The sequence below is a fragment of the Streptomyces sp. NPDC037242 genome (genome assembly GCF_055604165.1).
On record NZ_JBVJUY010000012.1, the window covers coordinates 1 to 55,844 of the forward strand.

50 protein-coding genes (1 of these 50 running past the window's edge) are annotated in these 55,844 nt (G+C 73.5%); 24 read left to right on the top strand and 26 right to left on the bottom strand.

The annotated features are described in order from the left end of the window. Positions 1–473 precede the first annotated feature (473 nt). On the top strand, positions 474–923 hold the full coding sequence (locus ACZ7GJ_RS16155) for a PTS sugar transporter subunit IIA (protein ID WP_470752173.1): 450 nt from the start codon (positions 474–476) through the stop codon (positions 921–923). Between the two features lie 74 nt (positions 924–997). Continuing rightward, positions 998–2,668, top strand: coding sequence for a phosphoenolpyruvate--protein phosphotransferase (gene ptsP, locus ACZ7GJ_RS16160; RefSeq protein WP_470752174.1), 1,671 nt, complete (start codon positions 998–1,000; stop codon positions 2,666–2,668). 90 nt (positions 2,669–2,758) lie between these two features. Here the strand turns inward: ptsP and ACZ7GJ_RS16165 are convergent, their stop codons facing one another. Together ACZ7GJ_RS16165 and ACZ7GJ_RS16170 are read right to left on the bottom strand one after the other, a co-directional pair. Beyond that, entirely contained in the window at positions 2,759–3,655 is an 897-nt protein-coding gene (locus ACZ7GJ_RS16165; RefSeq protein WP_470752176.1) for a hypothetical protein, read from the bottom strand. Positions 3,656–3,718: 63 nt separating this feature from the next. After that, entirely contained in the window at positions 3,719–5,701 is a 1,983-nt protein-coding gene (locus ACZ7GJ_RS16170; RefSeq protein ID WP_470752177.1) for an acetoacetate--CoA ligase, read from the bottom strand. A 190-nt stretch (positions 5,702–5,891) separates the two neighbouring features. On the opposite strand from ACZ7GJ_RS16170, the gene ACZ7GJ_RS16175 reads away from it, so the two are divergent. Together ACZ7GJ_RS16175 and ACZ7GJ_RS16180 are read left to right on the top strand one after the other, a co-directional pair. Further along, positions 5,892–8,300, top strand: a complete 2,409-nt coding sequence (locus ACZ7GJ_RS16175) for a glycoside hydrolase family 31 protein (RefSeq protein ID WP_470752179.1) — start codon at positions 5,892–5,894, stop codon at positions 8,298–8,300. 341 nt (positions 8,301–8,641) lie between these two features. Continuing rightward, positions 8,642–9,148, top strand: a complete 507-nt coding sequence (locus ACZ7GJ_RS16180) for a hypothetical protein (RefSeq protein WP_470752181.1) — start codon at positions 8,642–8,644, stop codon at positions 9,146–9,148. Between the two features lie 68 nt (positions 9,149–9,216). On the opposite strand, the gene ACZ7GJ_RS16185 is transcribed toward ACZ7GJ_RS16180, so the two are convergent. Continuing rightward, positions 9,217–9,726, bottom strand: a complete 510-nt coding sequence (locus tag ACZ7GJ_RS16185; RefSeq protein WP_470752182.1) for an NUDIX domain-containing protein — start codon at positions 9,724–9,726, stop codon at positions 9,217–9,219. A 29-nt stretch (positions 9,727–9,755) separates the two neighbouring features. On the opposite strand from ACZ7GJ_RS16185, the gene ACZ7GJ_RS16190 reads away from it, so the two are divergent. The 4 genes from ACZ7GJ_RS16190 (at position 9,756) to ACZ7GJ_RS16205 (ending at position 12,522) form a co-directional block, all read left to right on the top strand. Next, positions 9,756–10,439, top strand: a complete 684-nt coding sequence (locus ACZ7GJ_RS16190; protein ID WP_470752184.1) for a M15 family metallopeptidase — start codon at positions 9,756–9,758, stop codon at positions 10,437–10,439. Between the two features lie 13 nt (positions 10,440–10,452). Beyond that, positions 10,453–10,791, top strand: coding sequence for an Mpo1-like protein (locus ACZ7GJ_RS16195; protein ID WP_470752185.1), 339 nt, complete (start codon positions 10,453–10,455; stop codon positions 10,789–10,791). A 64-nt stretch (positions 10,792–10,855) separates the two neighbouring features. Continuing rightward, a complete protein-coding gene (locus tag ACZ7GJ_RS16200) occupies positions 10,856–11,317 on the top strand; it encodes a Zn-ribbon domain-containing OB-fold protein (RefSeq protein ID WP_470752186.1) in 462 nt (153 codons plus the stop codon). Beyond that, entirely contained in the window at positions 11,314–12,522 is a 1,209-nt protein-coding gene (locus ACZ7GJ_RS16205) for a lipid-transfer protein (RefSeq protein WP_470752187.1), read from the top strand. The genes ACZ7GJ_RS16200 and ACZ7GJ_RS16205 overlap by 4 nt, the downstream gene beginning before the upstream one ends. Before the next feature lie 169 nt (positions 12,523–12,691). Here the strand turns inward: ACZ7GJ_RS16205 and ACZ7GJ_RS16210 are convergent, their stop codons facing one another. From ACZ7GJ_RS16210 to ACZ7GJ_RS16225, 4 genes are read right to left on the bottom strand one after another with little or no spacing between them, the layout of a single operon-like run. After that, positions 12,692–13,318 (bottom strand): GTP-binding protein, encoded by a 627-nt coding sequence (locus ACZ7GJ_RS16210; protein WP_365927569.1) that lies wholly within the window; start codon positions 13,316–13,318, stop codon positions 12,692–12,694. After that, positions 13,299–13,721 carry a DUF742 domain-containing protein gene (locus ACZ7GJ_RS16215; RefSeq protein ID WP_470752188.1) on the bottom strand — a complete coding sequence of 141 codons (423 nt, stop codon included), beginning with the start codon at positions 13,719–13,721 and terminating at the stop codon, positions 13,299–13,301. The genes ACZ7GJ_RS16210 and ACZ7GJ_RS16215 overlap by 20 nt, the downstream gene beginning before the upstream one ends. 10 nt (positions 13,722–13,731) lie before the next feature. Further along, positions 13,732–14,169: a roadblock/LC7 domain-containing protein gene (locus ACZ7GJ_RS16220; protein ID WP_365927572.1), complete on the bottom strand. Its 438-nt coding sequence runs from the start codon at positions 14,167–14,169 to the stop codon at positions 13,732–13,734. Next, a complete protein-coding gene (locus ACZ7GJ_RS16225; RefSeq protein ID WP_470752189.1) occupies positions 14,166–17,015 on the bottom strand; it encodes a sensor histidine kinase in 2,850 nt (949 codons plus the stop codon). Before ACZ7GJ_RS16225 ends, ACZ7GJ_RS16220 begins: the two co-directional genes overlap by 4 nt. Before the next feature lie 387 nt (positions 17,016–17,402). On the opposite strand from ACZ7GJ_RS16225, the gene ACZ7GJ_RS16230 reads away from it, so the two are divergent. Next, a complete protein-coding gene (locus ACZ7GJ_RS16230; RefSeq protein WP_470752190.1) occupies positions 17,403–17,840 on the top strand; it encodes a hypothetical protein in 438 nt (145 codons plus the stop codon). Positions 17,841–17,889: 49 nt separating this feature from the next. Here the strand turns inward: ACZ7GJ_RS16230 and ACZ7GJ_RS16235 are convergent, their stop codons facing one another. The 4 genes from ACZ7GJ_RS16235 to ACZ7GJ_RS16250 all read right to left on the bottom strand — a co-directional run bounded on the left by ACZ7GJ_RS16235 (position 17,890) and on the right by ACZ7GJ_RS16250 (position 25,213). After that, a complete protein-coding gene (locus ACZ7GJ_RS16235; protein ID WP_470752191.1) occupies positions 17,890–22,545 on the bottom strand; it encodes a hypothetical protein in 4,656 nt (1,551 codons plus the stop codon). Between the two features lie 72 nt (positions 22,546–22,617). Beyond that, positions 22,618–23,532 (bottom strand): hypothetical protein, encoded by a 915-nt coding sequence (locus ACZ7GJ_RS16240; RefSeq protein WP_470752192.1) that lies wholly within the window; start codon positions 23,530–23,532, stop codon positions 22,618–22,620. Continuing rightward, positions 23,529–23,711 carry a hypothetical protein gene (locus ACZ7GJ_RS16245; protein ID WP_470752193.1) on the bottom strand — a complete coding sequence of 61 codons (183 nt, stop codon included), beginning with the start codon at positions 23,709–23,711 and terminating at the stop codon, positions 23,529–23,531. The genes ACZ7GJ_RS16240 and ACZ7GJ_RS16245 overlap by 4 nt, the downstream gene beginning before the upstream one ends. Beyond that, positions 23,708–25,213 carry a hypothetical protein gene (locus ACZ7GJ_RS16250; RefSeq protein WP_470752194.1) on the bottom strand — a complete coding sequence of 502 codons (1,506 nt, stop codon included), beginning with the start codon at positions 25,211–25,213 and terminating at the stop codon, positions 23,708–23,710. The genes ACZ7GJ_RS16245 and ACZ7GJ_RS16250 overlap by 4 nt, the downstream gene beginning before the upstream one ends. A 151-nt stretch (positions 25,214–25,364) precedes the next feature. Here ACZ7GJ_RS16250 and ACZ7GJ_RS16255 point away from each other — a divergent pair, with 151 nt between their 5' ends. The 4 genes from ACZ7GJ_RS16255 (at position 25,365) to ACZ7GJ_RS16270 (ending at position 28,810) form a co-directional block, all read left to right on the top strand. Then, positions 25,365–26,123, top strand: coding sequence for a LamB/YcsF family protein (locus ACZ7GJ_RS16255; RefSeq protein WP_470752474.1), 759 nt, complete (start codon positions 25,365–25,367; stop codon positions 26,121–26,123). After that, a complete protein-coding gene (locus ACZ7GJ_RS16260; RefSeq protein WP_470752195.1) occupies positions 26,120–26,821 on the top strand; it encodes a 5-oxoprolinase subunit B family protein in 702 nt (233 codons plus the stop codon). The genes ACZ7GJ_RS16255 and ACZ7GJ_RS16260 overlap by 4 nt, the downstream gene beginning before the upstream one ends. Beyond that, positions 26,818–27,723: a 5-oxoprolinase subunit C family protein gene (locus tag ACZ7GJ_RS16265; protein ID WP_470752196.1), complete on the top strand. Its 906-nt coding sequence runs from the start codon at positions 26,818–26,820 to the stop codon at positions 27,721–27,723. The genes ACZ7GJ_RS16260 and ACZ7GJ_RS16265 overlap by 4 nt, the downstream gene beginning before the upstream one ends. Positions 27,724–28,282: 559 nt before the next feature. Further along, positions 28,283–28,810 (top strand): DUF2867 domain-containing protein, encoded by a 528-nt coding sequence (locus ACZ7GJ_RS16270; RefSeq protein ID WP_470752197.1) that lies wholly within the window; start codon positions 28,283–28,285, stop codon positions 28,808–28,810. Positions 28,811–29,260: 450 nt separating this feature from the next. Here the strand turns inward: ACZ7GJ_RS16270 and ACZ7GJ_RS16275 are convergent, their stop codons facing one another. Both ACZ7GJ_RS16275 and ACZ7GJ_RS16280 read right to left on the bottom strand, forming a co-directional pair. Continuing rightward, positions 29,261–30,658 carry a HEAT repeat domain-containing protein gene (locus ACZ7GJ_RS16275; protein ID WP_470752198.1) on the bottom strand — a complete coding sequence of 466 codons (1,398 nt, stop codon included), beginning with the start codon at positions 30,656–30,658 and terminating at the stop codon, positions 29,261–29,263. 341 nt (positions 30,659–30,999) lie between these two features. Then, a complete protein-coding gene (locus tag ACZ7GJ_RS16280) occupies positions 31,000–31,434 on the bottom strand; it encodes an ankyrin repeat domain-containing protein (RefSeq protein WP_470752199.1) in 435 nt (144 codons plus the stop codon). A 303-nt stretch (positions 31,435–31,737) separates the two neighbouring features. Here ACZ7GJ_RS16280 and ACZ7GJ_RS16285 point away from each other — a divergent pair, with 303 nt between their 5' ends. Continuing rightward, complete coding sequence (locus ACZ7GJ_RS16285; protein WP_007262923.1) at positions 31,738–31,932, top strand: hypothetical protein; 195 nt, start codon at positions 31,738–31,740, stop codon at positions 31,930–31,932. 50 nt (positions 31,933–31,982) lie between these two features. Continuing rightward, positions 31,983–33,629, top strand: coding sequence for a hypothetical protein (locus tag ACZ7GJ_RS16290; RefSeq protein ID WP_470752201.1), 1,647 nt, complete (start codon positions 31,983–31,985; stop codon positions 33,627–33,629). 180 nt (positions 33,630–33,809) lie between these two features. Here the strand turns inward: ACZ7GJ_RS16290 and ACZ7GJ_RS16295 are convergent, their stop codons facing one another. Further along, complete coding sequence (locus ACZ7GJ_RS16295) at positions 33,810–35,312, bottom strand: SCO1417 family PLP biosynthesis transcription factor (RefSeq protein ID WP_470752202.1); 1,503 nt, start codon at positions 35,310–35,312, stop codon at positions 33,810–33,812. A 180-nt stretch (positions 35,313–35,492) separates the two neighbouring features. Here ACZ7GJ_RS16295 and ACZ7GJ_RS16300 point away from each other — a divergent pair, with 180 nt between their 5' ends. From ACZ7GJ_RS16300 to ACZ7GJ_RS16310, 3 genes are all read left to right on the top strand, one after another. After that, complete coding sequence (locus tag ACZ7GJ_RS16300; protein WP_470752204.1) at positions 35,493–36,263, top strand: glycerophosphodiester phosphodiesterase family protein; 771 nt, start codon at positions 35,493–35,495, stop codon at positions 36,261–36,263. Between the two features lie 67 nt (positions 36,264–36,330). Then, positions 36,331–37,707, top strand: coding sequence for an MFS transporter (locus ACZ7GJ_RS16305; protein ID WP_470752205.1), 1,377 nt, complete (start codon positions 36,331–36,333; stop codon positions 37,705–37,707). A 323-nt stretch (positions 37,708–38,030) separates the two neighbouring features. Then, the gene (locus ACZ7GJ_RS16310; RefSeq protein ID WP_007262928.1) at positions 38,031–38,405 is read left to right on the top strand and encodes an RNA polymerase-binding protein RbpA; all 375 of its coding nucleotides are present in this window, start codon (positions 38,031–38,033) and stop codon (positions 38,403–38,405) included. Between the two features lie 94 nt (positions 38,406–38,499). Here ACZ7GJ_RS16310 and fxsA read toward each other — a convergent pair whose 3' ends face one another. The 4 genes from fxsA to ACZ7GJ_RS16330 form a co-directional block, all read right to left on the bottom strand. Continuing rightward, positions 38,500–39,093, bottom strand: coding sequence for an FxsA family membrane protein (gene fxsA, locus ACZ7GJ_RS16315; RefSeq protein WP_470752207.1), 594 nt, complete (start codon positions 39,091–39,093; stop codon positions 38,500–38,502). Positions 39,094–39,178: 85 nt separating this feature from the next. Next, complete coding sequence (locus tag ACZ7GJ_RS16320; protein WP_470752208.1) at positions 39,179–39,949, bottom strand: polyprenol monophosphomannose synthase; 771 nt, start codon at positions 39,947–39,949, stop codon at positions 39,179–39,181. 337 nt (positions 39,950–40,286) lie between these two features. After that, on the bottom strand, positions 40,287–41,918 hold the full coding sequence (locus ACZ7GJ_RS16325) for an amidohydrolase (protein WP_470752209.1): 1,632 nt from the start codon (positions 41,916–41,918) through the stop codon (positions 40,287–40,289). 114 nt (positions 41,919–42,032) lie between these two features. Continuing rightward, positions 42,033–42,473, bottom strand: a complete 441-nt coding sequence (locus ACZ7GJ_RS16330; RefSeq protein ID WP_365918508.1) for an Lrp/AsnC family transcriptional regulator — start codon at positions 42,471–42,473, stop codon at positions 42,033–42,035. 217 nt (positions 42,474–42,690) lie between these two features. On the opposite strand from ACZ7GJ_RS16330, the gene ACZ7GJ_RS16335 reads away from it, so the two are divergent. Beyond that, a complete protein-coding gene (locus tag ACZ7GJ_RS16335) occupies positions 42,691–43,152 on the top strand; it encodes a hypothetical protein (protein WP_470752211.1) in 462 nt (153 codons plus the stop codon). A 14-nt stretch (positions 43,153–43,166) separates the two neighbouring features. On the opposite strand, the gene ACZ7GJ_RS16340 is transcribed toward ACZ7GJ_RS16335, so the two are convergent. The 5 genes from ACZ7GJ_RS16340 to ACZ7GJ_RS16360 form a co-directional block, all read right to left on the bottom strand. Then, complete coding sequence (locus ACZ7GJ_RS16340; protein ID WP_470752212.1) at positions 43,167–44,264, bottom strand: phosphotransferase family protein; 1,098 nt, start codon at positions 44,262–44,264, stop codon at positions 43,167–43,169. A gap of 15 nt (positions 44,265–44,279) precedes the next feature. Then, complete coding sequence (locus ACZ7GJ_RS16345; protein WP_470752214.1) at positions 44,280–45,413, bottom strand: Rv3169 family protein; 1,134 nt, start codon at positions 45,411–45,413, stop codon at positions 44,280–44,282. 379 nt (positions 45,414–45,792) lie between these two features. Next, the gene (locus ACZ7GJ_RS16350) at positions 45,793–46,608 is read right to left on the bottom strand and encodes a DUF6185 family protein (protein WP_470752479.1); all 816 of its coding nucleotides are present in this window, start codon (positions 46,606–46,608) and stop codon (positions 45,793–45,795) included. A gap of 42 nt (positions 46,609–46,650) precedes the next feature. Further along, positions 46,651–47,823 carry an acyl-CoA dehydrogenase family protein gene (locus tag ACZ7GJ_RS16355; RefSeq protein WP_470752215.1) on the bottom strand — a complete coding sequence of 391 codons (1,173 nt, stop codon included), beginning with the start codon at positions 47,821–47,823 and terminating at the stop codon, positions 46,651–46,653. Between the two features lie 144 nt (positions 47,824–47,967). Beyond that, a complete protein-coding gene (locus ACZ7GJ_RS16360; RefSeq protein WP_470752216.1) occupies positions 47,968–48,645 on the bottom strand; it encodes a TetR/AcrR family transcriptional regulator in 678 nt (225 codons plus the stop codon). A gap of 95 nt (positions 48,646–48,740) precedes the next feature. On the opposite strand from ACZ7GJ_RS16360, the gene ACZ7GJ_RS16365 reads away from it, so the two are divergent. From ACZ7GJ_RS16365 to ACZ7GJ_RS16375, 3 genes are read left to right on the top strand one after another with little or no spacing between them, the layout of a single operon-like run. Continuing rightward, a complete protein-coding gene (locus ACZ7GJ_RS16365) occupies positions 48,741–49,355 on the top strand; it encodes a DUF6230 family protein (protein WP_470752217.1) in 615 nt (204 codons plus the stop codon). Next, the gene (locus ACZ7GJ_RS16370; protein WP_470752218.1) at positions 49,346–50,305 is read left to right on the top strand and encodes a DUF6114 domain-containing protein; all 960 of its coding nucleotides are present in this window, start codon (positions 49,346–49,348) and stop codon (positions 50,303–50,305) included. Before ACZ7GJ_RS16365 ends, ACZ7GJ_RS16370 begins: the two co-directional genes overlap by 10 nt. Further along, complete coding sequence (locus ACZ7GJ_RS16375; protein ID WP_470752220.1) at positions 50,302–51,198, top strand: hypothetical protein; 897 nt, start codon at positions 50,302–50,304, stop codon at positions 51,196–51,198. The genes ACZ7GJ_RS16370 and ACZ7GJ_RS16375 overlap by 4 nt, the downstream gene beginning before the upstream one ends. Here ACZ7GJ_RS16375 and ACZ7GJ_RS16380 read toward each other — a convergent pair. The 3 genes from ACZ7GJ_RS16380 to ACZ7GJ_RS16390 all read right to left on the bottom strand — a co-directional run bounded on the left by ACZ7GJ_RS16380 (position 51,176) and on the right by ACZ7GJ_RS16390 (position 53,392). After that, positions 51,176–51,328, bottom strand: a complete 153-nt coding sequence (locus ACZ7GJ_RS16380) for an SCO1431 family membrane protein (protein WP_470752221.1) — start codon at positions 51,326–51,328, stop codon at positions 51,176–51,178. The two genes, ACZ7GJ_RS16375 and ACZ7GJ_RS16380, sit on opposite strands and share 23 nt — an antisense overlap. 134 nt (positions 51,329–51,462) lie before the next feature. Further along, positions 51,463–51,894 (bottom strand): SPW repeat protein, encoded by a 432-nt coding sequence (locus ACZ7GJ_RS16385; protein WP_470752223.1) that lies wholly within the window; start codon positions 51,892–51,894, stop codon positions 51,463–51,465. A gap of 103 nt (positions 51,895–51,997) precedes the next feature. After that, complete coding sequence (locus ACZ7GJ_RS16390) at positions 51,998–53,392, bottom strand: peptidase C39 family protein (protein WP_470752224.1); 1,395 nt, start codon at positions 53,390–53,392, stop codon at positions 51,998–52,000. 159 nt (positions 53,393–53,551) lie between these two features. Here ACZ7GJ_RS16390 and ACZ7GJ_RS16395 point away from each other — a divergent pair, with 159 nt between their 5' ends. Both ACZ7GJ_RS16395 and ACZ7GJ_RS16400 read left to right on the top strand, forming a co-directional pair. Continuing rightward, positions 53,552–54,187, top strand: coding sequence for a uridine kinase family protein (locus ACZ7GJ_RS16395; protein ID WP_470752481.1), 636 nt, complete (start codon positions 53,552–53,554; stop codon positions 54,185–54,187). A 376-nt stretch (positions 54,188–54,563) separates the two neighbouring features. Continuing rightward, positions 54,564–55,844 carry the 5' portion of an AAA family ATPase gene (locus ACZ7GJ_RS16400; protein WP_470752226.1) on the top strand. 675 nt of this gene lie beyond the right edge of the window, so 1,281 of the gene's 1,956 nt are visible here — the first part of the coding sequence; its start codon is at positions 54,564–54,566; its stop codon lies off the right edge, out of view.

Genomic DNA, 55,844 nt, shown 5'->3' on the forward strand with positions numbered 1-55,844 from the left:
TCGTTTCCGACTCTATCAGACTCTTTCGTGTCCGATTCCCGGTCGAAGCGGGTTTCGCTTTCCAGGTTTCCGCTTTCGCGTTTCCCTTTCCGGCGGGTCCGACTCTATCAGTGCTTTTCCGTCTCCCTGACCACTCGCAGTTTTGCCGATAAAGGCGCGCAACGAGACGCAAGGGTTCAAGATCAGTAATGAAGAGGAGGTGTCCCGTCCATCAGCCGTTCGCGAGATGTTCACACGAGGCGTCCTGGCGGGAGTCACGACAGTACAGGCCTGCTGGTGCCCAAGCAAATCGATTCAGGCGTATGGTCTAGTCCACCGGTCTAGTCCACTAGTCTCCGTGCCGAAGGACCGGCTCGGATCGGGACCAACATCGGGCGAATCCGAACATCTCGTGACTTATCCTTCTGAAGAGTACGCCGTTCGCGACAGGTAGTGACGGCGACACGAAGAAGCCCCACCCCTGGGAGGCCCCCATGACCAGCGTGACGTCCCCACTCGCCGGGACCGCCATCGGACTCGCGGCAGTGCCCGATCCGGTGTTCTCCGGCGCGATGGTGGGTCCGGGCACCGCTATCAAGCCGCTGCTGGAGCCCTCGGAGGCGGTGGCCCCCGTTGACGGTGTGGTCGTCTCCCTGCACCCGCACGCTTATGTAGTAGTCGACACTGACGGCCACGGTGTTCTGACGCACCTCGGGATCGACACCGTGCAGCTCAACGGCGAAGGCTTCGAGCTGCTCGTCAACAAGGGCGACACCGTGACGCGCGGCCAGGCCGTCATTCGCTGGAACCCTGCCGCGGTCGAGGCCGCGGGCAAGTCCTCCGTCTGCCCGATCGTGGCGCTAGAGGCCTCCGCCGAGTCCCTCTCCGACGTCGTCGAGTCCGGGGACGTCAAGGCGGAAGACGTTCTCTTCAGCTGGAAGTGATCTGTCCGCCCTGCACGGGCGAGTCGGACATCCATCGCGGCGGCGGGGCCGTCGCTCAATCGGAGACGGGTGAAATGGAGACAACGCTGCGAGGCGTCGGCGTGAGCCACGGTGTGGCGATCGGCGAGGTTCGGCACATGGGTACGGCGGTTCTCGAGCCGCCGGCCAAGCAGATCAACGCGGACGAGGCGGAGCGCGAACAGGGGCGCGCCCGTCAGGCCGTGAAGGCTGTATCGGCCGACCTGATCGCGCGCGGCCAGCTGGCCGGTGGCGAGGCCCAGCACGTGCTCGAGGCCCAGGCGATGATCGCCACGGACCCCGAGCTGATGGCGGACGTCGACCGGCGGATCGCCGTCGGCAGCACCGCCGAGCGCGGTGTGTACGACGCGTTCGCCGCCTACCGCGAGCTCCTCGCGGGGGCCGGCGAGTACATGGCGGGCCGGGTCGCCGACCTGGACGACGTGCGCAACCGCATCGTCGCGCGCCTGCTCGGCGTGCCGATGCCGGGTGTGCCGGACAGTGACGAGCCGTACGTTCTGATCGCGCGGGACCTTGCCCCCGCCGACACGGCGCTGCTCGACCCGGCGCTGGTACTCGGTTTCGTGACCGAGGAAGGTGGCCCGACCAGCCACAGCGCGATTCTCGCGCGGGCGCTGGGCGTGCCGGCCATCGTGGCGCTGCCGGGTGCCGGCGAGATCGCCGAGGGTACCCTCATCGCCGTCGACGGCAGCACGGGTGACCTGTTCGTGGACCCGTCGCCGGAGAAGCGGGCCGAGCTGGAGGCCGCAGCCGCCGAGCGCAAGGCCGCTCTTGCCGCGTCGTCCGGTCCGGGCGCGACCTCCGACGGCCACAAGGTGCCGCTGCTGGCCAACGTCGGTGGTCCGGCGGACGTGCCGGCGGCCGTCGAGGCCGGGGCCGAGGGTGTGGGCCTGTTCCGCACCGAGTTCCTGTTCCTGGACGACAGCAAGAAGGCGCCGTCCGAGGAGAAGCAGATCGAGTCGTACCGCAAGGTGCTCGAGGCCTTCCCCGAGGGCCGTGTGGTCGTGCGCGTGCTGGACGCCGGCGCCGACAAGCCGCTGGACTTCCTGACCCCGGCCGACGAGCCGAACCCGGCGCTCGGTGTGCGCGGTCTGCGCTCGCTGCTGGACCACCCGGACGTGCTGCGTACGCAGCTCACCGCGCTGGCCAAGGCCGCCGAGGGGCTGCCCGTCTACCTTGAGGTCATGGCCCCGATGGTGGCGGACCGGACCGACGCCAAGGCTTTCGCCGACGCCTGCCGCGAGGCCGGTCTGCAGGCGAAGTTCGGTGCGATGGTGGAGATCCCGTCGGCCGCGCTGCGGGCGCGCTCGATCCTGCAGGAGGTCGAGTTCCTGTCGCTGGGCACCAATGACCTCGCGCAGTACGCCTTCGCCGCCGACCGTCAGGTCGGTGCGGTATCGCGTCTGCAGGACCCCTGGCAGCCGGCGCTGCTCGACCTGATCGCCATGTCGGCCGACGCCGCCAGGGCCGAGGGCAAGAGCTGTGGCGTCTGTGGCGAGGCCGCTTCGGACCCGCTCCTGGCCTGTGTGCTGACGGGTCTGGGTGTCACCTCCCTTTCGATGGGTGCCGCTTCCATTCCTTACGTCCGGGCGACGCTGGCCAAGTACACGCTCGCGCAGTGCGAGCGTGCCGCGGCCGCGGCGCGTGCCGCGGACAGCGCCGAGGAGGCGCGCGTGGCCGCGCAGGCGGTGCTGTCCGGCGAGTAGCCGGATGGCGGTCGTGTTGTTGTCGTACGAGGGGCCTTCGCCGGTGGCGAGGGCCCCTCGGCCGTTTCCGGTGGGTGTCCCCCATTCGGCTCAGCGGTGCGGGCCCGGGTCGTCGACCTCGTACCCGGGGCAGTACTCGACGCCGGGCTCGGGGGCGACGGGCTCCCCGGTGTCGGCGTCCGTGCAGTAGGCGTTGAAGACGGCCGCCGCGGAGAGCGGGACCAGTCGGCCGCGGTCCAGGCGCCAGCCGTGCACCCGGTCCCGGTGGCCGTCGGTGCTGCGCAGCACCAGTCCCCCGGGGCCGCCGAGGGCGAGTCCCGCCGCGAGCACCGTCACGAAGTCGAGGCCCTCCCGGCCCTCGATCCGTGGCGGTCCCCCGGATTCCGGCGCCGCCTCGGCGTGCAGGACGGCGACGAGCTGTTCGGCTTCGGCGGGGACGCTGCACACCACGTGGTGCCGGCCCGGGCCGGCTCCCGCCACGAGGCGTTCGACCGCGTCGGCGGCCCGTTCGAAGGAGGCGTGGCCGATGTCCTCGCCGCAGTCCGCGCAGTTGCCGACGCCGGCGAGGAGTGTGGTGGCGTACTCCCAGGTGGCCTGCCGGACGGCCTCGTCGACGAGGAGCGGGACCAGTTCCTCGATGGGCTGGCCGGTGTAGGGCAGGCCCGTGCCCGATCCGGCCAGTTCGGCGGTGAAGTGGGTGCGGGCCTCGGCGGTGTCCGCGTCGAGGCCGTGTTCCGCGCAGTACTCGACGTACTCCTCGGGGTCGAAGAGGGCGACGGTGGTGTGGATGCCCTGGGCGGCCAGGGACCTCAGCAGGCCGTCCACGTGGTGGAGGTAGTCGGCGTAGTCGGCGTGGCTGTCGAAGGTGAAGCTGCGGTAGCCGCGCATGGCCGCGAAGTCCCCGGCGTCGGCCAGGAGGCCGACGGTGCTGGGGACTTCACGGCGCAGCCTGCGGCGCCTGCTGGTGTTGTCGTTCGAACGTGGCATGGCTCCCCCTGAGTGGCGCAATCACTTGCTCACTCACGGTAATCATGACCACTGACAGTGACCTCAGGCCTGGGTGCGGGTGCGGGCCAGCTCCTCGTAGAAGTGGAGCAGGTCGAGGTTGTCGACCGAGCCGGGGTTGACCGCCTTGGCCATGGGGGCGCCCTGGAGGAGGCGCTTGACCGGGACCTCGATGCGCTTGCCGGTGAGGGTGTGCGGGATGCCCGGGACCTCGATGATCTCGTCGGGGACGTGCCGCGGGGAGAGCTCCTCGCGGATGGTCGCCTTGATGCGGGTGCGCAGGTCCTCGTCCAGGGTCGCGCCGGGTGCGAGGTGGACGAAGAGCGGCATCCAGTAGCCGCCGTTCGGTTCCTCCAGGCCGATGACCAGGGATTCTTTGATCTCGGGGAGCCGCTCGACGGCCTCGTAGATGTCGGCGGAGCCCATCCGGACGCCCTGGCGGTTCAGGGTGGAGTCGGAGCGGCCGTGGATGACGACCGAGCCGTGGTCGGTGATCGTGATCCAGTCCCCGTGGCGCCAGACGCCGGGGAACATCTCGAAGTAGCTGTCGCGGTAGCGGCTGCCGTCCGGGTCGTTCCAGAAGCGGATCGGCATGGACGGCATGGGGTTGGTGACGATCAGCTCGCCGACCTCACCGACGACGGGCTTGCCCGACGGGTCCCAGGCCTGGAGGTCCGTGCCCAGGCAGGCGGCCTGGAGCTCGCCGATGTGGACCGGGAGGGTGGGGACGGCGCCGGCGAAGCAGCTGCATACGTCGGTGCCCCCGCTGACGGACGCGATCCAGAGGTCCTCGGCCACCTCGTCGTGCAGCCAGCGGAAGCCGTCGGGCGGGAGCGGGGAGCCGGTGGTGGCCACGCACTTCACCGTGGAGAGGTCGAAGTCCCGGGCGGGGTGGACCTCTGCCTTGCGGCAGGCCATGACGTACGCGGCGGAGGTGCCGTAGAGGGTGGCCCTGGTGCGTTCGGCGATGCGCCACTGGGCGCCGGTGTCGGGGTAGCCGGGGCTGCCGTCGTACAGGACCACGGTCGTTCCGGTGAGCAGGCCGGAGACGAGGAAGTTCCACATCATCCAGCCGGTGGAGGTGTACCAGAAGAACCGGTCCTCGGGGCCGAGGTCGCAGTGCAGGCCGAGCTGCTTGAGGTGTTCGAGGAGGATGCCGCCCTGGGACTGGACGATCGCCTTGGGCAGGCCGGTGGTGCCGGAGGAGTACAGCACCCAGAGCGGGTGGTCGAAGGGCACGGCCTCGAAGACGGGCTCGACATCGCCCGAGGTCAGGTCCGACCAGTTCAGGGTGGACTCGGGGGCCGGGGTGCCGAGCAGCGGGATGTGGACGACGGCGCGCAGCGAGGGGAGCTCCGCGCGGAGCTCGGCGACGGTGTCGCGGCGGTCGTGCTCCTTGCCGCCGTAGCGGTAGCCGTCGACGGTGAAGAGGACGACCGGCTCGACCTGCTGGAAGCGGTCGAGGACGCTGCGGGCCCCGAAGTCGGGGGCGCAGGAGGTCCAGACCGCGCCGACGGCGGCGGTGGCGAGGAGGGCGGTGACGGCCTCGGGGATGTTGGGCAGGTAGCCGCTGACCCGGTCGCCGGGGCGTACGCCGAGGGCGCGCAGCTCGGCTGCGAGCGCGCCGACCTGGCGGCGGAGCTCGGCCCAGGTGACGGGGGTGGGCTCGTGGGTCTCGTCCACGCACAGCAGGGCGGCGTCCGCGGCGCGGGCCGGGTCCTCGGCGGCGCGCAGGGCGTGCTCGGCGTAGTTGAGGGTGGCGCCGGGGAACCAGTGGGCGCCCGGCATGCCGCGGTCCGCGAGGACGGACTCGTACGGGGCGGTGAAGCGGACGTCGAACCACTCGGCGACGGCCTGCCAGAAGGTGTCGAGCGCGTCCACGGACCAGGCGTGCAGGGCCGGGTAGCCGCCGTCGGCCGGGGCTCCGTGGTGCTCTGCGGCCCAGGCCTGGAAGGCGGTGACGCGGGCCGCGGCGATCCGGTCGGGGCCCGGCGACCAGAGGGGTTCCGGCTGGGTGGCTGCGGTCATGGGTCGGCTCCCGGTCAGGTCTGCGGCTCGCGCGTGGTGTGCGGTGGGCGCCGTCGCACGATGGGTGTTCGCTCGGCGGCTCACAGGGACCATGCCACGTGATCCACCTCCGCACCAGAGGCCTCATGGACGGGTGAACGGAAGTTGAACGCAACCCGCTCGTCTGGCGGCAGATGGCAGGGTGAGCAGCATGAACGGTCGTGAGCTGGTGCGTGCGGTCAGGGACATCGGTACCGAGCGCGGGCGGCGCGCCTGGCGGTCGGCCTGGCGCAACCGGCGTACGGACGCGGCGGGGCTCCCGCGGCGGGGTGCGGAGCGGGCGCGCGTGCCGGGTCTGCTGAGCGGTACGGAGCCGCGGCCGGGCGGGGGCGTGCTGCGGTTCGCGCGCTCGGAGCTGCTGGTACGGGTCACGGTGGGCGGTGCGGTGTTCTGGGGCTGGGACGGGGCCGGGCCGACGCCCTCGTATGCGGTGGTGGACGGCGGGCCGGAGCCGGACCCGCGGGCCGTGCTGGAGCCGGACACCGGGGGCGGCTGGCGGGTGGTGTCGGAGCGGGTGACGGTCGCGGTGTCGCGGCACGGGGCGGTGGAGGTCCGGACGCCGGGCGGGACCGTACTGCGGCGGGAGCTGCCCCCGCGCTGGTGGGAACCGGCGCCGGCGGAGGCTCGGGACGGGGGCGGGGCCGAAGCGCGGGACGGCGACGGGAACCGGGGCGGGGGCGGCCGGGCGGACGGGGCCCGGTGGATGCAGCGGAGCGAGGTGCCGGCGGACGCCCGCTTCTTCGGGCTGGGCGGGCGGTCGGCCGGCCCGCGGCTGCGCGACGGGGAGTACCGCCTGTGGAACACGGACCCCAAGGGCGGCTTCGGCCCGGGGGACGATCCGCTGTACATCACCATGCCGGTGCAGCTGGTGGTCGCGGACGCGGGCACGCACCTGCTGTTCCACGACAACACCTGGGACGGCCGGGTGGCGTTGCGCGAGGGCGAGGAGGGCGCGGGCTCGGGTCCGGACCGGCCGGGGTCGTGCGAACTGCGCATGGAGGGCGGCCCGGTGCGGTGCTGGGTGCTGGTCGGGCCGCCGGCGCGGGTGTTGCAGGGCTGGTCGGCGCTGACGGGCGCGGCCGCCGTGCCGCCGGAGTGGGCGCTGGGGTACCAGCACGCGCGGTGGGGGTTCGGGAGCGCGGCGGAGGTGCGCCGGGTGGTGTCCGGGTACGCGTCGCGCGGGCTGGCCCTGTCGGCCCTGCACCTGGACATCGACCACTACCACGCGCACCGGGTGTTCACGGTGGACCGGGAGAGGTTCCCCGATCTTCCGGGGATGGCCGGGGAACTGGCGGCGCAGGGGGTGCGGCTCGTCTCCATCGTCGACCCGGCGGTGAAGACCGGGGACGCGGTGCACACCGCGGGCCTCTCGGTCGGCGCTCGCGGGGCCTTCGTACGGGACGCACGGGGGCGGGAGGTGCGGGGCGAGGTGTGGCCGGGCGAGTGCGCGTACCCGGACTTCACGGATCCGGCGGCGCGGGAGTGGTGGGGCGGGCTGTACGAGGAGCGCCTCGCGCAGGGGTTCTCCGGAGTCTGGCACGACATGAACGAGCCCGTCTCCTTCGCCGCCTTCGGGGATCCGACGCTCCCCCGCTCGGCGCGGCACGTGCTGGACGGGGCGGGCGGTGACCACCGGGCCGCGCACAACGTGTACGCGCTGGGCATGGCGCGGGCCGGCTGGGAGGGACTGGTGCGGCTGCGGCCGGGCGAGCGCCCGTTCCTGTTCTCGCGGTCGGGGTGGGCGGGGATGCAGCGGTACGGGGGCACCTGGTCCGGCGACGTGGAGTCCAGCTGGGAGGGGCTGCGGGCCTCGCTGGCGCTGGTCCTGGGGCTGGGGCTGTGCGGGGTGCCGTACTCGGGCCCGGACGTCGGCGGCTTCGGCGGCTCGCCGTCCCCGGAGCTGTACCTGCGCTGGTTGCAGCTCGGGGCGCACCTCCCGCTGTTCCGGACCCACTCGGCCATCTGGGCCGGGCGGCGGGAGCCGTGGGAGTTCGGGGCGGAGGCGGAGGAGCACGCCCGGGCCGTACTGGCGCAACGGGAGCGGCTGCGGCCGTACTTCGTGACGCTGGCCCACTTGGCCCGGCGGACCGGCGCCCCGTACGTGCGGCCGCTGTGGTGGGGGGCACCGGAGGACCGGGCGCTGCGGGACTGCGAGGACGCGTTCCTGCTGGGTGACGCGCTGCTGGTGGCCCCGGTGCTGGAGTGCGGGGCGGACCGGCGGGCGGTACGGCTGCCCCGGGGCCGGTGGTACGACACGGCGACGGGCACGGCGTACGAGGGCCCCGGGCAGGTGCTGCTGGACGCCCCGGTGGGCCGGATCCCGGTGCTGGCGCGGGCGGGGGCGGTGATCCCGGTGCGGTCGCCCGACGGCTCGGTGGCCCTGGAGGCGTGGGCGCCGGCGCGGGGGAGCACGGGCGGCGGGCTGGTGGTCCGGGACCCGGGGCCGGGCTTCGAGCCGGGCGAGGTCGAGCGGTACGCGGTGCGGTGGGCGGGGGACGCGGTGGTGGTGGAGACCGAGGCCGGCGAGGCGGCCGGCGACGTGGTGGTCCGGGGGCTGTAGGGAGTGTCGTCAAAGTGGCGTCGGCCGCCCGAAGGGCGGGGCCGGCGGGGCCTGGTGCGTGCGCTCGCAAGGCGGAGGAGGGAATCGACGCGGAGCGTCGGTGACCGACGACAACGCGGCGAGCGTGCGTGCCAGGCCCCGCCGGCCAGACGGGACTTTGACGACACGACCTAGGGCGGGCTCCAGCACGGCTCGGCCGTGGGTGTAGGTCCCCTATAGCGCGTGCGGGGAGGCTGGCGCCGGGGCGCGAACAGAGCCCCGCCCCCCCCTCAACCAGTGCGATCAGGGAGTCTGTGATGGTCTTAGCGAGCCCGGCGAGGCCGTATTCGGCGAGCCGGCGGATGTCACGACGATGGGACATGGCCCCCGGCTCGGAAGCCGTCGGCGCCTACCAGATGCTGACCGCGTGGGCCGTGCTGGTCGTCACGCAGCAATCGTCGGAGAGATCGCTCGCGGTGATCGGCATCGGTGCGGCGGCTGCCGTGGCGGTGGGTTTCCTGCACGGCACGCTGTTGGTGAAACCCCTGGCGCTGCTGGGGCGTTGGACGGCCCGTGTCACGGCGTGGCCGCGGGCGGTCGCGGTGGCGGCGATGCTGGCCCCGCTGTCGGCGGGGGTGGCGGCGGCCGTCGCGTGGTGGCTGCGGTCCCAGTCCGCGGCGACCTCGGTCGGCTTCCTGGAGGTCTGGGCGCTGACGGCGGCCGCCGCGGTGCTCCCCTTGGTCGCGGGGGCGGTCCTGCGCGGCCGTCCGGTGCCGGCGCGGGCCGTGTGGCGGCAGGGGGCGGTGATCGCCGGCGGTGTGGTGGGCGTGGTCACGATGATGACCTTCGTCATGGAGCTGCCCGTCTGAGGCGGCCGATCGCGGCGGTCGCTGCGGTCACGCCGTCCCGGCGGTCACGCCGTCGGGGCCGTCCTCCGTCACGCGTACTTGCCGTCGAACCATGCGGCCGCGGCCAGGGTGTGGAGCGGGAAGGCCAGTTCCTCCGGGCCCCGCAGGACGTGCCAGCCCGTCGTCTCGTCCGTGGGGACGGGCGGCGGGAGGGTGTCGGCCGGGCGCGGCGGCAGGAGCCCGAAGACGAGCAGGTGGCCCGCCGGGGAGCTGGCGGCGTCGGCCAGGGCGACCTCGGAGGCCGGGGCGTGGATGCCGGTCTCCTCGCGCAGTTCGCGGACGACCGCCTCGCGCCAGTCCTCGCCGAAGTCCACGAAGCCGCCCGGCAGGGCGATGCCGCCGAGGGCCGGTTCGATGGTGCGGGTGATGACCACGAGGCCGCCGCCCTGTTCGTCCTCGACCGGGAGGAGGGCGACCGCCACCGGGAGCGGGTTGCGGTAGGCGACCGCTCCGCAGGCGGTGCACGTACGGGGCCAGTCGAGCGTATCGAACAGTGCTCCGCAGGTGGAGCAGTGCGAGTCCTTCAGCTGTGCCGACATCCCGCGATGGTATGCCAAGGTGCATGCGGATGACGGCTGTTGTGACTCTGGTGGCGGCGCTGATGGCAACCCCGGGCGGTGCGGCGCCCGCGCCGGGTTTCGTGGCCCTGGCGGAGGTGGATCCCACCGTCGGGCAGGACATCAGATACGCCACAGCCGACAATTTCACCGGCGGCGTGGCGGACGGGTACGACGAGCCCGTGTGCCTGCTCGCCCGGCCGGCCGCCGAGGCCCTGCGGCGTGCGCAGCGGGAGCTGTCCCGGCGCGGGTACTCGCTCACGGTGTACGACTGCTACCGGCCGCAGCGCGCGGTGGACCGCTTCGTACGGTGGGCGCAGGACCCGGAGGACGGGGGCACCAAGGTGCGGTTCCATCCGCGGGTGGCCAAGGACCGGCTGATTCCCGACGGGTACATCGCCGCGAAGTCCGGGCACAGCCGCGGGAGCACCCTGGATGTGACCCTCACGGATCCGCTGTCCGGGCAGCCGCTCGACATGGGGACCCCCTTCGACTTCTTCGATCCGCTTTCCCACACCGACAGCCCCCTGATCGGGGCGGCGGCCCGGGTCCACCGGCAGACGCTCAAGCGGGCCCTGGGCGAGCAGGGCTTCGTCAACCTCCCCGAGGAGTGGTGGCACTTCACGTACAAGCCGGAGGCGTTCCCGGACACGTACTTCGACTTTCCCGTCTCTGTCGGCGCGGAGCAGCGCTGAGTACCGTGCCCGCATGACTTTCAGTTCGTACGAGGAATTCTGGCCCTATTACGTCGCCATGCACTCCCGCGCCGCCACCCGCTGGATCCATCTGACCGGCACCCTCACGGGTCTCGCCGTCACGGCCTACGGGCTGGCGCGCGGCCGCAAGCGCTATCTGGCCGCGCTCCCTCTGATCGGGTACGGGACCGCCTGGCCCGCGCACTTCCTGATCGAGGGGAACAACCCGGCCACCTTCGGCAATCCGGGCTGGTCGCTGCGCGGGGACGCGCAGATGATCCGGATGATGCTGACCGGGCGGGACGCGGAGCTGGACGAGATCGCGCGGAAGTGGCTCGCCGAGAACCGGTGACCGGCGTCCGCCTCCCGTGGCAGACTTCTGACGCATCGTCAGATACCGCTGCCCGGGAGGGGTCTTGGAACGCACACGCACACCCGTCGTGAGCGGGTGGTTCACCGATACGGGAGCGGAGGGCGGCTTCCGGCTGCTCGGCACCCGCTGCTCCGCCTGCGCGGCGGTGTTCTTCCCCCGCGAGGACGCGTACTGCCGCAATCCGCACTGCCCCGGCGGCGGGGAGCTCGCCGAGGTGCCGCTGTCCCCGCGCGGCCGGGTCTGGTCCTACACCGACGGGCGCTACCGGCCGCCCGCGCCGTACGTATCGGACCCGGACGCGCCCTGGGAGCCGTACACCCTGCTCGCGGTGGAGCTGGAGGCCGAGGGGATGGTCGTACTCGGCCAGGGCGCGCCGGGGGTGACGCTCGCCGATCTGGCGGTCGGCATGGAGGTCGAGGTGGCGGGCGGCGTGCTGAACGAGGACGCCGCCACCGGAACGACCTATCTGACCTGGCAGTTCAAGCCGGTGGGAGGCCAGTCGTGAGCGCCGACATCGCGGTCCTCGGGGCCGGAATGCACCCCTGGGGCAAATGGGGCCGCAGTTTCGTCGAGTACGGGCGGGCCGCCGCCCGCACGGCGCTGGCCGATGCGGGGCTGGAGTGGACCGACGTCCAGTCCGTCGTGGGCGCCGACACCGTCCGCTGCGGATATCCGGGCTACGTGGCCGGCGCGACCTTCGCCCAGGCCCTCGGCTGGCAGGGCGCCCGGGTGACCAGCGTGTACGCGGCCTGCGCCTCCGGAGCCCAGGCCATCGGCGCGGCTCGGGCCCAGATCCTGGCGGGGCTGGCCGACGTGGTCCTGGTGGTCGGGGCGGACTCGGCGCCCAAGGGCTTCTTCGCCCCGGCGGGCGGGGACCGGCCCGACGACCCGGACTGGCTGCGGTTCCGGGTGCTGGGGGCCACCAACCCGGCGTACTTCGCGCTCTACGCCCGCCGCCGCATGGCCCTGTACGGGGACACCGGCGAAGACTTCGCGCAGGTCAAGGTGAAGAACGCGGCCGCCGGGGCGCTCAACCCGCACGCCCGCTACCGCAAGACGGTGACGGCCGAGGAGGTCGCGGCCTCGGCGGTCGTCGCCGATCCGCTGCGGCTGCTCGACATCTGCGCCACCTCCGACGGGGGCGCGGCGCTCGTCCTGTCCAGCATGGACTTCGCGCGCTCGCGCGGGCACGGCGACCCGGTGCGGATCCGGGCCGTGTCCACGGTGACGCCGACGTATCCCCGTACGACCCTGGACCTGCCGGACATCGCCACCGACTCGGTGACCGGGGCGGGGCCGGCGCCCGGCTCCTTCCGGGCCCCCGGCTCCTTCCGGGCGTCGATCGCCCGCGCCGCGTACGAGGAGGCGGGACTCGGGCCGGACGACCTCTCGCTGGCGGAGGTGTACGACCTGTCCACCGCTCTGGAACTGGAGTGGTACGAGGACATAGGCCTGTGCGGGGAGGGCGAGGGAGCCAAACTCGTCCGGGAGGGCGCGACTGCCCTCGGCGGCCGGATCCCCGTCAACACCAGTGGCGGGCTGGCCTCGTTCGGCGAGGCGGTACCGGCGCAGGCGATCGCCCAGGTCTGCGAGCTGACCTGGCAGCTGCGGGGCACGGCCGGCGCCCGGCAGGTCCCGGGGGCGCGGGCCGGGATCACCGCGAACCAGGGGCTGTTCGGGCACGGGTCGGCGGTCGTCGCGGTGCGCTGAGCAGGGGCTACCGACGGGTGTTGTCCGAACGCTTGACGGCCCCCTGCGGCAGGTTCACACTCGCTCCACAGTCCCGCGCGGCGACCGGGACCCCGAAACCCCCCATGAGAGCTGCGGCCCGTACCCCAGTCGGCGGGGGTACGGGCCGCCTCCGTGCCGGGACCCTTTCTCAGGCCCCCGCCGTCAGGCTCTGGCGGCGGGCCCGCGCCACTGACATCGCGTGCTCCACGACCCCCACCAGTACGTCCTTCACGGACTCCCGGTCCCGCGCGTCGCACAGCAGCACCGGCACCCCGGGGTCGAGGTCCAGCGCCTCCCGTACGGTCACCACGGGGTGGCGGTCGGCGCCGTCGAAGCAGTTGACCGCGACGACGAAGGGGATCTCCCGCCGCTCGAAGTAGTCGACGGCGGCGAAGCAGTCGGCCAGGCGGCGGGTGTCGGCGAGGACCACGGCGCCGAGCGCGCCCTGGGCCAGCTCGTCCCACAGGAACCAGAACCGGTCCTGCCCGGGCGTGCCGAACAGGTACAGCACCAGGTCCTCGCGCAGCGTGATGCGCCCGAAGTCCATGGCCACGGTCGTGGTGCTCTTGCCCTCCACTCCCCCGGTGTCGTCGATTCCGATGCCCGGCTCCGAGAGCCGTTCCTCGGTACGCAGCGGTCTGATTTCGCTCACCGCACTGACCAGGGTGGTCTTGCCCACCCCGAAACCGCCCGCGACCAGGATCTTCAGGGTCAGCGGCTCGACCGGCGAGACGGCATGCATCGCGCCGGTGCGGCTAGAGCGCCCGAAGGCCATCGATCACCTCACGCAGAATGGATTCATCGGGCAGTTCGGCCGGCGGTACCGGCCGGGTCACATGGACCAGTTCGTCGTCGACCAGGTCGCCGATCAGGACCCGTACGACCCCGACCGCGAGGTCGAGTTCGGCCGCGAGTTCCGCGACCGACTGGGGCCGATCCCGGCACAGCCCCAGGATGTGGGCGTGTTCCGGGGACAGGGTCATGTCCCAGACCGGGTCGTCGGCCGCCGGTTCGGCGACGACGAGCGCGATCAGGTCGAGCCGGTGCTGGCCCGCATGGCTGGTCCGGCCACGCGTCATCGCGTAGGGGCGTACGACGGGACCCGCTTCGTCGTCGAACCAGCTCGGGTGGGCCCCTTCGGGGTGATCGGCGGGATGGTCCTGGCCTGGGTCGCTCATGCCGTCCGACTCACCCTCCGGCTGGCAGCCCGGTGCGCGGGGCGGTCGCCAGGTGGTCACCGACGCGCTTGACCATGAGCGTCATCTCGTACGCGACCTGGCCGACGTCCGAGTCGGCGTCGGAGAGCACGGCCAGGCAGCTGCCGTCGCCGGCCGCCATGACGAAGAGGAACGCCTCGTCCAGCTCCACCACGGTCTGGCGGACCTGCCCGGACTCGAAGTGCCGGCCGACTCCCTTGGCCAGGCTGTGGAAACCGGAGGCCACGGCCGCCAGGTGCTCGCTGTCCTCCCGGGTCAGATCCCTGGAGGTGCCCGTGGGCAGGCCGTCACCGGAGAGGACCACCGCCTTGCGGATGCTGCCGACCTTGTCGACGAGCTCGTCGAGGAGCCAGTTGAGCGGGCCGGAGCCGCGGCTCCTGCTGTCGTTTCCGGTCTGCGGTGCGGTCATCGACCGTCCCCCTCGTTCTCGTATCCGGGACCGGCGGTGGCGGAGGTGCCTGCCCCGGTTCCGGACTGCTGTGCGTGCTGGTTGCGGCCCGCGGTCCAGCCGCGCTGGAGTGCGGACATGCGCGTACGTACGTCCTCGGCGTCGCGGTCGGCCACCGGTTCGGCGGCGGCTTCGGCGGACCCGGGCGCCGGTGCGTTCTTCAGCTGGGGCGCGAGGCTGGCCTGGCGGACCCGGCGGGGCAGGCTCCCCGCGCCCGGTCTCGGCTGCGGAGCGGGCTCGGGCTGCGGGGCCGGGGAGGCCGGGCGGGGCTCCACGCGGCGGCCGTGCTCGGCGACCAGGGTCGGGGTGGGGCGGCGGCGCGGGAGCGGCACGGCTCCCTTGCCGCGGGAGCCTTCGGCGCGGCCCTGGTCCGGGCGGGGCGCCTCGACGCGGACGGGGCCGGTGGGGGCCAGGGGCTCCCGGTCCCGGTCGCGGTCGCGGATGCCGCCGCGGTCGCCCTTCCAGGCTCCGCCGCGCTCCGGGTGCCGCTCGCCGAGGTGCGGGCGGTCCGCCGGGCGCAGGCCCAGCAGGGCGCTGCGCGGGGTGCCGCCGGGCGGGGTCTCGTCGTCGAGGGTGGCCATGGCGGGCCGGCCCGGGGCCGCGGTGAGTCCCGCGATGCCGGCGGGGGCGTCGTTCAGCGCGGCCGGGTCGTCGAGGCCCTCGATCCCCTCCAGGCCGTCCAGCCCGAGCACACCGAGCGGGGCCTCCAGCTCGACGGGGCCGCGCAGTTCGGTGCCGGCCGGGAGCTGGCGGCCCGGGGCCGCCTGCGGGGTGCCGGCCGACGCGGGGCGCGCGGAGCCTGCCGCCGCCAGGGCCGCGGTGCCCGCCCGGCCGCCCTTGCCGATCTTGCCGGCCCTGGCGCCCTGGCCGCCCTGGCCGCCGTTCAGCTTGATGCCGGAGCCGTTGGTCTCGGGAGCCTCCGTCAGCAGCGCCACGGGGAGGAAGACCACCGCGGTGGTGCCTCCGTACGGGCTGTGCTGGAGGACGACCTTGACGCCGTGGCGCTGCGCGAGGCGGCTGACGACGAAGAGCCCGAGGCGGTCGGTGTCGGAGAGCTCGAACTCGGGGGTCTCGGCGAGCCGGAGGTTCGCGTCGAGGAGCGCGTCCGGGTTCATGCCGAGCCCGCGGTCGTGGATCTCCAGGGTGAAGCCGTTGGCGACGCGCTCGCCGTGCACCTGGACCGCCGTGTGCGGCGGGGAGAACACGGTGGCGTTCTCCAGGAGTTCGGCGACGAGGTGGGTGACGTCCGCGACGGCCGGGCCGCCTATGCCCAGGCGCGGCAGGCGGCGTACCTCGATGCGCTCGTAGTCCTCGACCTCGGCGACGGCGGCCCGTACGACGTCCATCAGCTGGACGGGCTTGCGCCACTGGCGGGAGGGCGCGGCGCCGGAGAGGATCACCAGGCCCTCGGCGTGGCGGCGCATGCGGGTGGTCATGTGGTCGAGGCGGAAGAGGTCGGCGAGCTCCTCGGTGTCCTCGGTACGCCGCTCCATGGTGTCGAGCAGGGTCAGCTGGCGGTGCAGCAGGACCTGGTTGCGGCGGGCCAGGTTGACGAACACCTCGGAAACACCGCGACGCAGCTCCGCCTGCTTGACGGCGGCCTCGATGGCCGCGCGCTGGAGGCTGTTGAGGGCCTGGCCGACCTGGCCGACCTCGTCCCTCTCGTACTCCAGGCGCGGGGCCTCGGTCTCCACGTCCACGTGCTCGCCGGCCGCGAGGCGGCGCATGACGGCGGGCAGCCGGACGCCGGAGACCTCGTGGGCCTCCTTGCGCAGCCGGGAGAGGTCGCGGACCAGGTCGCGGCCGATGCGCACGGACAGGACGAGGGAGACGACGAGGGCGATGAAACCCAGGATGCCGGCGACGGCGGCCTGCACGAGGACGTCCATGGCCACGGGCTCGACGCGCTTCTGGTAGCGGTCGCCGGCCGCGGTGCCCATGGTGGCGAGGTCTTCGAGGACCTTGTTCGCGGCCTCGTCCCACTGGGCGGCGGTGGCGCTGCGCGGGTTCTTCACCGCGCCGGCCGAGATGAAGCGTTCCTCCACGTCTCGCAGGGCCTTGGTCTCGGGGCTGTTCCAGTACTGCTCGAACTGCACCCGGTCGGCGGAGGGGAGGATCGCGAGGTTGAACTCGTAGAGAAGTCGGCGGTTGGCCGCGAAGTCCGCCACCTGGCGGACGTCGGTGGCGCTCGCGTTGCGGGCGGCGAGGGCGGCCGCGATGACGGCGTCCTCGCGCGAGAGCATCTCGCGGGCCCGGGTGATGCCGACGAGGGCCCGGCCCTGCTTGTCCATCTCCACGTCCTCCAGGGCGTGGAGGTTCATCAGGAACTCGTAGCAGGGGTCGACGAGCCGGCTGTAGAGCTCCAGGGCCTGGCCGGGGTCGATCAGGTTCTTGTCGACGGAGCTGCGCAGCGCGCCGATGCCGTGGAACGCGTCGAGGATGGAGCGCAGACGCTGCTCCGCGTCCGCGCTGAGCTCCTCGCGGACCTTGGGGTCCTTGGCGTCCTCGGTCATCTTCCCGACGAGCGCGTCGGTGGCGGCGCGGCGCTTGGCGAGTTCGACGGTGGCGGTCGAGGCCGGCGGGTCGCCGAGGACCACGAGGGTCTGGCGGCGCTCCTTCTGGATGACGCGGACGACGTCCTCGATGGGGTAGCCGACCTTCTCGATGACGTAGGCGACGTCGAGGAGTTGGACGGCCTGGCGGCCGGTGATGAATGTCGCGAAGCCCCACAGGGCGGTCAGGGAGACGAGCGGCACAAGGAGCAACGCCACGATCTTCCGGCGGATGGACTTCCCGCGAAAGCGCATGGCCTCCCCAGCCTCCCCCAGCTCAACCCCGTTGTCGGGGGTCGGTGTTCCGTCACTTAAACGGCGTGAGCCTACTACTGCCACGGACCGGCTTCGAAGGCGTGTCCGGACGTTTTCGGCCGGACCCCCGGGCATAGATCACGAGTTGTCCGACACATCCGGTCAAGTGCCGCCCGGTATGTGGCAGATGACACCTGGTGAGGCGTCGGTTCCCGCAATCGGATGGATGGCTGGAATTCTTCGTTCCGCGACAGTCGGGAACGATACGGATGTCCGCGATGCGGGAATCTCCCCGCGGTGGCGAACGTCTACCTGTTCGAGGGGGCTCGTCGGGGTAGACGTGTTCTGGTGGGCATGACCCGCCGCGCGGAGGGGAGGGAGCGGACCATGGGGTTGTACGAGGAGGCCGGCGCGCGATCCGGCGCACCGGGGCGGGGTCTTTGGGTGGAGGAGCCGGCCCGCAGGCGGCGGATGCCGGACCCGGTGCGGGCGTCCGCGGTGCGGGCGGTGCTGATCGTGGCCGTGACGCTGACCGAGGCCACGATCACCTTCTTCCTCACGCTCACCGGGTCCTGGCTGGCCTTCCCGATGGCCGTCGGCGGGGTGGCCGGCACCGTGGTGGCCACCTGGGGGGTGCTGGACGTACTGATCACCCGGCAGATGTGGAACCAGCGGTACGGGGTCCTGTCGGAGCCGAGCAGCACGGCGCGGGGCCGCCGGCGCGAGGAGCGCCGGGCCCGCCGCGGGGCGCGGCGGGCCGAGCGCGCCGGCGCGGGCCGAATACGGCGGCACGAGGGCAGCCTTCCGGCGCCCGGCCGGCGGTAGGGGGACGCGCCTGGCGCCGGGCGGCCCGCTGCCGGGCGGACGGTCGGCGTCAGCTCCGGCGGAACATGCGCGTCGCCGTGATCTCGCCGTGGATCGTCTCCGCCTCCGGGGACTGCTGGGGCAGGCCCGGGCGCAGGTGCTCCTCGACGCTGATGTACTTCAGTCCCGCCCGCAGGTCGGCGTCGTTGCGCAGTCGGATGACCAGCGGGAACTCCGCGAGGGCCGTGGTGTCGAAGAGCCCCGTCGTGTACAGCAGCTGGACGCCGAGCGCGTCCGAGACGGCCCGCTGGAGCTCCAGCAGGTAGGTGGCGTTCGCGCGGCCGATCGGATTGTCCAGGAACAGCGTCCCCGCGTGCCGGTGCTTGTCCCGGCCGCGGTCGTTGCTGCGCAGCGCCGCCATGGTGCAGTACAGCGCGATCGCGGCGGTCAGCAGCTGCCCGCCGGAGAAGACGTCGCCCATCTGGCCGACCGGCACCCGCTCGGCGCGCAGCACCGCGTCCGGCTTGAGGATCTCCACCGAGATGCCCTTGGGCTCCAGCGCCGCCTGGACACCGCGCAGCAGCAGGGACATGCCGTCGCGGCGGCCCTCGCCGAAGGAGGCCGTGCTGTTCTTCTTCACCGCTGCGCGGGTCGCCTCGTCGATGACCTCGCCGAGCCGCTCCGTGAGGGTGGCCTGGTCGGGTTCCTCGAAGCGGATGCGCAGGAACTCCTGGCCCGACCACTCCCCCAGCCCCTCGGGGAGCTGGGAGAGCCGCTGGGCGGAGCGCAGGGTGGCCAGCGCCGACTCCACCAGCCCGCGCAGCCGGTCGACGATGCTGTCGCGGTTGCGCTCCAGCTGGGCCAGTTCGTCGGTGAGGACGCGCAGCCGGGGGGCGAAGGCCGCCGCCCAGGACGCCGCGTGCTCGGGCAGGGCGGAGGCGGGCAGTTCGCGGATCTGCTGGCGAGCGGGGGTGCGTACCTGCTCGTAGCGGTTGGCGTTGGCGTGCCGGACCAGGATGTCGGAGGCCTCGCGGACCGCGGCCTCGGCGGCGGAGAGGTCGGCGGCGCAGCCGCGCAGCGAGCGGCGGGCCTCGGTGGCCGACTGGCGGGCCTCCTCCAGGGTGCCCGGATGGGCCACCGGCTCCTGCTCGTCCTCCTGGTGGGTGTGGTCGCGCAGCAGGTCCCGCAGCATGGCCGCGGTCTCGTCGAAGCCCCCGGCGCCGTCCTCTGCGGTGCGGTGGGCGCGCAGCAGGTCGGCGTGGGCCGCGCGGGCGCCCTCCACGGCCGCGGTGTGGGCGGCGAGCTGGGCGGTGGCGGTCCGCAGGAGGGCCTGCGCCTGCTCGACGTCCCCCGGGATCAGCTCCTCGGGCAGCTCGGTGTGCGCCTCGCCCGCCGCGGGGGCATGGCGTTCCGCCTCACCGCGGAGCCGGCCGAGCTGCTCGCTCGCGGTGGACGCACGGGTCTCCAGCATCTGTACGAGGGACTCGGCGCGGGCGGCCGCCGCCTGTCGGGAGGGGCCGTCGGCGCCGTCGGTGCCTTCGAGGAGCTGGGCGGCCCGGGTGCGGACCTTGTTGGTGAGCCGGTCGAGTTCGGCGAGGGCCGCACTCTCGTCGCTCTCGGCGCGGGCCTGCTCGGCGCGCAGGTCGGCGCCGACACCGACCTTCTCGTAGAGCTGGGAGGCGGCGCGGTAGGCCTCGCGCAGGTCGGGGAGGGGAGCCTTGGGGGCCCCGTCGGCCTCGGGCAGGGGCTCGGGGGCGCCCGCGATCTCGGCGCGCTCGGCCCGCAGGGCGCGGGCGGTGCGGCGGGCGTCGTCGGCGGCGCGCTGCGCGGCGCGGCGGTCCTCGTCGGCGGCGCGGGCCCGGTCCAGGCACACCTCGGCGCGGGCCTCGGACTCGGCGGCGTCATCGGCGAGTTCGCGGAGCTTGGCCTGCCAGCCGGCGCGCTCGCGCAGGCGGAAGGCGAGGCCCGCGAGGGCGTCGGCGACGCGGCGGGCGCGCTGGGCGGAGTCTTGGCGCTCCTCGCGGACCCTGGCTGCGTCGGCGGCGGCCTCGTCGGCCTCGGCGCGTACGGTACGGGCCTCCGCGAGCTCGGCGTCGGCCTCCTCGGCGAACGTACGGGCGGCCGCGGCCTGCTCCGCGAGCTCGGCGAGGCGGCCGGGCGGGCAGCCGGTGCGCCAGGAGGTGAGGCGGGCGGCGAGCTCCCGGTCACCGGAGAGCCGGGCGGCCAGGTCCCGGATCTCGGTGTCGCGGGCGGTCGCGCGGGAGCGCAGGGCCTGGCGCTCCTCGTCGGCGGCGCCCTCGTCGTGCATGGCCGGGTTCGGCGGAACGATGAAGATGCCGGACGCGGCGGCGGAGCCGTCCGCCGCCGGCACGGGCGCCAGCAGCGCGGCGGCAGTGCCCACCGCGACCGTGGAGCGGGGCAGCAGGGCCGCGCCGGAGAGCACCTCGCGGGCGCGGGCGTGCGTGTCGGGGTCGGTGATGACGACGCCGTCGACGAGTTCGGGGCGGGCCGCGAGCACGGCGGCGTGGTCGGCGGGGGCCACGGACTGGGCGAGGTAGCGCCAGCCGGGCAGGGCGGGGATGCCGTGTTCGCCGAGGTACTCGACGGTGGCGAGGACGTCCGGGCCGGGCGGCAGCAGCCCGCCGTCGCCTAGGGCGCCGAGGATGCGGGAGTCGTCGGCGGCCGCGGTGCGCAGGTCGAACAGCTGGCGTTCGGCCGAGCCGACTGCGTCGGTCAGCAGTCGGCGGAGGTCGTCGGCGTTCCGGTCGAGGTCCTCGACGGTGAGCCAGCCGGCCGGGGTGGCGCTGCGGGCCGCGCCGGCCGCGCCGGTCGACGTAGCGTCTTCGTCTGCGCGCGGGGCCGGGACCGGGGCGTCGGGGGCGTCCGGGAGGCCCAGCAGGGCCGCCAGGCGGGGGGATTCGGCGAGGGAGGCGGCGGCGCGGCGTTCCGCGTCGTGGGCGGCTTCGGCCGCGTCGGCGGCGTCCGCGGCGCGGGCGGCGGTGAGTTCGGCGCGGGATTCCGCGGCGGCGGCCTCTCGGGCGGCCTCGGAGGCCGTGCGCGCGGCCTCGCGGGACTCGTCCCAGGCGGCCACGGCGGTCTTCTCGGCGTCACTGGCGGCCAGGGCTGCGCGGGCCGGATCGGCGTCGGGGGCGGTGTCGTCGAGCCAGCCGGCCCGTACAGCCTCGGCGGTCTCCTGCTGGACCTCCGCGAGGCGGGCCCGCAGGTGCTCGGCCTCGCTGCGGGCGCGCTGGGCGGCCGTGGCGGCGGCGGTGGCGTCGCGGTGGGCGGCTTCGCCGGCGGCCTGCAGCCCGGCGGAACGCTCCTCCTCCTCGTTGGCCGCCCGCTCACCGTGCTCGGCGGCGGTGTGCAGGGCCCGTACCAACTCGGTGGCGGCGGTGGCGCGCGCGGCGAGCGCGGGGGCGGCGTCCCGCTCGGCCTCCAGGATGGCGGCGGCGACCCGGGCGGAGCGGTCGGCGGCGGCGCGGTGGCGCAGCACGTTCTCGGCGGCCTGCCAGGCGGCGTGCAGGGTGCGGGCTTCGAGGAGCTCGCGGCGCTGGGCGGCGGCGGCCTTGTCGGCGACGGTCAGGGCCAGCGAGGCGTGCCGGTAGGCCAGTTCGGCGGAGACGGCGGCGCTGCGGGCCCGCGCGGACTCGGCGGCGGTGACCTCGTGGGCGGCGCCGGTGACCCGCTGCGCGAGGTCGGCGGCGCGGCCGCGCTCCTCGCCGGCGCGGGCGGACAGCCGCCGGGCCAGGGTGCGCGTACGCCGTTCCGCGCCGGCGTGCACGTCGCGCAGCCGGGCGCGGGCCTGGGCGGCCTCGACGATGCGGGTCAGCAGGTCCACCGAGCCGGCGGTGAACTCCCGCTCGGCCATCAGCTCGGCGCGGCGGCCGAGCTTGTTGCCGAAGCCGTGGACGAGGTCGGCGAGGCCGTCGGTGTCGCGGGTGTCGGTGACGGCCCGCAGCAGCAGGTCGGTGAAGTCGGAGTCCTTCTTGACCGCGAAGAGGCCGGCGGCCTCGCCCTCGTCGGCGTTCATCTCGCGCTGGTAGCGGAAGAGTTCCGGGTCGAGGCCGAGCTCGGTGAGGTGCTCGTTCCAGCGGTCGTGGATCTCCTCGAAGTACACCTCCAGGTGCGGGTACGCCTTGCCGGCCTCGGTGAGGGCGTCGCGGAAGCCCTTCATCGTGCGGCGGCGGCCCTGGGCGCCCGAGGCGCCCTCGACGGGCGGGCGCACCGAGGTGGCCTCGGCGACGGGGAGGTTGTCCAGGCTCAGGCCCGGGCCGGGGCGGAAGGAGTACCAGGCCTCGGCGAACTTGCGCGGGTCGTTGGAGACCTGGCGGCCGCGCCATTCGCTGACCTTGCCCACGACCACGCACTCGCCGGTCTGGGTGTGCTGCCACTCCAGGGCCACGTGGCCGCAGTCGTCGGCGAGCAGGAACTTGCGCAGCACGCCGGAGCTGGCGCCGCCGAGGGTGTTGCGGTGTCCGGGGAGCATGACCGAGAAGATCAGCTTGAGCAGGACGGACTTGCCTCCGCCGTTCTCCAGGAAGAGCACGCCCGCGGGCGCCGGGCGGCGCGGCGGGCCGGTCGGCTCGTCCTCGAAGAACTCCGCCTGGGTGGGCGCCGGGTGGGGCACCGGCTCGCCGACTCCGCGCAGGTCGAGCACGGTGTCGGCGTAGCGCGCACCGGCGGGCCCGATGGAGTAGAGGCGGATCCGGGACAGCTCGTACATGGCGGCGGACTCTCGTGGTCTTTCGTAGGTCGTACGGGGACGGGGACGGGGACGCGGACGCGGACGGGTGACTCAGGCGTGGAACGGCAGGCCGGCGTCGGCGGCGAGCTCCAGGTCGTCGCCCTCGGGCGGCGGCAGGAGGGTCGCGGAGCCGTCGCTGACGGGGACCACGCCGAGTTCCAGTAGCTCGGCCATGGCCGCGCTGCCCGCCATGTCGCGGACCTGGAGCTGGTAGCGGGGGGTGGTGCGGTAGGTGCCTCCGGCGTCGTCGCCGGTGCGCTGGAGGAAGCCGGATTCGGTGAGGAAGGCGGCGGCCTTGCCGACGATGCCGGTGGTGGAGCCGGCCAGGCGGCGGGCGTCCTTGGTGGCGCCGGTCGCGCTGCGGCGGGCGTAGACCCGCCAGGCGGCCTCCAGGCCGGGGGCGTCGGAGGCGGGGTCGGTGTTCTCGCCGAGCTCCTCGGCGCGCTCCTCCAGGCGGCGGCAGGTCTGCCGGACGAACGCGTCGACCCCGTTGACGGTGAGGCGGCCGATGTAGCCGTCGTCGGCGAGGTCCTCGGGGCGGGGGAAGGCGAGGGCGGCGACGGCGAGGTGGGCGAGGCCGTGCAGGAAGCGGTCCGCGGAGTCGGCGGTGGTACGCCGGGCGTAGTCGCCCATGCGGACGGCGAAGACGGAGTCCTCGCCGGCGGCGACGGCCATGCCCGCGCGGGGCGACACCTCCAGGACGACGAGCCCGAGGCCGGTGGCGACGGCGTCGGCGAGCCGCCCGAAGGCGGGGTCCTCGCGGTAGCGGCGCAGCAGCTCGGCGTACTCGGCGTCGCGGGCGGGCAGCAGCTTGGGCTGCAGCCCGAAGGCCACCAACCGGGCGGCGTCGGCCGCGTCGGCGGGGGTCACGGCGCCGGCGGCGGTGCCGGTCGACGCGGGCGCGACGGGGGCCGACGGCGCGTCGGCCTCGCTCCACGCGGGGTGCTCGGCGTGGTGGTCGCTCACGGGTACGTCTCCTCGGCGGTGCGGTGGTGTTCGGCGGTGCGGTGTCGCGGGCGCGGCGTGCGGGTCCTGGCCGGGCTCCCGCGTCCGGCGGGTCGGCGGCGCGGCGAGGGAGCGTCGGCGCGCCCGGGCCGTCCGGCGGGTTCGCGGGCGGACGGGGCCGGGGCGCCGGCGCCGGTCATGCCGCCTCCGTGCGGTCCGCCGTCATGGCGGCGGAGTCCAGCAGGGCCGTGCCGACGATCAGGTCCGCGCCGCCGAACTCCGGGTCGTCGAGCTCGGTCCCGTCGTCCACGGCGAACAGCAGCCGCTCCTCGCCCTGGCGGTAGGCCGTGCCCACCGCCGGGCTCGCCGCGTGGACGGCCAGCAGGGCCACCAGGTACGGCAGGTCCGGGTCGGTGCGCCGGGCCTGCGCCAGCAGCCCCGACAGCCGGCGCGGGGCGTCGTGCGGGAGGTCGAGGAGCTCCATCGCGGCGGCGAGCTGCTCCTCGCTGAAGCGGCTGTCGTCCGGGGTCGCGATGAGGTCCGGCTCCGGCATCTCCGCGCCGAGGTGCTCCCGCTCCACCGGCGGGGTCAGCAGTATGTCGACGAGGTCGCCGACCCGGACGGAGACGGGGGTGCGCAGCCCCGCGCCGGCGGCGAAGAAGGCGTCGGTGACCCGTGAGGCGCGCTCCACGGCCAAGGGCAGTACGGGCGCGACCAGTTGCCCGTACAGGTCGATCCCGGAGCGCGGCGCGGGCGCGGCGAAGGCCTGGCGGTCCTGCTCGGCGCGGAACAGCGGGCCGGCGTCCAGCAGCCGTGACTGGAGCTGGGTGTGCCGGCGGATGCAGTCCTTGACGATGTCCACGAGCTCGGCCGCGCGCCGCTTGTTGTCGGGCTCCTCGGCCTCGTCGCGCGCCTTGCGGATGTTGGTGAGGATCGCGTTCTCGTGGCGGTAGCGGTCGGCCACGTGGTCGAGCGCCTCGGCGATCATGTCCGGGACCGCCACCAGCCAGTCCACCGCGCGCACGTTGCGCCGCGTGGCGTCCAGCGTGCGGCGCAGGGTCTCGGCGTACTGGACCGTCCGGTACCGGGCCTGTTCGGCCGCGAGCTGGGCGTCCGCCAGCCGGCCCCGGCTGATGAGGACCTCCAGCTTCACCTCGGCCGCGATCTGTGCGCTGGTGACGTCGGTGTCGAGGGCGCCGACCAGTACGTTCACGGCTTCGTCCGTGGTGCGCAGGTACACCGCGCCGCCGTACCCCGGGACCTCTTCGATCAGCTTGAAGTCGTAGTCCCGGCGGACATAGACCCCGTCCGGGCCGAAGGTGCCGTAGATCGCGCGGAAGCCGCGGTCCACGCTGCCGACGTTGATCAGGTTCTCCAGCACCCAGCGGGCCACCCGCTCGTGCTCCGCCGCCGGGCGCGAGGGCGCCTGGGCGGCGACCCGGGGCAGCAGCCTGGCCACTATCTGCTCGTGGTCGGCTCCGGTGTCGAAGTCCATGTTGAGCGTGACCAGGTCGATCGCGGCGAGGGCCACCTCCGCCATCGCGTAGACCCCGTACTCGCCGGCCAGATTGGCCTTGCGTACGTCGAGGTCGTGCAGCGGGGCGGTGCAGGCGAGCGCGCGCAGCCGCCGAGCCAGGCCCTCGTCGGCGGCCGGGCCCGGCGCCGGGGACGGAAGGGTCTTCGCCGGGGCAGGGAGAGTCACGGACAAAGACTAGGCGCTGACCCTGACAACATCCCAAACGGCATGGTTCGGCCGGATCGTCCCCGGCGCCCCGGAACAGCGCGGCGGCGCGGAGCGGGCGCTGTTCTACGCTCACCGCATGGCTTCCATGATCACACCTCTGATCACCCCCCTGATCGACCTCAACGCCGATCTCGGCGAAGGATTCGGTCGGTGGGCGCTGACCGACGACGAGGCCCTGCTGGCCGTCGTCACGAGCGCCAACGTGGCCTGCGGCTTCCACGCGGGGGATCCGTCCATCATGCGCCGCGTCTGCGAGCTGGCGGCGCGGCGGGGGGTACGGATCGGGGCGCAGGTCTCGTACCGCGACCTCGCGGGCTTCGGCCGGCGCGCCATGGACGTCCCGGCGGACGAGCTGGCCGACGAGGTGGCGTACCAGATCGGGGCGCTGGAGGTCTTCGCACGCGCGGCCGGCTCCCGGGTGTCCTACGTCAAACCGCACGGCGCGCTCTACAACCGCACCGTGCACGACGCCGACCAGGCGGCCGCGGTCGTCGCCGGAGTGCGGCTGGCGGTGCCGGCCGGGGCACTGCCCGTCCTGGGCCTGCCCGGCTCGCTGCTGCTCACCGCCGCTGCGGCGGCCGGGCTGACCCCCGTACCGGAGGCCTTCGCCGACCGCGCCTACACCGCGGCCGGGACCCTCGTGCCGCGCGGGGAGCCGGGAGCGGTGGTGCACGACCCCGACGCCGTCGTCGAGCGGGCCGTACGGATGGCCGCCGAGGGCGCGGTGACGGCCGCCGACGGCTCCCGGGTCACGGTGGCCGCGCGCTCGCTGTGCCTGCACGGGGACACCCCCGGGGCGGTCGGACTCGCGCTGCGCGTCCGCCGGGCGCTGGACGCGGCGGGCGTCCGGGTGGAGGCGTTCGCATGAGCGGTCGTATGAGCGGTCGTATGAGCGTGCGGGTGCTCCGGGTGGGGGCCGAGGCGCTGCTCCTGGAGGTGGACTCGGCCGAGGAGGTGGCCGCGCTGCACGCCGAACTGCTGCGCCGGCGCGACGCGGGCGAGCTGGGCGCTGCGGGCGGGCCGGGGGCTGCGGGAGCTGCGGGGGCTGCGGGCGGGCAGGGCGGCGTGCGGGACATCGTGCCCGCCGCGCGGACCGTGCTGCTGGACGGCGTCGCGGATCCGGCCGCCCTCGCGGCGCGCATCGCCCGCTGGGAGGTGGCGCCGCTCACCGCGGCCGAGGGGCCGCTGGTCACGGTCCCGGTGCGGTACGACGGCCCGGACCTGGCGGAGGTGGCCCGGCTGTGGGGGGTGGCCGAGGCCGAGGTGCCGGGGATCGTCGGCGGCACCGGGTTCCGGGTGGCGTTCTGCGGCTTCGCGCCCGGGTTCGGCTACCTGACCGGGCTCCCGCCGCACCTCCACCTCCCCCGCCGGGCCACGCCCCGAACGGCGGTCCCGGCCGGCTCGCTGGCCCTGGCCGGCGAGTACGCGGGCGTCTACCCGCGCTCCTCCCCCGGCGGCTGGCAGCTGATCGGAACCACGACCGCGGTCCTCTGGGACCCGCGGCGGGAGCCGGCCGCGCTGTTCGCGCCGGGGGTACGGGTGCGCTTCACCGAGGCGGGCGCGTGAGCGGGCCCGGGGCCGCGCTCCAGGTGCTCCGGCCCGGCGCGCTGACCACGGTCCAGGACCTGGGCCGGCCCGGGTACGCGCACCTGGGCGTGCCCCGCTCGGGGGCCCTGGACACGGGAGCGCACCGGCTGGCCAACCGCCTGCTGGGCAACCCTCCGGAGGCCGCCGCGCTGGAGACGACCCTGGACGGCGTGAGTCTGCGCGCGCTGGCCCCGGTGGTGATCGCGGTCACGGGCGCGCCCTGTGCTGTACGGGCCTCCGGGCACCCGGTGCCCTGGGGAGCCCCGGTCCGGCTCCGGGCAGGGGTGGAGGTCGACATCGGCCGGGCGGAGTCGGGCCTGCGCAGCTATGTCGCCGTACGGGGAGGCTTCGCCGTACCGCCGGTCCTGGGCAGTCGCTCCACCGACCTGCTGTCGGGGCTCGGCCCCGCCGCCCTGTCGGCGGGGGCGGTGCTTCCGGTGGGCACCCCGGGCCCGGACCCGGTGCACGGGGTCGACGCCCCGGCCGCGCCGGGCCCCCCGACGGAACTGGTGCTGCCGCTCCGGCTGGGGCCCAGGGCGGACTGGTTCACCCCGGCTTCGATCGCGGGCCTGTGGCGTGCGCACTACCGGGTCTCGGCGGCCTCGAACCGCATCGGCCTGCGCACGGAAGGTCCGGAACTGGCCCGGGCCCGGACCGGGGAACTCCCGAGCGAGGGCATGGTCCTGGGCGCGGTCCAGGTCCCGCCGGACGGCCGCCCGGTGGTCTTCCTGGCCGACCACCCGGTGACCGGCGGCTACCCGGTGATCGGCGTGGTCCCCCCAGGCCCCGCCCTGGACGCGGCAGCCCAGTCCCGCCCGGGCTCGGGACTCCGCTTCACACCGGCGGGAGCGGGGGCGGGGGCGGGGGCGGGGGCGGGGTGATGTCCGGCACCGGTCCGCGGGGTGGCGTTGACGGGGTCCGGGGGCGTCCCGTCAGTCCACTGTCCTCCCGGGCCGGTCCGGTCCCTCAAGGGCGCTCCCTGCGGTCGCGTCGCTTCGCGATGGCCTTCGGCCACCCTTGACCGACCGACCCGTCCCGGAATGCCAGAAGCCTGCCGGGAAGCCCCCGAAGGAATGGCCGGGAGGTTTACGTATTCAGGGACGGGGAGGGTCAGCGACCCGCGAGGGACTCCTGGACCTGCCTGACTGCCCCCCGGGCCGACCAGATGACCCTGGCGAGAGGTCAGGCGCGCCAGATCGCTACGCGCTCCTCCCTATCGGCGTCCGACGACCGTCTGGGGCTGGGAATAGGCCGCCAACGATCGCTACGCGCTCCCCATCTCCCGGCGTCCGACGACCGTCTGGGGCTGGGATACGGCCCACCAGGACGGACTTGGGGACAGACCTGGCGTCTGACGTCATCTGGGGACGATCAGGCCGACATTCGGGGGCATCGAGGGGTGTGAGGTAATGGGAGGGAGGACTAGCTGGGGGTTGTGCGATGGGGAAGTCGGTTCGCAGACGGGTGACGCCCGTGGTGGGTGCGGCGGGGGCGAGTCTGGGGTCCTATGACCACGTGGACGCGGTGGCGGTCGACGTGGCACCCGGTACGAGCGCGACGGACTTCGTCCGTTCCGTCGCCACGGGAACTCCCGCGTGGATCGGCCGACTTCTCTCCGTGCGCGACAAGTTGGTCGCGCCCTTCGGACTGAACGTGCAGGAGCGCGGACGGACACCGGCGACCCGGGTCGTAGAAGGCGTGAAGATGGGCCCCTTCCGGGTCCTGGAGGTCTCCGAGGACGAAGTCCTCTGCGGCGACGACGACAAGCACCTCGACTTCCGCGTCTCGTTCGCCGTGCGGCCCAAGACTGACGGATCAGGCCGAGAAGGCGTCTGTACCAGCGTCGTCCGCTTCAACCGCCCCATCGGCCGCCTGTACTTCCGGGCGATCGAGCCGTTCCACCACCTCATCGTCGCCCGCATGCTCCGCCCCCGCCGCCCGGTCCGGATGCCCCCGGTTATCGGCTGACGGATCCGAATGTCGGCCTGGTCGTCGCCCGACAACGTCAGCCCCCAGGTCTGTCCTTGGGCGGCCTGTGTCCGGCGCAAGACGGCCGTTGGACGCGGTCGTCGGGGAGCGCGTAGCGATCTGGGGCGCCTGGCCTCTCGCCAGGGTCATCTGGTCGGCCCGGGGAACAGTTGGGCCGGTCCGGGAGTCAACCCGAAGGTCCTTGGCTCTGCCCGCTCCTGAATACGTAAACCTCCCGGCCATTCCTTCGGGGGCTTCCCGGCAGGCTTCTGGCATTCCGGGACGGGTCGGTCGGTCAAGGGTGGAGCGCAGCGACATCGCGAAGCGACGCGACGAAGGAGCGCCCTTGAGGGACCGGACCGGCCCGGAAGGACAGTGGACTGACGGGACGCCCCCGGACCCCGTCAACGCCACCGAGTGGACGGGGTACCCGACATCATCCCCGAGCCGCTACACCGCCGACTCCGGTGCGATCCGGCTCCGGACCGCCGACTGGACGTCTTCTTCCTCCGCCGGGTCCGTCGCCAGGCGGCGCAGCCGCGGGGCTACGCGGGCGTCCGCCGTTTCCGCGTTGCGGGCCGCCACCTCGCGGGTGGTCTCCTCGCAGTCCCAGAGGCATTCGACGGCGAAGCCGGCCGCGAAGGACGGGTCCGTGCTCGCCAGCGCCCGGGCGGCGCGGCCGCGGAGGTGGGACGAGGCCGTCTCGCGGTAGATGTGGCGCAGCACCGGGGCCGCGCAGCCGATCGCCAGTCGGCCCGCTCCGTCGACCAGGGCGAACAGTCGCCGGGTGTCGGGGCCGGAGCCGCGGACGGTGGAGCGCAGGGCTCCCAGGACGAGCTTGGCGTCATCGGCGCCGCCGCAGGCGGCCAGGAGGGCCGCGGCGGCCGCTCCCAGGGCGTCGGGGCGGTGGACCCAGCGTCGGGCCCGTTCGACGGCGGCGGGGCCGCACATGCGCTCGTAGGCGGCTACGGCGGGCTCGTCGCCGGCGGCTTCGATGAGGTCCAGGACGGCCGGGTTGTCCGGTTCGGCGAGGACCAGGTGGTGCAGGGCGGTGGCGCGGGCGGCCTCGCCGGAGGCTCCGGCGGCGGCCGCCAGGATGGCGGGGCGGTCATCGGGCGCGGCGACGGCGGCGAGGCATCGCGCGGCGGGCACGTGCAGCGGGGTGCCGCGGCGCAGGCCGTCCGCGGCCCAGTCGAAGACGGCCTGGACGCCCCAGCCGGGCCGGGGGCCGCTGGGGGTCAGCTGGCGCTGCCAGCGGTCGAAGGAGCCCTGTTGGCGGGCGGCGCGCAGCCGCTCTCCGTACTCGGGTGACTCTTCCCACAGGCACCAGGGCCTGGGTTCGTACGCGTCGCGGACGGCGGCGGCCAGCCGCGCCCCACCCTCCGCGGTGTCGGGGAACCGGGCGAGGACGGGTGCGGCGAGGCCGCGCAGGCCTTCGTCGTCGTCGCGCAGGGCGAGCTCGTCGAGGGCCCAGGCCCAGTTCGAGCCGGAGGCGGCATACCGGCGCAGCAGCATCAGCGCGTCGTCGCGTCCGTACGAGGCGAGGTGACCGAGTACGGACAGGGCGAGGCCGGTGCGGTGGTCCTCCTCGTCGAAGAGGTCTTCCGCGCTGAAGAGGTGGGTCTCGATCTCGCCGAGGGGGCCGTCGAGGTCCAAGTACAGGCGGGCGTAGTACAGCGAGCGGTTCTCGACCTGCCAGTCCTGGCGCGGGTCGCGGAGCACGCACTGGTTGACGGCCGCGAGGGCCTCCGCCCGGGGTGCCGCGAGGGCGTGCAGGGTGCCGTCGCCGCGACCGCGCTGGAGGAGCCCGAGCAGGGTGCCGCTTGGCGCTATGACTGGTTCGAACATGGGAATGGCCTCAAATCAAGCTGGGGACGCAACCGGGAATCGGGATTCACAGGGCCGCGTAACAGCATGTGAGGACGTCCGCCGTCATGTTCCGCTCGATGTAGACCATTGCCTTCTCACTCTCGTCGGTGCTTCGCGACCGTGCCGGCCGGTGTGGCAGGGGTGGCTGTGGACACCCGTTGTGTCCAGTCCGCTCCTGCCCGTCCGTCATGTCCGCGAATCGAATCCGACGCCATGATGACCCAGCCGCTTTGTGCACCGCGACCACATTTCCGGCTGCCGTGACCAACCTGTGAGGTGCGCGGTGGTCAGTCGGCGGTCATCCCCCGCCAAAAAGCGGACTACTTGGCTCCGAAGAGTTCGAGCAGGTCGGCCTTGGCGAACATGCGGGCCGTGTCCACGGCGGAGGGCGTTCCGGCGTTCGGGTCGGCGCCGCCGGCGAGCAGGGCGCGGATGACGGCCTCCTCGCCCTTGAAGACGGCTCCGGCGAGCGGGGTCTGGCCGCGGTCGTTGGCGCGGTCGGCCTCGGCGCCGCGGGCCAGCAGGGCCGTGACGGCGTCGGCGTGGCCGTGGTAGGCGGCCAGCATGACGAGGGTGTCGCCGCGGTCGTTGGTGAGGTTCGCGGGGACTCCGGCGTCGAGGTAGGCGGCGAGCTCCGCGGTCCGGCCGTTGCGGGCGAGGTCGAAGATCTTGGTGGCCAGTTCGATGACGTCCTCGTCGGGGGCGCCCTGGGAACCGTCCGCGGTGGGCTCGTGCTCGGGCTTGCGCTCGCTCATCGGTCGTACCGCCTTTCACTCGCTGGTGGCAAGGAGTCTCCCCAGGCCGTGCGGACAGGGGTGCGTACGGCGCTGCGTCCGTACGGGTGAATCGCCAGGGTAGCGCCCGGACCTGCACATGAGCGGCGGGGGCCGAGGCAAGGATCACCGCGCAACCCCTTCACGGCCGACGCGCCAGCCGGGGAGGGCCGGTCAAGTGAAAAACGGCGCGATTCACCCGTATGCACCTTTTGTCGCATTGATACTTGCTGTGAGCCTGGAAGAACTGATGGTGACTGTCCCCACCCACCAGGAGAACCTCTCATGGTCCTGTCCATCTCAGGTGTCGTACTGCTCGGCATCATCTGCTTCCTGTTCTTCAAGAAGGACGGAATGAAGCTGACGCACGCGTTCGTCTGCGCGCTGTTCGGCTTCTTCCTCGCCGGCTCGGCCATCGCCCCCAGCATCACGGCGAGCACCGCGAGCCTCGCGAGCCTGCTCGGCGGGATCAAGCTCTAGCGCCGCCCGACCGCACCGTCCCGCCACACCCACAACTCCAGGAGACGCCCGTGGCCCGGCGCCCACTTCCCCGCATCCTCAGCAACGGCACCTCGTCGCTGGCCCGGGGCCGCGACCTCGCTCGCACGGCCGCCGACAGCGCCACGGACGTCCTCCATCCGCTCCTCACCATCGGACGCGGCCTGCGCATCCTGGCCTCGGCCGGGCGGCGCAAATGGTCCGGGACGCCCAAGGACAAGCGTGGTCCCGCGCTGTTCCTGGGCGCAGCCTGCATCCTCGTGGTCGCGCTCGTCCCCTACGGCCCCCTCACCGCCCTGATCACGCTCATGGCGGCAGCGGCCTGGCAGGGACGCGACCGCACCCCGGCGAAGTCCGGGCCCAGCGATGCCGAGACCGAACGGCTCGGCTCCCTCTACGAAGCCCTCGTGCCGTACTTCTCCATCCCGGAAGACCCCAATCCGCTCTTCGCCCACGGCGGGGACTGGGACAGGGCCTTCAGCGGCTACGAGTTCGACGAGGCGGGCCGCGTCACCCGGCTCCACATCCGTTACCCGGCCTACTTCACCGACGGCGAGGCCGCCTCACGGGCCCGGATCGAGGCACTGCTGCACGCCAAGTCCGGGCGCGGACGGGAGTACCTCTTCGACTGGGACGAGGAGGGCAACCAGCTCGACCTCAGTGTGCTGGCGGCGCTGCCGACGGGTATCGCCGCCCAGCCGTTCGTGACCTCCCCCGGTGAGACCGTGCTCGGGTTCACCGACGCCGGAAGCGTGCAGCGCACCCTGCCGGTGCTGGAGGGCGACGAGCCCCGGGACGTGCCGCCGGTGATCTGGCGCACCGGCCCCCGCTCCTGCGAGCCGCACCTGCTGGCCGTCGGCCAGCCCGGCAGCGGCACCTCGACCCTGCTGCGCTCCATCGCCCTGCAGGCCCTCCAGCACGGCGGCGACGTACTGGTCGTCGAGGGCGGCGGCAGCGGCGAGTACGCCTGCCTGTCCGGCCGCACCGGCGTCCTGGCCGTCGAGTGCGGGCCCGCCGGGGCCCTGGCCATCCTGGAGTGGGCCGCGCAGGAGACCGAGCGGCGGCTGATCGCCACCCACCGGGCCCGCGAGGCCGGGCGGCCCGCGCCGCAGGACACCCGGCGGCCGCTGTGGATCCTGCTGGACCAGCCGACCGTGCTGGCCCACCTGGCGATGGCGGAGGGCGCCCCGGACCCGCTGGCGCAGCTCCAGGTGCCGCTGCGGCACGGGCGCGCCGCGAACGTGACGGTGGTGGTGGCCGAGCACCACGACCACCTGGAGCTGCTGAACGACGCCGTCTGGCAGCACACCCGGGCCCGCGTGGTGCTGGGGCCGGCTCCGGTCCAGCAGATCGCCGACGTACTGGGGCTGCCGCCGCACACCACCCCGCCGGCCCAGGTGCCGCCGGGGCGCGGGTACGCGCGGCTCGCCACCGGTCCCGTGCACCGCCTCCAGGTACCCGCCACGCCGGACCCGTACGACGACTCGACGCACCCGGCGCACCGCCAGGCCGTGCTGGAGCTCCTGCCCGGGCGCCAGCAGGCGGGGGCCGTCGCGGGCCAGGACCGGGTCGGCCACGTCACCCTGACCAAGCCGTTGCAGGCGCAGCCCCCGGCCCAGGCGCAGGCATCGGCGATCGACGCCTCGGAGATCCCCGAGGTGCCGGCGGACGCGCCTTGAGTTCCCCTCCTGCGGCTAGGGGGTGTCTGACGGATGTCCGCGGCGTCGCGACGCCCGGCACGCGCTCTCGCCGCACCGACCGGAAGCCCGAGTACGTCCAGTACGCGGGCTTCCGGTCGGCACGCCGAGAGCACGCACCGGACGCCGCTCCTTCCCCCACGGACATCCGTCAGACACCCCCTACGCCACGAACGTCCGCGGCGGTTCCGCGCCGCTGCCGCCCGCGCCGGTGCCGACCAGGCGGGCCGCCGCGGCCAGGCGGGATGCGGCTTCCTCGGCCACCGGGCCGCCCACGGTGAACGGCAGCCGGACGTAGCCCTCGAAGGCGCCGTCGACGCCGAACCGCGGGCCCGAGGGGACCCGTACGCCGACCCGCTCCCCCACCTCGGCGAGCCGGGAGCCGGACAGCCCGCCGGCGCGGGCCCACAGGGTCAGCCCGCCGCGCGGGACCTGGAACTCCCAGTCGGGCAGCTCCCGGCGGACCGCGGCGACGAGCGCGTCGCGGTTCTCCCGGGCCTGGTCGCGGCGGATCTCCACGGCCTCCGCCCAGCCGCCGGTGCGCATCAGCCAGTTCACCGCGAGCTGCTCCAGCACGGGGGTGCCGAGGTCGGCGTACGCGCGGGCCGCGACGAGGCTGCGGATGACGTCGGGGGCCGCACGGACCCAGCCGATCCGCATCCCGGCCCAGAAGGCCTTGCTGGCGGAGCCGACGGTGATGACGGTGGAACCGGCCGGGTCGAAGGAGCAGACCGGGCGCGGCATGTGGAGGTCCGGTTCCAGCTGGAGTTCGGCCATGGTCTCGTCGGCGATGAGGACGGTGCCGGCGGAGCGGGCGGCCTCGACCATGGCGCGGCGCTGTTCGTCGGTGGCCAGGGCGCCGGTCGGGTTGTGGAAGTCGGCGACGACGTAGGCCAGGCGCGGGGCGGAGTCCCTCAGCACCTGGCGCCAGACGTCCATGTCCCAGCCGGTCAGCCCTTCCGCCATGGCGACCGGTACGAGGCGGGCCCCTGCGGCGCGCATGAGCTGGAGGATGTTGGCGTAGGAGGGGGATTCGACGGCGATGCGCTCGCCGCGGCCCGCGAAGAGGCTGCAGATGGCGTCGATGGCGCCCATGGCCCCGGTGGTGACCATGATCTGCTCGGGCATGGTCGGGATGCCGCGCTCGGTGTAGCGGTCGGCGAGCATCCGGCGCAGCGCGGGCAGCCCGGCGGGGTAGTCGCCGTGGGTGTGGGCGTAGGGCGGGAGTTCTTCGAGGGCGCCCTGGACGGCCTTGGTGAGCCAGGGCTCGGGGGCCGGGAGGGCCGCGCAGCCGAGGTCGATCATCGAGCCGAGGGACTCGGGGGGCAGCGGTTCCAGGCCCCGGGCGGGCAGCGGGTTGCCGGCCGGTACGGCGGTCCAGCTGCCGGCGCCGCGGCGGGACTCCAGGAATCCCTCGCCGCGCAGGGCCTCGTAGGCGGCGGCGACGGTGGTGCGGCTGAGGGAGAGCGCGACGGCGAGCTCCCGCTCGGCGGGCAGCCTGGCGGCGACGGGGACCCTGCCCTCCAGGACGAGGAGGCGGATCCCGTCGGCCAGCGTGCGGTACGCGGGCAGCTTGCGGGCGCCGGGCACGGCGGGCCGTTCCTGCTGGGAGGTGATGAGCCGGGCGAGCTGGGCGGCACCGACCGCCGAGGTCCACTGAGCCATGCTGTCCGGTCCACCTTCGTCGAATTGGCCCCGACCGGGTGCGGCAGAGGCCGGTATTGGATTGGTTCTGCCCTCACAGAGTGGCATGCGGGGGTCCATTCGGACCAGCGGGGCCGGTTGCGGTGGAGCCGTTCACCGCCCGGCCATCCGGTCGGCGCCGGTCCGGGGCATACTGCGGCGGTGACGCACGTACGCCTTCGCCACCCGTATCTGGACCACCCGACTCCCATCCCGTTCGCACACCGGGGCGGGGCCGCGGACGGACTGGAGAACACCGCCGCCGCCTTCCGCCGGGCCGCCGCCGCGGGATACCGGTACTTCGAGACCGATGTGCACGCCGCGGCCGACGGGAAGCTGGTGGCCTTCCACGACGCGACCCTGGACCGGGTGACGGACGGGCAGGGCCGCATCCGCGAGCTGCCCTGGAGCCGTATCCGCGAGGCCCGGGTGGGCGGGACCGAGCCGCTGGCGCTCTTCGAGGAGCTGCTGGAGGAGTTCCCGGACGCCCGCTGGAACGTCGACATCAAGGACGAGTCGGCGCTCCATCCGCTGGTCAACCTGATCGCGCGGGCCGGGGTCTGGGACCGGGTCTGCGTGGGCTCGTTCTCGGAGAGCCGGGTGGCGCGGGCCCAGAAGATCGCCGGGCCGCGCCTGGCCACCTCGTACGGGGTGCGCGGGGTGCTGGGGCTGCGGCTGCGCTCGTTCGCGATCCCGGCGGCGCTGCGCGCGGGTGCGGTGGCGGCGCAGGTGCCGGAGACCCAGGGGGGCATCCGCGTGGTCGACCGGCGGTTCGTACGCACCGCGCACGAGCGGGGACTCCAGGTGCACGTCTGGACCGTGAACGAACCGGAACGTATGGAAGCGCTGCTCGACCTGGGTGTCGATGGCATCATGACCGACCGGATCGACATCTTGCGCACGGTGCTGGACCGGCGCGGGGCCTGGGCCTGACGAGCCCTTCGGCCGCCGTGCCCGGCGAGGCGGCCGCTGCGGTACGGGGACCAGCGAGGGGGCACTCATGAGTGCGCGGACGACAGCAGAAGCGGAACCGGGCGCGGAGGACGGCAGAGCCGAGGCCGCCGCGGCGGCCCGCAAGCGCGAACAGCACGGCTGGTATTTCTACGACTTCGCCTGCTCGGTCTACTCGACGAGCGTGCTGACGGTGTTCCTCGGGCCGTACCTGACCTCGGTGGCCAAGGCCGCCGCGGACGCCGAGGGGTACGTGCACCCGCTGGGCATCCCGGTCCGGGCGGGTTCCTACTTCGCGTACGCGGTATCGGCCTCGGTGATCGTGGCCATCCTGATCATGCCGCTGGTGGGTGCGCTCGCCGACCGCACCGGCCGCAAGAAGGCGCTGCTGGCTGCCGCGGCGTACACGGGCGCCACGGCGACGGCCGGCATGTTCTTCCTGGGCGGTGAGCGCTACCTGCTGGGCGGGCTGCTGCTGATCGTCGCGAACGCCTCGCTCGCGGTCTCGATGGTGCTCTACAACGCCTTCCTGCCGCAGATCGCGACCCCGGACGAGCGCGACAGCGTCTCGTCGCGCGGCTGGGCCTTCGGCTACGCCTCGGGCGCCCTCGTGCTGGTGCTGAACCTGGTGCTCTTCCAGGGCCACGAGTCCTTCGGCCTGTCCGAGGGCGCGGCGGTGCGCATCTGCCTGGCCTCGGCCGGCCTGTGGTGGGGTGCCTTCGCGATCGTCCCGCTGCGCCGGCTGCGCGACCGGGCGGTCGTACGCGATCCGGGCGCGGCCGCGGTGAGCGGGTGGCGGCAGCTGATCGCCACGTTGAAGGACATGCGGCGCTACCCGCTGACCCTGTCGTTCCTGCTCGCGTACCTGATCTACAACGACGGCGTGCAGACCGTGATCTCCCAGGCCTCGATCTACGGCTCGGAGGAGCTGGAGCTGGAGCAGTCCACGCTGATCGTGGCCGTGCTGCTGGTGCAGGTCCTGGCCGTGGTGGGTGCGCTGGGGATGGGCCGACTGGCCGCGGTGCACGGCGCGAAGCGGACGATCCTCGGCTCGCTGGCGGCGTGGGGCCTGACCCTGGCCGCCGGATACTTCCTGCCGGCGCGGACCCCGGTGTGGTTCTTCGCACTCGCCGCGATGATCGGACTGGTGCTGGGCGGCAGCCAGGCGCTGTCGCGCTCGCTGTTCTCGCACCTGGTGCCGGCGGGCAAGGAGGCCGAGTACTTCTCCGCGTACGAGATGAGCGACCGCGGGCTGAGCTGGGTGGGACCGCTGGTCTTCGGCCTCACGTACCAGCTGACGGGCAGCTACCGGGACTCGATCATCTCGTTGGTGGTCTTCTTCGCACTGGGTTTCGTGCTGCTCGCCAGGGTGCCGGTGCGGCGCGCCGTGGAGGCGGCGGGCAATCCTGTACCCGAGCGGATCTGAGACCGGATCCAGGCTCGCGCGGCGGTCGGCCCGAACCGGATCCACGAACGAATTCCGAACGGATTTCGACGTTGAAGCGAAGGGCCGGTAGTGTACGCCTTTGGCCTGCCAGGCGGACCGTTACTGCGTGCTGAAGAAGTGAAGACGTTGGGTGACATCTGCTGCCAGATGTGACAAAACGGGCATTGGTGGGTACAACAAGGGGCGGCACGACGGGCGACGCGTGACCCGGAGCGGGAATCTATACCGCCGACCGGACGTTGACCGGATGACGACGACAGCGACACCTGTCCTGTGGGCGACAAGCCCGGGAGGCACGATTCATGAGTGAGCGAGCTCTCCGCGGTACGCGGCTCGTGGTTACCAGCTACGAGACGGACCGCGGCATCGATCTGGCCCCGCGCCAGGCGGTGGAGTACGCATGCCAGAACGGACATCGATTTGAGATGCCGTTCTCGGTTGAGGCAGAAATTCCGCCGGAGTGGGAGTGCAAGGCGTGCGGCGCCATGGCACTCCTGGTGGACGGGGACGGGCCCGAAGAGAAGAAGGGCAAGCCTGCGCGAACGCACTGGGACATGCTCATGGAGCGACGCACCCGCGAGGAGCTGGAGGAAGTGCTCGCCGAAAGGCTGGCGGTCCTTCGTTCCGGCGCCATGAACATTGCCGTGCATCCGCGGGACAGCCGCAAGTCCGCGTAACCCGCGGGCGCTGAGCACGGGAAAAGCTGAGGGGCCCCGCCACACAGTGTGGCGGGGCCCCTCAGCTTTTCGTTTTTCCCTGCGGGAGCCCTGCCTACGGGGCGAGCGGCGGACGGTACCCGTCGTCCTGGCCGGGGTGCCCCGGGCCGGACGCCGGCGAGCCGTCCTCGCGGATGACCTCGCCCTGGACGACCTTGCCGTCGGGGTAGTGGATCCGCGCCTGCTGGAAGGCGTCGCCGAAGGTCCCGGCGGGCGCCGTGGCCATCTTGCGCTCCAGGGAGCGGGCGAAACGGCGCCCGACCAGCGCCCGGACGGGCGGGAGCAGCAGGAGCAGTCCCGCCGCGTCGGAGATCAGGCCGGGCATGATCAGGAGCAGGCCGGCCAGCATCGTCAGGCCGTTGCCGGTGCCGGGCTGCTGCGGAGCGGGCCGACCGCCCGCCTGGGCCTGCTGGAAGGTGTCCGTCAGGTTCTTGAAGGCACGCCGCCCGGCCCGCTTGATGACCACCACACCGAGCACCAGCCCGCCCGCGAGCAGCGCGGCGACGGCCACGGCGCCGCCGGCCGCACCCGCGACCAGGCTGAGCAGCCAGATCTCCAGGATCAGCCAGGCGGCGACCGCCAGGGGGAGGATCGTACGGGCGGGCGAGCGCCGCCGGGGGGCCGTCGAAGGGGAAACGCCGGTCGTCATGCTCTCCAGTGTGCCTGGCACGCCGTAAAAGCGACCTCAGTCGGAGGTACCGGACATCCCCTAAGGGACGGCCGGCAGGCGCACGTCAGGCCTTCTTGGCCTTGCCCGTCAGCTTCTCCGTGCGGGCCTGGATGCCCCACTGGGTGACCCGCCACAGGGCCTCGCGCACGATGTCCTTGCTCATCTTGCTGTCGCCGAACTCGCGCTCGACGAAGGTGATGGGCACCTCGACGACGCGGAAGCCCTTGGCCACGGCCCGGCGGGCCAGGTCCACCTGGAAGCAGTAGCCCGCGGAGGCCACCTCGTCCAGGCCCAGGCCTTCGAGGGTCTCGCGGCGGAAGGCGCGGTAGCCGCCGGTGACGTCGCGGATCGGGACGCCCAGCATGAGGCGGGAGTAGGTGGAACCGCCGCGGGAGAGGATCTCGCGGCTCTTGGGCCAGTTGACGACCCGGCCGCCCGGCACCCAGCGGGAGCCCAGCACGAGGTCGGCGCCCTCCAGGGCGGTCAGCAGGCGGGGCAGCTCCTCGGGCTGGTGGGAGCCGTCGGCGTCCATCTCGACGAGGACCCCGTAGCCGTTGTCCAGGCCCCAGGCGAAGCCCGCGAGGTAGGCGGCGCCGAGGCCTTCCTTGCCCTTGCGGTGCAGGACGTGCACGTGGTCGTCGCCGGCCGCCAGCTCGTCGGCGAGCTTGCCGGTGCCGTCCGGGCTGTTGTCGTCCGCGACCAGGATGTGGGCCTCGGGTACAGCCGCGCGGACGCGGCCGACGATCAGCCCGATGTTCTCCGCCTCGTTGTAGGTCGGAATGATCACCAAGGCCGTGCCGAGCGGTCCGTAGCCCCGCTGTCCGCCGTCGCTCACTGGGTCCCCTTTTGCGTTCTCGTACGTCCTGTACGTCTTGTCACAGGGGATGATTTTAGAACAGCGATCGGGGCCCGCGGTCCTTCGGGCCGACCCGGCTCCCGCTGGCTGCGGGTCGCCGTGGCCGTTGTCTACTGGACCGCCGGGCCCCGACCTGGGGCCACCCTCCCCCAAGCCCCTTGGAAGCAGGGGGGACCCCCATCCGGCGAAACCTTCCCTCGCCCCCGAGGCGCGGGCGCGGCTGGGCGGACGGATCCGTCCGGTACGGACGTCCTGAGGTGGACCCGGCCGAACTTATCCGGATCCGACCGCGCTTACCGAACCGCGACCGGCCTCATCACCCCTGTGGCCGTACGAATACCTCCCGGCCGCCGACCACGGTGGCCAGGCACACCGGCAGATCCGCGCCGGGGGTCAGGTCCGGCAGTCCCGGGGTCCCGGAGCGGGGGTCCGTGGACCAGCGGGCGACCCGGTCGTCGGGCGCCTGGACGATCAGTTCGGCGGTCTGCCAGACGGCGTAGTCGGCCGGGGCGCCGGGTACGAGGACGCCCGCGTCGTCGCGTCCCAGGGCCCTCCAGCCGCCGCGGGTGTGGGCGGTGAAGGCGGCCCGTACGGAGATCCGGTGCTCGGGAGTCCGGTGGAAGGCGGCCGCTCGGACGGTGCCCCAGGGGTCGAGCGGGGTGACGGGGGCGTCGGAGCCGAAGGCCAGCGGGACGCCCGCCTTGAGCATCGCGGCGTACGGGTTCAGGGTGCGGGCCCGCTCCGCGCCGAGCCGGTCGGCGTACATGCCGTCCTCGCCGCCCCAGAACGCGTCGAAAGCGGGCTGGACGGAGGCGGTGAGGCCGAGCTCCGCGAAGGCGGCGATGGTGGCCGGGGTCATCATCTCGGCGTGCTCGACCCGGTGGCGGGCGGCGCGGACGCGGGCGAGGCCGACCTTCTCCGCGGCCGCGCGCACCCCCTCGACGACGGCGGTGATCGCGGCGTCCCCGATGGCGTGGAAGCCGGCCTGGAGGCCCGCCTCGGTGCAGGCGGCGACGTGCTCGGCCACGTCGGCCGCGTCGAGGTAGCCGGTACCGGTGTGGGTCTCGTCGGCGTACGGGGCGTGCAGGCAGGCGGTGTGCGAGCCGAGGGCGCCGTCGACGAACAGGTCCCCGGCGGCTCCGACGGCCCCGAGCGACTTGGCGAGGCCCAGGTCGCGGTCGGCCCAGTAGCCGAAGACGCGCGGGCCGGGGTGGGTGCGGGCCAGCTCCAGGAGGGCGGCGAAGTCCTCGGCGGAGGAGATGTCGGGTCCGCCGCACTCGTGGACGGAGCCGATGCCGAGGGAGGCGGCCCGGTCGAGGGCGGCCCGCTGGGCCTCGGCGCGCTGGCCGGGGGTGAGGGCCCCGAGGGCGGCCCGGCGTACGGCGTGGTGGGCGTCGCGGGTGAGCGGGGCTCCCTCGTCGGCGACCCCGGGCACGAGCTCCAGCAGGGCGGTGGTGACCACGGCCGAGTGGGCGTCGATGCGGCTGAGGTAGAGCGGGCGGCCGCCGGTGGCCAGGTCGAGTTCCGCCGTGCGGGGCGCGCGGCGCTCGGGCCAGCGGGCGGCGTCCCAGCCGTGGCCGAGGAGCACCCGGTCGGTGGGCCGGCTCAGGGCGTAGGCGCGTACGAGGTCGAGGGCGTCGGCGAGCGTACGGGCCCCGGACAGGTCCAGGCCGGTGAGGGCGAGGCCGGCGGAGGTGGTGTGGACGTGGGCGTCGGTGAACGCGGGGGTGACGAGCGCGCCGCCGAGCTCGACCACCTCGTCCACGCCCTGGGCGAAGGCATCGGCGGCGCCCTCGGAGCCGACCCAGGCGATGTGGCCGCGCTCGACCACCATCGCGGTGGCGAAGGGGTCGGCGGGGCTGTGGACCTCTCCCCCGCGCAGGAGGACGGTCCGTGCGGACCCGGGTGCTCCGGCTGCGTCGGCGGAGTCGGCGGTGCGGTCTGTCATGCGGACCAGTCTCGCGGGTCCGGCTGCTCCGCCGGACCGCGGCCCCCCCCTGCCGGACGCGCCGCCGGACGCGCTGCCGGGCCCGCGGGGGCGCGGCCCGGGCGCGTCAGGGGGTCACACGCGCGGGGGGCGGGATTCGTACGGGGTGGAGAGGACCACCGTGGTGCGGGTCGAGACGTGGGCCAGGGCGCGCAGGCGGCCCAGCAGGTCCTCCAGCTCCAAGGGGGTGGCGACGCGGACCTTGAGGATGTAGTTCTCGTCGCCCGCGACGCTGTGGCAGGCCTCGATCTCGGGGACGCCGGCCAGCCGCTCGGCGATGTCGTCGGGCGCGCTCGGGTCGAACGGCTTGACCGAGATGAAGGCCGTCAGGGGCAGGCCCACCGCCTCCGGGTCCACCACGGCCGCATAGCCGCGGATCACTCCGCGCTGCTCCAGGCGGCGTACTCGCTGATGGACTGCCGACGTGGACAGTCCCGTGGCCTTGCCCAGATCCGTGTAGCTCATCCGCCCGTCCCGCACGAGCAGATCAACGATCTGGCGGTCCAGCTCCTCCATTGCGCTCATAGCCGCTCAACCTACGGCCAAGAGCGCTTCAGGCCCAGCGTTGTCCACGGACCGAATGGCACCTGCGCCGGGCATGTGACCAAGGCCACAGGTGTATGGAGGCGTACGCCGTGCTGTTGTGGTTACTCGTGCCGCGCGACGGGAAGTGCTTGGTGTGGCCGAGGCCGTAGAAACTGCCCGCCCGGCCCACCCAAGGGGGAGTACATCCATGCAGAACACCAAGCGCGCCGGTCGCATTGAACCGGAGCCCCTGGAACCGCTCGAATCCGCGGACGGCCCGTACGCCGAGAACGGGTACGCCGAGTACCTCGACGAGTCCGAGGGATTCGAGATCCACCACGCGAACTGCCCCGACTGCGGCCAGGCGATCGCCCTGGTCGCGGGCGAGGAGTTCCTGCCGCAGCACGCGCTGTGCCTGACCCCGTGGAACCCGTTCGGGCTCACGGTGTGCGCGGGCACCGGTCGGCCCGCCGCCGACGCGCTGCCCGCGGTCGGCTTCGGCGCGGACGAGACCGCCGAGCTGGAGCCCGTCGTGCACCTGACGCTGCCGCTCGGGCTGGACTGGCGGACGCAGCCGTTCTCGCACGTCGGCGGCCCGGGCTCGCGTCCCGTGCGGATGCCCGCGCCCGCGGTGCTGCCCCAGATGCGGCAGCACGCGCAGGCCGCCTGACGCCTGATCGCGGGTTACCAGTACGTGCCCTGCACCATGGCGGCCAGGCTGGCGTGGTGCAGGATCAGGCCGTCGGGTTCCGCGGGGATCTCCACCTCGCCGAAGTGCGCCTGCCGGTAGGCGATGCGCAGCATGACGATCCCGTGCCGCAGGGCGGCGTACAGGGTGTGGAACTCCATGTCCCGCGGGGTGTGCCCGGTGAGTTCGGCGTACCGGCGCTCGATGTCCTCGCGGCGCAGGAAGTCCGGCAGGCCGGGCTGGCCGAAGCCGACGGTCAGGTCCTGGAAGAACCGGTGGAGGTAGACGGTCCAGCCGAGGTCGACCTCGCGCGGGGCCAAGGCGGCCATCTCCCAGTCCAGGACGGCGACCGGTTCGAAGCCGTCGGGCTGGTAGATCACATTGCCGATGCGGGCGTCGCCCCAGTTCAGGACTGCCTCGCCCTCGTCGGCGGGCCAGAGTTCCTCCAGCCGGTCGAAGGCCCGCTCCAGTAGCGGCGAGGGTGCCAGGCCGTCCACCACCCATGCGTAGTACGCGCGTTGGGCGTCGACGTGCCGGCGCAGCGGGCTGCCTTCGCCGGGCGGAAGGAGGAACTCCGCCTCCTTCGCCGGGAATTGGTCGTGCAGGTGTGCCAGCAGCGCGACGCTCGCTTCCTGGAGGGTGGCGCGTTCGGCGTCGGTCGCGGCGTGCAGCCAGTTGCCCTCGTACGTGTAGGGCATGACGTCGGGCGGTACGCGGCCCTCGGCGCGGGCCATGACGAAGAACGGCGCCCCGAGCGGCCCGGGGTCCTCCTCCAGCCACTGCACGCGCGGGACGGGCAGGTCGGTGTGGGCGGCGACCAGGCTCATGACGCGGTGCTGGCGGGCCATGTCGTAGGTGGGGAAGACGGTGTAGGCGGCCGGGTCGGCGGCGAGGCGCAGTGCGCAGGCGCGGATCGGGGTGTCGGGGTGCTCGATGTCGAAGAGCAGGGTTTCGCTGGACATGCCGTTGGAGCCGGGGACGGAGGTGCCCGTGATCTTCGCTCCGGGCAGCCGGGTGTCGAGCCAGGCCGCGAGGCGGCGGGCGAGTTCCTCGGGTTCGCGGGTGGAGGTGCGGGGACGCGGTGCCGTTGCCATGGGTGAGCCCCTTCTCTACTGCGCGACGGAGGAGTAGTCGGCGAAGCCGCTCGGGTCGTGGCGGCCGAAGCTGCCGTGCTCGAAGATGCCGTGGCCGGTCTGCCCGTCGAGGGTGAAGCGGGCCGAGTGGTCGGTGACGCCGAAGGCGGCCATGGGGTGGGCCGAGGGGTCGGAGAGGTCGTAGGCGCGGCGGTCGGTCCAGCCGCGGCCCTGCCAGGTGCCGTGCTGCCAGTCGGCGGCGGGCGGGTAGCCGGCGCCGACGGCGAGCGGGGAGGAGTTGAGGATCTCCACGCCGAGTTCGAGGGGTTTGCGCGCCGGGTCGGTGAGGTGGACCACGGCGCTCTCGGGGTGGCGGCTGCCGGGGCGGTAGCGGATGTCGGTGTGCGGCCAGCCGAGTTGGACGTCGCGGCGGCCGCTGTCCTCGGGGAAGACCTGGACGGCCTCGCTGAGGGTGCGGTGGCCGTCGGCGTCCTCCTGGGCGATGACCATGAGGAAGCGGTCCTCGAAGCGGACGGGTATCCAGAGCCAGTGGAAGCCCTCGGGGCGGTGTTCCTCGGCGGCGCGGCCGCCGTCCTCGCCGGGGATCGGGCGCACGCCCCAGCTGCGGTCGCGGGTGCCGGTCCACTCCCCCGGGGTGAGGGTGAATTCCTCGCCCTTGGCGCGGATGGTGCCGGTGGTGTTGCCCGCCTGGACGAAGCGGCGGCCTTCGAGCATGAGGCGGTCGCCGCGGCGCTGGATGTGGTGGGGTTCCCAGACGGCGGGGAACTCGGCGGTCCAGGTGATGTCGTACGAGAGTCCCTGCGGGTCCTCGGGGTCGGCGTCGCACTGGAGGGTGATCTGCTTGAGGGGGGTGTCGACGATGATGCGCAGGGGGCCGACGGAGAGGTTCATGCGGTCGTCGGTGAGGGCGCCGGAGGCGCGGACGGCGAGGAGTTCGTCGCCGATGCGCAGGGTGGCGTAGGCGTCTATGACGCCGGCGTTGGGGTAGACGCCCAGGCCGAGGATCAGGACGGCGCGCCCGGCGTGGTCGAAGACGTGGAAGATGCAGCGGTCGTAGGCGTTCCGGTCGCCGCTGACGAGGTGCTTCATCGACAACGGCGCCTGGTGGATGGGGTATTCGTCGAGCGATACGGGCCGGTCGGCGGGCATGGCGGACCTCCTGGACGCGGTGGGGAGCCGCGGCGGCTCCGGCGGATATGACGGTACGTCAGGAACCGATCCGGGGGCCATACTTCTGGCACTCCCTGACAGGGCGGCACACCACGCCGCCGCGCACCGCGGGCGGGGGCTCGCGAGCCGTGCCGCCGGGCGCGGGCTCGCGCGCGGGCGCAGCGCCCCGGGCAGTGGGAGGGGTCGAACGGATGGGCGGCGGCGGGGAGGGGTTACGCGCGGGTGCGGTGCCGCGTTGGCCCGGTATGACCACGATGGAGACCTCCACACCGCGGGTGGGACGTCGGCGGCGGCCGGCCTCGGACGGGTACGAAGAATCGGTTCGGCAGGCGCCGCCGCGGCACCCCGATCCGCCCATCTACCTCGCACTGCTGGCCCGCTGGACCGAGGACGGCCGGACCGTGCCCGGGCGCCGCGACCCGGAGTGGTCCCGGATCGCCTCCTCCCCGATCTGGCCGACCGGCCCCCTGTTCGGGGGGTGACCCGCGCGGCTACCGGGACGGGGCGGCGCCAGCGGGCCCCCTTCTCGGAGGGTCTGCCAGATCGTGGCGAGCTCCAGGAGCTGCGCCAGGAAGAACGCCACCGGGGCGAAGCGCATCTGGTAGACGTACGCGACGGGGCAGGCGTCGGTCGGCCAGTAGGGCCGCTCGCTCTGGAAGGCCTGCACGTCCATGAAGAGGCCGCTGAACGTCATGACCGAGGCGAAGGCCGCAATGGCGGCCGTTCCCTCCATGCTCCGGCCGATGCCCTGGGCGATGATCTGGTGGGTCGCGACCGGAACGGCGAACGCCGCGGCGACCCCGAACGCCTTCGTCGGGCCGTACCGGCCGGGGAGGTCGCGCCACAGCGCCCCGGGGAAGAACCCCGCGCCCGCCCAGGTGGTGGTCCAGAAGCAGCGCAGCGCCGAGCGGTAGAGCGGCGAGCGGGGGTCCAGGAGCAGGTGCGGGGCCAGTGACCGGCCCGCCGGTACTTTGACCTCGGTGGTGGTGGTGAGCAGGCTGTAGTCGCGGCCGCGGTGGTCGAATTCCGGCGATGCCTTGAACTTCGCAGCTCCGAGCTGGTCCGCTCGACAGGGGTCCGCCGCCGGCGCCCCGGGCGCGCGGGTCCACCCTGACAGCCGAGGCCGGCCTGCTCGGGGCGCGCCGCCGGGACCGCCCCGGAGGCCGGGCCCGATTCTGCGGCCCGGTCCGGGGAGGCGGCCGCCCTGCGGGGCGCGTCAGCGCGATTCAGGGCCCGCCAGGTGCCGGGCGATCACCATGCGCTGGATCTGGTTCGTGCCCTCCACGATCTGCAGCACCTTCGCCTCGCGCATCAGCCGCTCGACGGGGAAGTCCGCCGTGTAGCCGTAGCCGCCGAGGACCTGGACCGCGTCCGTGGTGACGGCCATCGCCGCGTCGGTGCAGAAGAGCTTGGCCATGGCCGCCTGGCGGGAGAACGGCTTGCCCGCGTCCCGCAGCCGCGCCGCCGCCAGGTACAGGGCCCGGCCCGCCTCGATCTTCGTGGCCATGTCGGCCATCATGAAGCGCAGCCCCTGGAAGTCCGCGATCGGGTGGCCGAACTGCTTGCGGTCCAGCGCGTACGCCAGTGCCTCGTCCAGGGCGGCCTGCGCGACGCCGATGGCGCAGGCGGCGATGCCGAGGCGGCCCGCGTCCAGGGCGGCCAGCGCGATGGTGAAGCCCTGGCCCTCCTCGCCGATGCGCCGGCTGTCGGCCACCCGTACACCGTCGAAGTGCAGCTGGGCGGTGGGCGAGCCCTTCATGCCCATCTTCTTCTCCGGGACGGCCGCCGTCAGGCCCGCCGCGTCGCCGGGGACCAGGAAGGCCGTGATGCCCTTGGGGCCCTCGGCGCCGGTGCGGGCCAGCACGGTGTAGAAGTCGGCGACCCCGCCGTGGGTGATCCAGGCCTTGGTGCCGGTGATGATCCAGTCGTCGCCGTCGCGGACCGCCTTGGTGGTCAGCGAGGCCGCGTCGGAGCCCGAAGCCGGCTCGGAGAGGCAGTACGCGCCCAGCAGGCCGCCGCCGAGCATGGCGGGCAGGTGGGCGCCCTGCTGCTCCTTGGTGCCGTAGCCGGCCAGGCCGTGGCAGGCCAGGGAGTGCACGCTGACGCCGAGCCCGACCGTGAGGCGGGCCGCGGCCAGCTCCTCCAGGACCTGGAGGTAGACCTCGTACGGCTGCTCGCCGCCACCGAACTCGCCGTCGTACGGGAGCCCCAGCAGGCCGGCCTCGGACAGCAGGGTGAAGACCTCGCGCGGGAACCGCCCGGCGTCCTCCTCCTCGGCGGCCCGGGGGCGGATCTCGCGCTGGGCGATCTCGCGTACGAGCGCCAGCAGGTCGCGGGACTCCTCGGTCGGCAGCTGACGGTCAACCGGCTGCGGGGCGCGGTCGGTCATGGCGGCGCTCTCCTCACTCGTGGGCACGGGGCGGCGCGTGAGGGTTGTGACGCGACGCCGGGTCTCGGTGCTCTCACAGCCGATACTGCCCTCCCGGGTCGCGGAAGGGGCTGTTCAGTGGCTGCGGCGGTTGAGTATGCCTGATCAGGAGCTTCCCGTCACGGGTGCGAGATCTTCGTCCGGAGCGGGCGGGGCCGGGCACTCCGGCACGAACTCCGCGATCACCGTCAGAGTGGCCCGCAGCTGGCGCACCAGCAGGGCTCCGAGTTCCGCGCGGTCGGGCTGGTCGGGGGCTCCCGCGGCGAGGGCGCCGATCCACTCCAGCGTGATTCCCTCGACTCCCGAGAGCCAGCCGACCAGGGCGAGACGGGCGAGGGGCGGGACCGCGCGGCGCCCGTACGCGCCTTCGGCGATGGTGGCGACCAGTTCCTCGCGGACGGCTTCGCGGATGGCGAGGACCTCGGAGTCGGAGCCGACGCCGCCGGTGACGATGGTGCGGTAGGCGGCCTGATGGTGCTCGGCGTAGTGCAGGTAGCCGTCGATGGTGCGGCGCACCCGTTCGGCGTTGGGCAGGTCGGTCTCACCGGCGGCGCGGGCGACGAGCTCGGCGACCGACTCCTCGACGATGGCCAGGTAGTAGCCGCGTTTGCTCTTGAAGTAGTAGTAGATGAGCCCCTTGGCGATGCCCGCGTGCTTGGCGATGTCGTCCATGGAGAGCGCGTCGTACGAGGTGTCGGCGAACAACTTGCGTCCGATCGCCATGAGTTCGGCTCGACGAACCTGCGAACGCCCGGTCGTTCCACGCTGTTGACTATTATTCAAATTCAGCCCTAGCCTCGAACTGCCACAGGATGTCCGCAGTATGGCACCCCCCAGCACTTCCCCTGCGCACTGGACGACGTACGGGAGGAACACTCATGGGCAAGGGCACGAGACCCCCCGCGGAGGGCCGGGTCAACTGGAAGAAGACGGCCGCCGTCGCGATGCCCGCGGTCGTCGCGGTCGGGGCGATGGCCATGGTCATGGCGCAGGGCGCGCTCGCCGCCTCCTTCGCCGTCTCGGGGACCAGTTTCCAGGTCTCCTCATCCAAGCTGAGCAGCAAGGGCCTGGCCTCCTACGTGCAGACGGACCGCTCCGTCGACGGCAAGGGGCATCCGGTGGCGCTGCTGGGCATCGGCGAGGCCACTCTCAGCGACATCTGCCAGGCGGCCGAGGTGGACACCCCGCTGGGGAAGGTGGTCTTCAAGCTGACCGCCGGCGGGCCGGCCGGGCAGGTCACCGCCAGCAACCTCGTCATCGACGGCGAGGACCTCGACGGCGACGCCACCTTCGGCACGGCCCAGATCGGCCGGGACGCCTCGACCCTCGACGCGGTGCCCGGGGTCGCGGGCGAGCCGGGCAAGTTCGGGCTGCAGGCCGGGAACATCGAGGTGGTGGACGTCAAGTCGCACGCCTGGTCCGCGACCGGCGGGAACTTCCACCTCAAGGGCATGAAGCTCAACGTCAGCCTGGACGGCAGGAAGTGCTTCTAGCGGCCCGGGCCGGCGACCTGCTGGAGCGATGGCTGCCGCTGCCCGGGCCCCGGCGGCGGCTGCGCACCTGGCGCCGGACCCGCCCGTTCTGGGGCGGGCTGCTGGTCGTGCTGGGCGGGACCGAGCTACTGCTGGTCCCGCTCTCCCCGCTGACCGTGCTGGTCAGCCTGGGTCTCGGCGGGATCGCGGCCATCGGGATCGGGATCGCGTTGATCGCCGCGGGCCTGTTCCTGTGGTTCCTGCCGCAGACCCGGGCGTACGTCTCCGTCCACGCGCTGCTGCTGTCGGTGCTGTCCTTCGTGGCGACCAACCTCGGCGGCTTCCTGGTCGGAATGCTGCTGGGCATCGCGGGCAGCGCCTTGGCCTTCGGCTGGACCCCGCTGCCCGACGAGGAGGCGGGCGAGGAGGGGCCGTACGTCCCGAGCCTGGACGGCAGCGGGCCGCGCACGCTGGCCGCCGTACTGCCGGTGGTCCTGCTCGCGGGGCTGGCGGCGGGCGCGCCGCCGGCGCGGGCGCAGGCCGCGGAGAGCCCCCTGCGGGCGCCGGTGGCGGCCCGGACCCCGCCGACGGTGACGACCTCGCTCTTCGCCCCGCAGGGCTTCGCCTTCGCGGGGATCACGGAGGTGTCCACGGTCGACGGGCCGCTGAAGGTGCTGGTGCTGCGGATGCACGCGGCCTCGCTCCGCGACTACCGGCTGCGCACCCGCGACGGCCGCGAGGAGTACGGGCTGGCGGCGAAGTCCCTGGACCTGCGCGGGGACGTGACCCTCTACCTCACGAGGTTCAGCGGGTGCATCGAAGGGCTGCTGTGCGTGACCTTCAGCCCGGACGGGCTGCCTGCTCCCCCGGTCATCCCGCCGTTCGTCTTCATGACCCAGGTCCGCGCGGAGCAGGCGCTGGTCACCTCCGACGTGATCACCACCGACGGACTGCGGCTGGAGGCCTCGTGATCCCCGTGCAGGCGGCGCCGCTGTGGGCCTACGGCATCGGCGCCACCTTCGCGGTGGCGGCCGGGCGCCAGCTCCAGTGGTGGGAGCGGTCGGTCCGGGGCGAGGGGGTCCGTACGAGGAGCCGCGCGGCCAATCCGTACCTGGCGCTGACCGTGCTCTACGCGGCGCTGCTCCTGGCCCCGACCGGGGTGTACCTGCTGTGGCAGAACCCGGCCTGGGCGACGATGCAGGTGGCGCGGGACCACGACGGGGTGTGGGCCGGCTTCGCGCTCTTCCACGTCGGCTCGGTGGTGGTGGGCGCCCTGCTCGGCTTCCTCGCGGCGCGGCTGTTCGTGCTGGTGGGGGCCGGGTACTGGGGGTATCTGCAGGCGGTGGCGGGGTACTTCCTGCTGTTCTTCACCCTGATCCACGGGTGGGACGGCAGCGGGTACCGGCGGCTGCTGAGCGCCGATCCGCGGGCCTACGCCGGCTGGTCCGCGGACGGCGTGGCCAACGGCGTGCTGGCTTTCGCGACCTCGGGGACCTTCCTGGCCCTGCTGGTCTTCGGCACGGCCGTGATCGGCACGATGCTGCTGGCCGAGATCGGCTGGCTGGTGGAGGGCTGGCGGCTGCCCGGGGCGGCGGCGGACCTCAAGGTGCCCCGCCTGCTCGCGGTGGTGATCGCCGGGGCGGGGGTGTACGTGCTGCCGTTCGCGGGGGCGCTGGGCGCGAGTGCCCTCGTACGGATGCTGGGGTGGTGGCTCGGCCTCGGGCTGTTCGCCGCGGTGGCCGGGGTGGTGCTGCTGCCCGCGCGCTCACCGGTACGGAGGCTGTACGGGCTGGTGGGCGTTCCGGACGGGCACTGGCGGGTCGAGCCGCAGGAGGCGGCACCTAGAACCAGCCGACCTGGGTGACGAACATGGCGACGACGACCACGAGGGTCCAGCCGAGCACGTGCTCCAGCCAGGAGGAATCCTCCTTGGGGCCACCGGTGCCCACGAGGTTGCGGGCAGGGGCGTTGGGGGTGGCGCTGGAAGTCGTCATGCCGTCCAATGTGCCAGCGTTCGTCGCTTTCGCGGTAGAGACGATGGTCACTGGTGGCGCGCGTCACGCCGCCGGGCCCCGGCCGTGACGGCCGGGGCCCGGCGGCGGAAACGTCCGCTCCGACAGGCGTCCGCTCAGGCGGCGGTGTCGCGCCTGCCTCCTGCCATGGCCGCCATGGCCAGGCCGAGGCATACGGCGACGGCGCCGGTGATGACATTGCTCGTGACACTGCGGGTCGTGTCCATCTCACCGGCCATGACCCAGGGGGCGATGATCGTCCAGGCGCCGATCGCGACTGCCGTCCAGGCCATCGCGTGGGTGCGCTCGTAGGCCGACCCCAGGCCGCCCATGCACAGACAGAACGCCAGGCCGGCGATGAGGTTGTTGATGGCCAGCGGGCCGAGCACGCTGAACCCGGCGATCCATGGCGAAGCCGCCAGGTACAGGCCCGTGATCAGGGCCAGCGCCTCCACGGCCTGCGCGCTGGGAGTGGTGGTCACCCGCTCGAACCGAGTCCGCATTTCGGCAAGGTCCGGGTGATGTTCGATGTTCGGATGGGTGGTCATGGTGGGCTGCCTCCTACGAGAAGCCTTATATGCCCTTTATGCCCATATTCCGCCCGTTCAGCCTTTCTGACCAGCATGCATTTTTTTTCACAGGACTGCGGAGTCACAGGACTCCGACGGTCCGCAGCGCCTGGACCTGAGCGGCGTTCGGGCGGATCGGGCCGTAGAGGTAGCAGACTCCCCCGGTGCCCGAGACGACCTTGCCGGTGGCGTTGTACCGCTTGGTGCGCAGCCAGTTGTTCTCGAACTCGCGGCGCCGGTAGACCCGGCGCACGGCCGTGTTCGCGGGCGAGTTGGGGTCGTTGGCGATCACGTCGCCGGCCGCGGTGAACCCGATGACGGCCATCAGGTGGCCGGCGGTGCCGTAGCCCGCGCCGGTGAGCTCCTCGGGCCGGAAGGACTGGGAGGTGATGGCCGGGACGCCGGCCCGGACCAGGGTCTCCAGGTCGGCCAGCGAGCCGAGCCGGGTGACGACCCCGGCGAGCTGGCGGTAGGTGGCGGCGTAGGCGGCGTTGAAGGGCCAGTTCCCGCAGCCCTTGTAGGCGGCGTCGTAGGTGGACCGGGCGGCATGGCAGACCTGCGGGTCGGCGTACTCCTTCTTGACCCAGGCCAGGGACTTCGCGGCGGGTTTGCGGCCCCAGAACTCGATGATCATCTGCGAGGACGTGGGGCTGCACCATGCCTCGCCGCCGTTGTCGTACTCCGGGTACTGGCCGGCGTGCGTCTCCTGCGAGTAGCGCGGCACCTTGAGCTCGTGCGCGACGCCCGAGGGCCGGGAGGCGGGGACGGTGAACCGGTCCGGGACGGCGGAGGCCATGGCCCCGGCCAGCCACACGGTGGGGCCGCGCAGGGCGCCGGGCTTGCGGTACAGGGTCAGGCGCAGCCGCCAGTCCTTGATCCGCAGGCCGGTGGCGGCCGTCGGTGCGTCCAGGGCCAGGGTGTCGGTCCAGACGGTGGACCTGCCGTCGGTCTGGCCGTCCACGGAGGTGCGCCGGATGGCGTCCTCACCTGAGGCCCAGCGGCCCATGACGTACCAGGGGGTGGCGGTGCCGTCGGTGTAGGTGCCCCGCAGCTCGGTCTGGATCCAGGTGCCGGCCGGGGTGCGGGCGTTCCAGGAGGCGATGGCCTCGGTGGCGGGCACGGTGGAGGCGTGCACGGGGGAGGTCCAGGTGGCGTACTCCCAGGTGCTCTTCCGGCCGGTGTGCGGGTCCGCGTACTCCGTGCGGCCGGCCGGGGTCTTGATCTCCAGGCCGGGGCGGGCGCCGCCGATGGCGGTGGTGCCCTGGTGGAAGCCGGCGCGCCAGTGGGCGTACGAGTACCAGAACCGGTTGTCGACTGTTTTCCCTGCGGCCGCTCCGGAGGCCGCCCCGGAGGCGGGGGCCGGGGCCTGGGGCGTGCCGGAGGCGGCCGAGGCGGCGCGCCCCCCGGGCAGGGTGGCGGCGGTGGCGGCCGCGAGGGCGACGGTCAGCAGGGCCCTGCGTGGCGTGGGTGCGGTCATCGGCATGGCCCCCAGGGGTCGGTGCGGCGGTTCGGCTTCTCCACCCGCCACCCTTCCAGTTCCCGGTGGCCGGACGACGAAGCCACGGGCCCGTGTCGGGGCTGACACCCGGACGGGGCCTACGCTGGCCGGGTGGAGCCACAGCAGTCACCCGAGTCACTGGAACCCCTGGAATCGCTTGAGTCGCTCGCGAGCGAGCTCGCCGCGCTGCCGCCCTCCTTGGGCCCGGTACGGCTGATCGGCATCGACGGGCACGCCGGGTCCGGGAAGAGCACCTTCGCGACGCGGCTCGCCGAGGCCCTGGGCGGCGTACCCGTACTGCACCTGGACGACGTGGCCACCCATCAGGAGCTGTTCGGCTGGCCGGAGCGGCTGCGCGCGCAGGTGCTGGAGCCGCTCGCGGCCGGCCGGGCCGCGCACTGGGCCCCGTACGACTGGGTCGAGCGGCGGTTCGGCCCGGAGCGGGTGCTGGAGCCGGCGGCCGTGCTGCTCGTCGAGGGCGTCGGCGCCGGGCGGCGGGCGCTGCGCCCGCACCTGGCGCGGCTGCTGTGGATGGAGACTCCGCGCGCGACCTCGTGGGGGCGCGGGCGAAACCGGGACGGGCGCGAACTTTCCGACTTCTGGGACGGATGGGAGCGCGCGGAGCTCGCGCACTTCTCGGATGATCCTTCGCGCCCCTTCGCGGACACCCTGGTACGGCAGAGCGGTACGGGATACGAGTGGACTTCCGGGGCTGCTGCGACCCCGGGATCGCCCGCTTCCCTCACCGAGGGTGACGAACTCCCCCGGGCCTGAGCGGCTCCGGAAATCCGCTCCCGCGAGGCTCCACCGGGCCGCTTGACCGCACCCCCGAAGCGGCCTTACGTTCTCAATGCGCGGTCTTTCAAGGCCGTCGCGGACACGAAGCCCCCGATTGTTCCCCCGTGATCGGGGGCTTCGTTCTGCCCCGATCGCCCCTCCGCCCCGGTGTCACGCGGAGGGAATCGACTCCGATTCTTCACCCTGCGTCACCTTGGCGGCCCCGGATGCGTCACCGACGCATGCCCACCGCACCCTACGTAAGGTGCGTAACCGCAGGTACGATGCAGCCCTGATTTCATCGGCGCTTGACAACTCGCGCGCACCACGCGGGGGTTGCCGCGCACCACGGGGGCGGCTTGTGGGGGATGTGATGGATTTCGGCACGCCGGGCAGCACCCACGCCCCGGCCGAACTCGCCTGGCTGCGAGGAGTGGACGCCTGCACCATGGGCGCCTATCCGCAGGCCGAGGAGGAGTTCCGGGCGGCCGTACGACTGGATCCCGCGATGGCCGACGCCTGGTTGGGCCTGCACGCCCTCCGGGTCGACACCACGAACGCGTTATTGCGCATGTACGCGCACCGGGACCGCTTCGGCGAGCAGCGGGCCCGGCACCGGCGGACCCTGAACTCCTGGTACTGGCTGGGCTGGTGGGTGCAGCCGGTACTGGAGAGCCGACGGGACCTGCTGCTGGCCCACGCCTCGCACTGGCTGGACGGGCGCCACGTGCCCGAGCTGGACCAGGCCCTCGCCTCGCTGCCCCCGGTGGACACCGATCCGCAGGTCCGGTTCCTGCACGCCTGCCGGGCCTACCTGGTCAAGGACTGGGAGCAGCTGGTCCGGCAGACCGAGCCGCTGGTGGACGATCCGCTGCTCGGGATCGAGGCGGGGCTGTTCGGCGGGATGGCCCGGGTCCGGCTGGAGATGTACGGGCAGGCCGAGCCCATGCTGTCGGCGGCCCTGATGCGCTGCCGCAGCGAGCAGCCCCAGCGCAAGGAGCTGAGGTACTGGCTGGCGCGGGCGCACGAGGGCACCGGACGCAGCGCGGCGGCCCTGCCGCTGTACCGGGCGGTGCACCGGGTGGATCCGGCGTTCATGGACACGGCGGCCCGGCTGACGGCCATCGAGGACAGCGACTGCATCGACGGGTACGACGGCTATCCGGGGGACATCCGCTACGGCGGGCACGGCCCGGCTCCGGGCGGCGGGGGCTTCGCGGCCGTCGCGCTGGGCGGCGGTCCCGTGCAGGACATCGCCGCGGACGGGCAGGTGGAGCAGGATCCGCTGTCCGCCCCCGATCCGCCGGAGCCGCGCCACGGCCCGGGAGTGCCGCCCCAGCCACCCGGCGCGGGTCCCGGTACGGGCCGGCTGGAGGGTGTACGGCGCAAGGTGGCGGTGCCACCGCAGTCGACGCCGGCGGGGCTGCCGACCGGTCCCGCCGATCCGGCGGCGCTCGCCGAGGCGCTCGCGGAGCTGGAGCGGATGGTGGGCCTGGAGCCGGTGAAACGGCAGGTGAAGGCGCTGTCCGCGCAGTTGCACATGGCGCGGCTGCGGGCCGGCCAGGGACTGCCGGTGCAGCCGCCCAAGCGGCACTTCGTCTTCTCCGGGCCGTCCGGCACGGGCAAGACGACGGTGGCGCGGATCCTGGGCCGG

Coding starts and splice junctions, on each gene's coding strand:
- ACZ7GJ_RS16275 (WP_470752198.1), bottom strand. CDS start 30,658: ATGTTCGAACCAGTCATAGCGCCAAGCGGCACCCTGCTCGGGCTCCTC.
- ACZ7GJ_RS16340 (WP_470752212.1), bottom strand. CDS start 44,264: ATGGCAACGGCACCGCGTCCCCGCACCTCCACCCGCGAACCCGAGGAA.
- ACZ7GJ_RS16380 (WP_470752221.1), bottom strand. CDS start 51,328: ATGACGACTTCCAGCGCCACCCCCAACGCCCCTGCCCGCAACCTCGTG.
- ACZ7GJ_RS16210 (WP_365927569.1), bottom strand. CDS start 13,318: ATGGCCTTCGGGCGCTCTAGCCGCACCGGCGCGATGCATGCCGTCTCG.
- ACZ7GJ_RS16175 (WP_470752179.1), top strand. CDS start 5,892: ATGAACGGTCGTGAGCTGGTGCGTGCGGTCAGGGACATCGGTACCGAG.
- ACZ7GJ_RS16330 (WP_365918508.1), bottom strand. CDS start 42,473: ATGGAGGAGCTGGACCGCCAGATCGTTGATCTGCTCGTGCGGGACGGG.
- ACZ7GJ_RS16280 (WP_470752199.1), bottom strand. CDS start 31,434: ATGAGCGAGCGCAAGCCCGAGCACGAGCCCACCGCGGACGGTTCCCAG.
- ACZ7GJ_RS16305 (WP_470752205.1), top strand. CDS start 36,331: ATGAGTGCGCGGACGACAGCAGAAGCGGAACCGGGCGCGGAGGACGGC.
- ACZ7GJ_RS16310 (WP_007262928.1), top strand. CDS start 38,031: ATGAGTGAGCGAGCTCTCCGCGGTACGCGGCTCGTGGTTACCAGCTAC.
- ACZ7GJ_RS16170 (WP_470752177.1), bottom strand. CDS start 5,701: ATGACCGCAGCCACCCAGCCGGAACCCCTCTGGTCGCCGGGCCCCGAC.
- ACZ7GJ_RS16195 (WP_470752185.1), top strand. CDS start 10,453: ATGACTTTCAGTTCGTACGAGGAATTCTGGCCCTATTACGTCGCCATG.
- ACZ7GJ_RS16215 (WP_470752188.1), bottom strand. CDS start 13,721: ATGAGCGACCCAGGCCAGGACCATCCCGCCGATCACCCCGAAGGGGCC.
- ACZ7GJ_RS16355 (WP_470752215.1), bottom strand. CDS start 47,823: ATGACCGACCGCGCCCCGCAGCCGGTTGACCGTCAGCTGCCGACCGAG.
- ACZ7GJ_RS16295 (WP_470752202.1), bottom strand. CDS start 35,312: ATGGCTCAGTGGACCTCGGCGGTCGGTGCCGCCCAGCTCGCCCGGCTC.
- ACZ7GJ_RS16390 (WP_470752224.1), bottom strand. CDS start 53,392: ATGACCGCACCCACGCCACGCAGGGCCCTGCTGACCGTCGCCCTCGCG.
- fxsA (WP_470752207.1), bottom strand. CDS start 39,093: ATGACGACCGGCGTTTCCCCTTCGACGGCCCCCCGGCGGCGCTCGCCC.
- ACZ7GJ_RS16185 (WP_470752182.1), bottom strand. CDS start 9,726: ATGTCGGCACAGCTGAAGGACTCGCACTGCTCCACCTGCGGAGCACTG.
- ACZ7GJ_RS16180 (WP_470752181.1), top strand. CDS start 8,642: ATGTCACGACGATGGGACATGGCCCCCGGCTCGGAAGCCGTCGGCGCC.
- ACZ7GJ_RS16220 (WP_365927572.1), bottom strand. CDS start 14,169: ATGACCGCACCGCAGACCGGAAACGACAGCAGGAGCCGCGGCTCCGGC.
- ACZ7GJ_RS16325 (WP_470752209.1), bottom strand. CDS start 41,918: ATGACAGACCGCACCGCCGACTCCGCCGACGCAGCCGGAGCACCCGGG.
- ACZ7GJ_RS16345 (WP_470752214.1), bottom strand. CDS start 45,413: ATGCCCGCCGACCGGCCCGTATCGCTCGACGAATACCCCATCCACCAG.
- ACZ7GJ_RS16260 (WP_470752195.1), top strand. CDS start 26,120: ATGAGCGGTCGTATGAGCGGTCGTATGAGCGTGCGGGTGCTCCGGGTG.
- ACZ7GJ_RS16155 (WP_470752173.1), top strand. CDS start 474: ATGACCAGCGTGACGTCCCCACTCGCCGGGACCGCCATCGGACTCGCG.
- ACZ7GJ_RS16365 (WP_470752217.1), top strand. CDS start 48,741: ATGGGCAAGGGCACGAGACCCCCCGCGGAGGGCCGGGTCAACTGGAAG.
- ACZ7GJ_RS16385 (WP_470752223.1), bottom strand. CDS start 51,894: ATGACCACCCATCCGAACATCGAACATCACCCGGACCTTGCCGAAATG.
- ACZ7GJ_RS16270 (WP_470752197.1), top strand. CDS start 28,283: ATGGGGAAGTCGGTTCGCAGACGGGTGACGCCCGTGGTGGGTGCGGCG.
- ACZ7GJ_RS16165 (WP_470752176.1), bottom strand. CDS start 3,655: ATGCCACGTTCGAACGACAACACCAGCAGGCGCCGCAGGCTGCGCCGT.
- ptsP (WP_470752174.1), top strand. CDS start 998: ATGGAGACAACGCTGCGAGGCGTCGGCGTGAGCCACGGTGTGGCGATC.
- ACZ7GJ_RS16235 (WP_470752191.1), bottom strand. CDS start 22,545: ATGTACGAGCTGTCCCGGATCCGCCTCTACTCCATCGGGCCCGCCGGT.
- ACZ7GJ_RS16285 (WP_007262923.1), top strand. CDS start 31,738: ATGGTCCTGTCCATCTCAGGTGTCGTACTGCTCGGCATCATCTGCTTC.
- ACZ7GJ_RS16230 (WP_470752190.1), top strand. CDS start 17,403: ATGGGGTTGTACGAGGAGGCCGGCGCGCGATCCGGCGCACCGGGGCGG.
- ACZ7GJ_RS16190 (WP_470752184.1), top strand. CDS start 9,756: ATGACGGCTGTTGTGACTCTGGTGGCGGCGCTGATGGCAACCCCGGGC.
- ACZ7GJ_RS16245 (WP_470752193.1), bottom strand. CDS start 23,711: ATGACCGGCGCCGGCGCCCCGGCCCCGTCCGCCCGCGAACCCGCCGGA.
- ACZ7GJ_RS16225 (WP_470752189.1), bottom strand. CDS start 17,015: ATGCGCTTTCGCGGGAAGTCCATCCGCCGGAAGATCGTGGCGTTGCTC.
- ACZ7GJ_RS16335 (WP_470752211.1), top strand. CDS start 42,691: ATGCAGAACACCAAGCGCGCCGGTCGCATTGAACCGGAGCCCCTGGAA.